We start from the raw sequence: 54832 nt of genomic DNA, 5'->3' as shown, positions 1-54832 counted from the left end.
GCACGGGCGGGGCGGACTTCTTGGGCTTGCCGAACACCTGCTCGGTCGAGCCCGCCAGCTGGACCTTCGACTTGTGCTCCTTGTCGCCGCCCTGCTGGCCGCCGGCGCCCATGCCGCCCATCATCCCCGCGCCCATCATCCCGGCACCGCCGGCCGCGGGCGGACCGGACGGGCCCGCCGCCGCGGCGGCGGCCGGACGCGGCGCGGATTCCACCGGACGCGGCTCGGACACACCCGTCGACCCGCCCTGCTGCAACCGCTCCGCGGCCCCGCCGCCGGGCACACCGCCCCCGCCGGGCACGCCACCGCCACCACCGGGAACGCCACCACCGCCGCCACCCGGCACGCCGCCGGCCGACGACCCCGACCCGGCGCCACCGGACCCGGCCGGCTTCGTCTCCGCCGGGGGCGTGGTGGCCACCGGCTCCGGCGCGGTCGGCTTCGCGGGCGGGGTGTACGACCAGTTCTGCTCGGGGTAGCGGTGCTCCATCTTCACGTCGGCGAAGTCGTCCGAACCGGACACCCCGTCGCACAGCCGCAGGAACGCCTCCAGCACGTCCCGCACCGACTCGTGCAGCTCCTTCGCCGGGTCGTGCAGCTCGTCCAACGCCTCCACCACGCGCCGGTCGCCGTCCACCGGCAGCGCCGCCGCGCCGGACACCGTGTCGGCCGCCTCGGCGAACACCCGGGACATGTCCTGCACGATCTCGCGGATGCCCTCGGCGGTCTGGTCCAGCGCCTCGCCCATCGCGTGCATCGCGTCGGACATGTCGTGCCCGGCCAGGCCGACCTTCTGCATGTGCTCCACGAACGAGTCCGCGTCCTTGCCCTGCCACGCCGAGTCGAGCTTGCCCAGCGGCTTGGTCAGGTCACGCGTCACGTGCTCGGCGACGAGCCCGGCCTTGCGCCAGCGCTCCGCCTCCTCGTGCAGGTCGTTCCAGTCGCCCACCACGGGCGCGAAGTAGTCGGCCACGAGGTCGCGCACGCCGAGCCGCCTGCTGATCCCGGACAGGTAGTCCAGCTCGGGCCCGACCTCGGCGGCGATCTGCCTGCCGTCCTTGCCGCGCATCAGCCCAGCCCCGCCCGCCGGTCGATCCCCTTGATCAACGCCACCGCGTCGTCGTCCTGGGCGCCGTAGTGCTCGGCCACGTCGTGCAGGCCCTTCGCCGCGGACGTCAGCACCTCGCACGCCCGGTCGAGCTGCTGGTGCAGCAGCCCGGCGGCCCGGCCGTACGCCTCGGCGCTGCGCAGCGTGCGCCCCAGCTCGCCGAAGCTCCGGGGACCCATCGGCGCCTCCCGCAGCTCGGCCCGCGCGCGGGTCAGCTCCTCGGCCGCCTCCTCGACGCGCTGCGCGTACAGCTCCAGCCAGCGCGGGTCGACCGAAACCTGCCTGCCGCCCGCCGGCCCGCGTGTGACCTCGTTCACCCGGACACCTCCTGCACCCTCTGACGGGAACCGGCGCGCGCCGGTTCCCCCGAAGGGCTCAGCACCGGAAAGTCAGCTGCCCTGCTTCTTGGCCTTCTCCTCGGGCAGCACGCCGTTGTTCTTCGGCACCGGGATCGAGTCCCAGCTGCGGGAGGCGTCGTTGCGGTTGAGCTGCGGCCCGTTGGGCAGCAGCCGCAGGATCGACTCCGGCCCGGGCGCGAACCCGTCCGCGCCGAGCCCGAGCGCGGCGCTGGTCGTGACGTCCGGGATGCCGTACTTCACGCCGCGGCCGGTGATCAGGTGGATCGGACCGCTGTCGAAGTCCTGGGTGGACGTCGCGCTGCGCACCACGGCCGACTTGCCCGGCGCCATCACGAACTGGCTGACGACCTCACCGGTCGCGCCGACCTGGTTGATCTCCACCGGCACCACGCTCGACGGGATCGGCAGCGACGGCGCGATGGTCACCTTGGTGTGCTGCGACTTGTTGTCCGACGTCACGTTCTGCGCCTGCCAGCCCAGGCAGAGCACCCGGTTGTTCTGGTTCGGCTCCAGCACCTCGGGCACGTCCGGCGGGTAGTCGTCGAAGTCGAGCTGGTCCACGGTCGGCGCGTCGTTGGTGCGCGCGATGTCGACCAGCTTCGGCTCCGCGCCCTGGGCGTAGGCCGCGCGCAGCAGGTCGGCCGCGGCCCGGCTGATCTTCTGCAGGCCGTCCTTGAGCACCACGTGGAACTCGGAGTCCGCGCCGGAGCGGCGGACCTCGATGACCGCGCCGATCTTCAGGTTCTCGCCCTGCACGTAGTTCACGTTCTGGCCGCGGCCCGGGATCTCGGGCGCCACCAGCGGCTTCGCCTCGGGGATCGCGTTGAGCAGGCCGGAGCTGATCGCGCGCGGCTTCTTCTGGCTCAGGTTGAGCGCGGTGCGCACCTCGGCGTTGGTCAGGTCGACCTTGGCCCGCACGGTGGACGTCGAGGTGATCTTCGAGTTCACCGGGGCCTTGTAGATCAGGTACGCCTGCTTGTCGTCGGTGCCCGCGCGCACCAGCAGTGCCCGGTTGCCGTCGAGCAGCTCGCCGCCGCCGCTGTAGCCCGCCAGGACGGTGGTGGTGAACTTGCCCGGCGCGGACGGGTCGTTCAGCGACTCGTCCAGTTGCAGGGTGTCGCACACCGACCAGTCCGACCCGATCCGGTCGGCGGGCTTGGGCAGCACGTCGGGCCCGTCGGGGATGCCGGTCAGCCGCCCCTTGGGCAGCTTCGCGAGCGCCTTCTCGCTGACCAGCTTCGGGTCACCGCCCGCGACCTGCGGTCCCGCGTTGACCTGGCCCGCCGCCGCGTCGCCGCCCGCGACCGCGGCCTGCCCCTTGTCCGGGTTGGACCGCTGAAGCAGCAGCAGCCGGGCGGACGCGAGGTTGGTCATCGGGATCAGCGTCTTGTTGTTGCCGACCGTGTGCACGACGTAGACCTGGCCGGTCTCCTTGGAGATGGCGATCTGCGTCTGGTCGTCGACCTGCGGGTCCGGCGAGAAGAAGCCGAAGATCAGGAAGCCCAGCAACCCGATGACGCCGAGCAGGACGCCCACCGCGGTCGCACGCGAGTGCGTGCGCATGGGGTCGTGCAGCATCACCGCGTCTCTGCGCACCAGGGCGGACTGCATCCTGCGCAGCACGAAGCGGTATGCCTGGACCTGTGACTTGGTGGTGGGTGTTGATGCCATTCTCGGCTCGCTGCTCTCCCAGTCGCGGTACGGTCTGCACGATAGCCGGACGGCGGGTGGTCCGTGTGCGGGTTGGTCAGACCCGGTCGGTCCACCCGGCGCACGCCGACGGAAAGAGAACCAGAGCGGATGTCCGTGACCACCCCACATCCGGGCCAACCCAATCCCGCCGCGGCACGCGCGCAGGCGGCAGGCGGCGCCGTGCGCGCCGCGCTGCTCCGGGCGCGTCGCCGCACCGCAGGCGCGAGCCTGGGCGCGCTGCCGGTCGCCAACCTGGTTGTCCTCGAGGTCGGCGTCGCCATCGGCCTGGTCCTGATCGCGGTCGGCGCGACCGGTGACGGTGTCGCGCCCGTGCCGATGTACGTCGCCGGCGGCATCGTGCTGATCGCGTTGATCCTCGCGTTCACCAGGTCCCGGGGTCGCTGGCTGACCCAGTGGATCGGCCTGGTGTTCCGCTACACCTTCCGCTCGCACAGCCGCACGGCCAAGCGCACCGGCCCGGTGGAGATGAAGCCGCCGTCGGAGGAGGAGTCCTCGGTCATCGGCCCGGACGACCCGCGGGTGGCGCTGCTGCGCCTGGCCGTGCCGGACCTGGTCGTGGCCCGGGGCGTCGACCACGAGCGCCGTCCGCTGGGCATGGCCTGGCACCAGGGCGCGTGGACCGCCGTGCTGCTGGTCGACCCGGCGCCGGGTCTGATCACCGCGGTGGGCAGCGCGCCGTCGCTGCCGCTGGGCGCGCTCGCGCCGACGCTGGAGGACCGCGGTGTGGTGCTCGACGCGATCTCGGTGATCTGGCACTGCTACCCGGGCAGCGCGGCGCTGCCCTCGAACTCGCCCGCGCTCAACTCCTACATGGAGGTGCTCGGCCCGCTGCCCGCGGCGGCGCGCCGGACCACGTGGATCGCGGTGCGGCTGGACCCGCGGCGGTGCGCGGCGGCGATCCGGGAGCGCGGCGGCGGCGTCGTGGGCGCGCACCGGGCGTTGATCGGCGCCCTCTCGCGCGTGCGCAACGCGTTGGAGTCGACGGGCGTGTCGATCCGACCGCTGGACCCCGACGAGCTGATCCGGGCGGGCATCTCGGCCGCCGAGCTCACCTCGGTGGCCGGGTCGAACAACTCGGTGTCGTTGCGGGAGAAGTGGTCCGGTGTGACGGCGGGCGGCGTGGGCCACGCCAGCTACGCGATCACCGGCTGGCCGTCCAAGGGCATGCGCAACAACCTCAACGCGCTGACCGGCGTGCGCGCGCTGTCCTCGACGCTGTCCATGACGATCTCCCCGAGCAGCGAGCAGGGCCAGGTCGGCCTGCGCGGCATGGTGCGGGTGAGCGCGCGGACGCCGACCGAGCTCGACCGCGCCGACGACCGGCTCAAGGCGCTGGCCGACAAGCTCGACATCACGCTGACCCCGTTGAACGGCCTGCAGGTCGCCGGGCTGGCCGCGACCCTGCCGCTCGGAGGTGTGGCGTGAGCAACTCCCGGTTGATGGACTCGCACGGCAAGGGCATCGCGCCGGAGTTCCTGGTCTCCCCGCAGATGCTGGACGTGGTGAGCCCGTCGGGCGACCGCGGCGGCATGGTGCTCGGCTCCGGCCTCCAGGGCGAGCCGTTGACGATCTCCGTGCTGCGGTCCGCGCCGACCCGCATGGTCGTGGTGGGCGGGCTGTACCTGGCCCGGCAGATCGCGTTGCGGGCCATGGCGACCGGCGCGTGGATCACCATCGCGACGGGCCGCCCGGCGGCCTGGCAGCCGGTGGTGCGCGCGGCGGGCGCGGGCGCGGACGGCAGGCCGTCGCCGCTGGTGCAGCTGCGCCGGCTGAGCCCGGTGGAGCTGCCGCGGCCGTCGGAGGACACCCCGCTGCTGGTCGTGCACGACGGCGGCCACGTGCCGCAGGAGCTGTTCCCGCCGCGGTCGCCGTGGCAGACCACGATGTACGTGTTGCCCTATTTGCACCCCCAGGCGGCGACCACCGCGAATTCCGCGGACCTCGTGCTGCTGCAACGGCTGCCGGTCGGGCAGGCGCAGTTGGCGAGCCAGATCTGGCGGCTGCCGCCTCAGATGGCGCACCAGCTCACCACGCTCAAGGACGACCAGGTGATCGCGCTCGGCACGAACCTGTGGCGGCCGCTGCGACTCGTCACCACGCCCGGTGAGCAGCAGATCCTGGGTGCGGTCCGCCGCGGCGACTGACCCGCCCGACCCCCCGACGTGCCCCCGGACGATTGTCCGGGGGCATATTTTATGAGCCCGGTCCAGTCACTCCCCGCAGCAATTCGTTCACAGCACGAATAAAACTGTGGAGGAGCCGTTCGTCGGTTGTTGCCACCAAATTCTTGCGCCTCACCCGCAGGGCGAACTAGGAACAACTCACCGTGTCCGGTCGGTTTCGGGGGCGACACCGACCGGACACCCACCCTGCGAAGAGGAGAACCCCGCCATGGGAGACGTTCGCGCGTCCTGGACGAGACGGCTGGCCGGTGTCGGGCTGGCCACGGGCACGGCGTTCGCGGTCACGGCCGCACTGACCACCTTCACCTCCGCCGCCGCAGAGGGGCAGATCGTCGGGGCCGCCGCGCCCAACGCGGTCAAGGACAGCTACATCGTCGTGCTCAAGGACATGAGCACGAGCAGCGTCGGGACGTTGAGCGCCAAGTACCAGGCGAACGTCAAGCACACGTACACGAGCGCGCTGCGCGGCTTCTCGGCCACCATGTCCGAGGCCCAGGCCCGCAAGCTCGCCGCCGACCCGTCGGTGGCGTACGTGCAGCAGGACGGCGAGGTGAAGATCTCCGGCACGCAGGCGCCGACCCCGTCGTGGGGCCTGGACCGGATCGACCAGGCCGCGCTGCCGCTGGACAACTCCTACACCTACCCGAACGAGGGTGAGGGCGTCACCGCCTACATCATCGACACGGGCATCCGGTTCTCGCACAGCGACTTCGGCGGTCGCGCCGTGTCCGGTCGCGACACCGTCGACAACGACAACGACGCCACCGACTGCAACGGCCACGGCACGCACGTCGCCGGCACCGTCGGCGGCTCGACCTACGGCGTGGCCAAGAAGGCCAAGCTGGTCGGCGTGCGGGTGCTGAACTGCGCGGGCTCCGGCACGTACGCGGGCGTCATCGCGGGCATCGACTGGGTGACCGCCAACGCGGCCAAGCCGGCGGTGGCGAACATGTCGCTCGGCGGCGGCGCGGACGCCACGGTCGACCAGGCCGTGCGCAACTCCATCGCGGCGGGCGTGACCTACGGCCTCGCGGCGGGCAACGACAGCGGCGCCAACGCGTGCAACACGTCCCCGGCGCGCACCACGGAGGCGATCACGGTCGGCTCCACCACCAACACCGACGCCCGGTCGTCGTTCTCCAACATCGGCACCTGCCTGGACATCTTCGCGCCGGGCTCCAACATCACGTCGGCCTGGTACACCAACGACACGGCCACCAACACGATCAGCGGCACCTCGATGGCCACGCCGCACGTGGTCGGCGCGGCGGCCGTCTACCTGGCCGCCAACCCCACCGCCACGCCGCAGCAGGTGCGTGACGCCCTGGTCAACGGCGCGACGAACGGCGTGGTCGGCAACGCGGGCACCGGTTCGCCGAACAAGCTGCTGCGCGTGGTCGGCTCGTCCACCCCGCAGCCGGGCAACTGCGCGCCCAAGACCAACGCGACCGACGTGGCCGTGCCGGACCTGGGCACCGCGACCAGCCCGATCTCGGTGACCGACTGCGCCGGCAAGGCCGGCTCGACCGCCACGGTCGAGGTGCACGTCAAGCACACCTACCGGGGTGACCTGGCGATCGACCTGATCACGCCGAGCGGCGCGGTCAAGCAGCTGAAGGTGACGTCCGGTTCGGACAGCGCGGACAACGTCGACGCCACGTACACGCTGAACCTGTCGGCGGAGAACGCCAACGGCACCTGGCAGCTGCGCGTGCGTGACGCGTACAGCCAGGACACCGGCTACATCGACACCTGGACCCTCGACCTGTAAGCCGGTCGCCTGATCCAGTCGCTCCACAGCGGCCCCTCACCACTTCCGCCGGTGAGGGGCCGCTCCGCGTTTCACCTGATCAGGCACTGCATCGCCCCGGTGGGACTGTGCCAGCGTCATAATCAAGTCGATCGTGGAGGTTGGAAACCATGTCCGCAGCGCTGCAGGAAGAGTCCCGGGCGCGACAGGAAGAGGCCACCCTGCCGAACCCGTTGATCGGCCCGCACACCCTTCAGGAATGGCTCGAGCTGCCCTCTCCGGAGGACGGCTCGCGCGTCGAGCTGATCTTCGGACACTTCCACGTGACTCCCCCACCCTCCGGCGAGCACCAGCTCGCGGTGACCCGCCTCATCCGGCCGATCGAGGATTCGATCTCCGCGGCCGGTCGGACAGACCTCTACGCGGTGATCGGCGTGGGGGTGAAGATCTCGTCCACTCTCCGCAACGGGTTCATCCCCGACGTGGTGATCATGGACCGGCCGCCGGTCGGTGCGAGCTTCCCCGCCGAGGCGCTGCGACTGGCGGTCGAGGTCTGGTCACCCGGCAACGACCGGAACGAGCGCGAGGCGAAGATGGTCGCCTACGCCGCTGCCGGCGTGCCGTTCCTCTGGACGATCACCCGCAAGGGCGATCACCCGGGCCTCGAGCTGATCGCGCACCGGTTGCACGAGGACCAGTACGCGGTGGAGAACACCGTCCGGTCCGCCGGAGCCGCGACCATCACCGCCGCACCGGTCCCGATCACCCTCGACCTGGCCGACCTCGTCTTCTGACCCCTCACACCCGCGCCGCGCACGACCGCAGGGCCTCCAGCACCCGCGGCCACGTGCAGTGGGTCGGTTCGGTGGCCCGGTTGTGCGCCGCGATCCGCAGGCGCTCCTCCCGGTCGTGCACCAGGCGCGCGATCCCCGCCGCCAGGTCGTGCGTCAGCAGCCCCTCCACCCCGTCGCGCACGAAGTCCGCCACCCCCGTCCCCGGCCGCGCGACCACCGGCACCCCCGCCGTCCGCGCCTCCAGCGCCGCCAGCCCGAACGCCTCCTGCGACGCCGGGTTCACGAACACGTCCGCCCCGGCCAGCAGGTGACCCACCCCCTGCCGGTCGAGCCGCCCCGGCAGGCTCACCCACCCCATCCCGTGCCGCTCGACGTACCGCCGCAGGACAGCCATCTCCGGTCCCGCACCGGCCACCGTCGCCCGCAGCGGCACGTCGGACGGCACCGCCCGCAACGCCCGCAGGAACGCCATCGGCTCCTTGCGCGCCGCCAGCCGACCCACCGACACCACGTGCACCGCGTCGTCCGGCCGCTGCGTCGGTATCCCGCGCCACGCCGACGGCACGATCCCGTTCGGCACCACCCCCACCGGCAGCCCCGGCGCCACCGCCCGCACCCGGTCCGCCGCGGCACGGCTCACCGCCGCCACCGCCACCCGCGCCGCGCTCCACGACACCAGCCGGTCCAGCGCCCGGTAGCACCGCTGCACCACCGGGTCCCACATGCTGTGCACCACGACCACCGCGGGCACCCCGAGCCGCAACGCCGACCGCACCCCCGACCAGGCGAACGGCGAGATCGCGCCGACGTGCACGTACACCACCGACGGCCAAAGCCCGACGATCACGCGGTCGAGGTGCGAGCCCGCCCGCGGGTGCACGGGCAGGTCCCACGGCAGCCGCACGGCGATCCGGTGCACCTCGTACCCGTCCCCCGGTGACGCGTTCCTGGTCGCGGTCACCACGTGCACGTCCTCGCCGGAGCGCGCCTGCTCCCGCGCCAACCCGGCCACCTGCACCTCGATCCCGCCCAGGCGCGGCAGGAAGCAGTCGGTGACGTGAACGATCGACAAGTGCACTCCCGTCAAGCCGCCGAACGGACCAACTGACACTCTTGCACCCGTGAGCCGAACGTGCGTCTTCTTCCACGCCCACCCAGACGACGAAGCCCTGCTGACCGGCGGCACGATGGCGCGCCTCGCACGAGAGGGACACCGCGTCGTGCTCGTCGTCGCGACCGCCGGTGAACGAGGGCTGAGCGCGCACCGCACCGATCTCGGCGCCGTGCGCGAGAAAGAGGCACACGCGTCGGCCCGCGCCCTCGGCTGCGCGCGCGTGGAGTTCCTCGGCTACCCCGACTCCGGCCTGGACGGGCGGCGCGGTTTCGCCCGCGCCGACGTGGGCGAGGCCGCCGAACGGCTGGCCGAGCTGCTGCACGAGGAACGAGCCGACCTGCTCACCACCTACGACCCGCACGGCGGCTACGGCCACCCCGACCACGTGCAGGTGCACCGGGTGGGCGCGCTGGCCGCCGAGCTCGCGGGCACGCCCCGCGTGTGGGAGGCGACGATCGACCGCACGTGGCTGCTGCGCGGCCTGCGGCTGGCCCGCCTCGTCCGCGAGTTCGACCTGGAGCCGTTCGAGCGCGCCTACACCGCCCGCGCCGAGATCACCCACTCGGTGGACGTCCGGCGGTACGCGGGGGCGAAGCGGCGGGCGATGGCGGCGCACGCCACCCAGACCACCGGCGGTGACTCGCCCCGGACCCTCGCCACCCTGCTCAAGCTGCCGCCACCGCTGTTCACAGTGGTCCTGGGCACCGAGTGGTACGTCGAGCGCAAACGATTGCGGGCGCGATGAGGCGGTGGCCGCGCATCGCCGCGTCGCTGGCGTCCCTGGGCCTGGCGGCGTGGCTGGTGGTCGCCCTGGTGCCCGCGGTGGGCGGGGTGGCGTGGACGGCGGTCGGAGAGCAGCTGCGCGCCGTCGGCCCCGGCACGGCGCTGGGGTTGACCGCGCTGTGGCTGGCCGGGCTCTGGGCCTACACCTACGTGCTCACCGGCTCGTTGCCCGGCCTGCGCAACACCCAGGCGTTCAGCCTGAACGCGGCGGGCAGCGCGATCAGCAACGTGCTGCCGTTCGGCGGCGCGGCCGGGGTGGCGGTGACCGCGGTGATGGCGTCGAGCTGGGGCCACTCGGCACGGGCGATCACCACGTCGGCGATCGTGAGCGGCCTGTGGAACGCGCTGTCCCGGGCGGTGCTGCCGCTGCTCGCGCTGGCCGTGCAGGGCGCGGTGGTCTTCAGGGACGGCGTGCTGGTCGCGGCGGTCACGGCGGTGGCCGTGCTGCTGCTCGCGGTGGTGGCGTTGACGCACCTGCGGTGGCTGTGCCGCCTCCTCGGCGGCCGGGCGGCCCGGTTCCTGCTGCGGCTGCGCCGCCAGACCGGCGAGGTCGTCCGGACCGGGTGGCGGCGGATGACCGCGGGCATGCTCGCCTACCTGCTGCTGCAAGGCGTGCTGCTGTGGTGGTGCCTGGCCGCCGCGGGCGTCCACCTGGGACTCGGGCCGGCGGTGGCGGCCTTCGCGGTGAGCAGGCTGCTCACGCTGGCCGTGGTCACGCCCGGCGGCGTCGGCGTCACCGAGAACGGCACCATCGCGCTGCTCGTCGGCCTGGGCACGCCCGCCGCGCCGGCCGTGGCAGGCGTGATCCTGTTCGCCTTCTTCACGTACCTGGCGGAGATCCCGCTGGGCGGCGCGGCCTGGCTCAGCTGGTCGGCGCGGCGCGCACGTTCCGGGTGACGGCGGCCCGCGCGGCCAGCTCGTCGTCGGCCGGGTAGTCGACCCGGACCAGCGACAACCCGTGCGGCGGCGCGACGGTGACCTCGCTGGACCGCGCGGTCAGCGACAGCAGCGACGCGGGCCAGCCCACCGGCTTGCGCCCCTCGCCCACGGCCAGCAGCGCGCCGACGAGGCTGCGCACCATCGAATGGCAGAACGCGTCCGCCGACACGCGCGCGGTCAGCACGGCGCCGTCGCGCACCCACTCCAGGCGTTGCAGCTCGCGGATCGTCGTCGCACCCTCGCGGCGCTTGCAGAACGCGCAGAAGTCCCGTTCGCCCAACAACAACTGCGACGCCGCGTTCAACGCGTCCAAGTCGAGGGGACGCGGCCAGGCCAGCGTGTCCAGCCGCCGCAACGGGTGCGCCCCGAACGCGGCGTCGGTGACCCGGTACTCGTAGTGCCGGCGCAGCGCCGCGAACCGCGCGTCGAACTCGGCGGGCACCACCCGTGCCGAGAACACCCGCACGTCCGCGGGCAGCGCGCGGGCCAGGCGCTTCGGCAGCCCGGCGACGTCCACCGCGGCGGGCAGGTCGACGTGCGCCACCTGCCCCGACGCGTGCACGCCCGCGTCCGTCCGACCCGCCACGGTCAGCTGCACGTCCTCGCGCAGCACCGTCGACATCGTGTCCTCCAGGACACCGCACACCGTGCGGCGGTCGGGCTGCCGCGCCCACCCGGAGAACTCCGTGCCGTCGTAGGCCAGGTCCAGTCGCACACGAACGAGCCCGTCGTCCCCAGCGGGAACGACGGGCTCGTCGGTGAAGTGCGCGTCCGTCAGGACTCGTCCTTCTTGTCCTCGGCCTTGTCGTCGGCCTTCGCCTCGGCGGAGGTGTCGTCGGCGCCCTCGGCGGGCTCCTCGGACGCGTCCTTCGTGGCCGACTCGGGCGCCTCGGCGTCCTGGTCGGCGGCGTCGGTGACCTCGGTCTCCGCAGCCGCGGCCTTGGGGGCCTCGTCCTTGGCGAACTTGGTCTTGCGGGCGCGCTCCGCCTCGGAGGTGACGGTGGACTCCGCGACCAGCTCGATCACGGCCATGGGGGCGTTGTCGCCCTTGCGCGGCAGCGTCTTGGTGATGCGGGTGTAGCCACCGGGGCGGTCGGCGAACTGCGGACCGATCTCGGCGAACAGCTTGTGCACGATGTCCTTGTCGCGGATGACCTTGAGGATCTCACGACGGTTGTGCAGGTCGCCGACCTTCGCCTTGCTGATCAGCTTCTCGGCGTACGGGCGCAGCCGCTTCGCCTTGGCCTCGGTGGTCGTGATCCGACCGTGGGTGAACAGGGACGTGGCCAGGTTGGCCAGCATCAGCCGCTCGTGGGCCGGCGAGCCCCCGAGACGGGGTCCCTTGGTGGGGGTGGGCATCGAATTGCTCCTCGGATTTCTTTCTGATCCTCTGCTCCGGCCCGGCCGCTAAGCGACCTCAGAGCTGCTCGGTCTCCGCGTAGTCCTGGCCGTCGTCGTGGGAGTCCACGGCGGTGTCCGTGCCCCAGCCTTCGGCCGGGTAGTCGGACGCGGCGGCCGACGGGTCGAACCCAGGAGGGCTGTCCTTCAGCGCGAGGCCGAGGCCGACGAGCTTCATCTTGACCTCGTCGATCGACTTGGCGCCGAAGTTGCGGATGTCCAGCAGGTCCGCCTCGCTGCGCGAGACCAGCTCGCCCACGGTGTGGATGCCCTCGCGCTTGAGGCAGTTGTAGGACCGGACGGTGAGGTCCAGGTCCTCGATCGGCATCGCGAACGCCGCGATGGTGTCCGCCTCGGCGGGCGAGGGGCCGATCTCGATGCCCTCGGCGTCGACGTTCAGCTCGCGAGCGAGACCGAACAGCTCGACCAGCGTCTTACCGGCCGACGCGACGGCGTCGCGCGGCGTGATGGACGGCTTGGTCTCGACGTCGAGGATCAGCTTGTCGAAGTCGGTCCGCTGCTCGACACGGGTGGCCTCGACCTTGTAGGTCACCTTCATGACGGGCGAGTAGATCGAGTCGACCGGAATGCGGCCGATCTCGGCACCGGCCTGCTTGTTCTGCACGGCGGGGACGTAGCCGCGACCGCGCTCGACCACGAGCTCGATCTCCAGCTTGCCCTTGCCGTTCAGGGTGGCGATGTGCAGGTCGGGGTTGTGCACGGTGACACCGGCCGGAGGCACGATGTCGCCCGCGGTCACCGCGCCCGGCCCCTGCTTGCGCAGGTACATGGTCACCGGCTCGTCCTCCTCGGAGCTGACGACCAGCTCCTTGAGGTTGAGGATGATGTCGGTGACGTCTTCCTTCACACCGGGGACGGTCGTGAACTCGTGCAGCACACCGTCGATGCGGATGCTGGTCACGGCCGCGCCGGGGATGGACGACAGCAGGGTGCGGCGAATCGAGTTGCCGAGGGTGTAGCCGAAGCCCGGCTCCAGCGGCTCGATGACGAACCGGGAACGGGTCTCGTTGACCGCTTCCTCGCTGAGCGAGGGGCGCTGGGAAATCAGCACTGGGTTCTTCCTCTCTGACCCCGACGCCCGCTATTTGACGTCGTGGGAACCGGTCGCGGAGACCGGCAAACGCATGCGGCACACCATTCCGTGCCGCCGCGGGACCCGACTGGAGGGGCGACCGGGGGCCGCCCCTCCAGGAGGATCACTTCGAGTAGAGCTCGACGATGAGCTGCTCGGTGACGGGCGTGTCGATCTGCGCCCGCTCCGGCAGCTGGTGGACCAGGATGCGCAGGTTGGACTGCACGACCTGGAGCCACGCCGGGATCGGCCGGTCGCCGAAGGAAGCACGCGCGGCCTCGAAGGGCAGCGTGGGCAGCGACTTCGGCTTCACGTCGATGATGTCGAACTTCGACACCCGGAAGCTCGGGATGTTGACCTTCTGGCCGTTCACGATGAAGTGACCGTGGCTGACCAGCTGGCGGGCCTGACGGCGGGTGCGCGCGAGACCCGCGCGGTACACCACGTTGTCGAGCCGGGACTCCAGGATCTGCAGCAGGTTCTCACCGGTCTTGCCGGGACGACGAACCGCTTCCTCGTAGTAGCGCCGGAACTGCTTCTCCAGGACGCCGTACGTGTAGCGGGCCTTCTGCTTCTCCTGCAACTGCAGCAGGTACTCGGACTCCTTGATCCGACCGCGGCCGTGCTGGCCGGGCGGGTAAGGACGACGCTCGAACGCCTGGTCCCCGCCGACGAGGTCGACCTTGAGACGGCGCGAGATGCGAGTGGCCGGTCCGGTATAGCGAGCCATGTTGTCTTACTCCTCCCCGTGCCTCAGACCCGGCGCCGCTTGGGCGGGCGGCAGCCGTTGTGGGGCTGCGGGGTCACGTCCTGGATGGTGCCGACCTCGAGACCGGCGGCCTGCAGCGAACGGATCGCGGTCTCGCGGCCGGAGCCGGGACCCTTCACGAACACGTCGACCTTGCGCATGCCGTGCTCGGCGGCCTTGCGGGCGGCGTTCTCGGCGGCCATCTGCGCGGCGAACGGCGTGGACTTGCGAGAGCCCTTGAAGCCGACGTGGCCGGCGGACGCCCAGCTGATCACGTTGCCCATCGGGTCCGTGATGGACACGATGGTGTTGTTGAACGTGCTCTTGATGTGCGCCTGGCCGTGCGAGACGTTCTTCTTTTCCTTGCGCCGGACCTTCTTGACCCCGGCGCCCGTGCGGGACTTGGGTGGCATGTCTGGGTGAACTCCTACTTGCTAGAGACGCGAGGTCTTACTTCTTTCCGGCCTTCTTCTTGCCGGCGACGGTCTTCTTCGGACCCTTACGAGTGCGCGCGTTCGTCTTGGTGCGCTGCCCGCGGACGGGCAGGTTGCGACGGTGGCGCAGCCCCTCGTAGCAGCCGATTTCCATCTTCCGGCGGATGTCGGCCTGAACCTCGCGGCGGAGGTCACCCTCGACCTTGAAGTGGTTCTCGATGTAGTCCCGCAGCTTCGCCAGGTCGTCGTCACCGAGGTCCTTCACCCGGATGTCCGGGGAGATCTCGGTGGCGGTCAGCAGCTCCTTCGAGCGCGTCCGACCGATGCCGAAGATGTAGGTGAGCGCGATCTCCAACCGCTTCTCGCGGGGGAGGTCGACGCCAGCGAGTCGTGCCATACGGCGCTTGCTCCTAACAGTGGTGTCGCTCCAGGTCTGCTCCTCGCCCGATCCCGGGACTGACTCGCTGTGTCAGTTCCGGTCGCTCTCACGACCGGTGTCCCGGCCCCGGCCTGGAGTCCGGGGGTGTGCCGCACGTGGTGCGTGGTGCGCGGCAGGTGCGAGGAGGCTTACTCGGTGTCGCGTCCGGTGAAGACTCGACTCGTGCTGGTCGTGCTCCGCTCAGCCCTGGCGCTGCTTGTGGCGCAGGTTCTCGCAGATCACCATGACCCGACCGTGGCGGCGGATCACCTTGCACTTGTCGCAGATCTTCTTGACGCTCGGCTGGACCTTCACGCCTGAGCTTCTCCTGCGTCAGCCGACGAGCCCGTGCTGGGGCGCGTCGGAGGTCACTTGTAGCGGTAGACGATGCGCCCGCGGGACAGGTCGTAGGGCGAGAGCTCCACGACAACCCGGTCCTCAGGGAGGATGCGGATGTAGTGCTGACGCATCTTGCCGCTGATGTGTGCCAGGACCTTGTGACCGTTCTCCAACTCGACGCGGAACATCGCGTTGGGGAGCGGCTCGACTACGCGGCCCTCGACCTCAATGGCCCCGTCCTTCTTGCCCATGTCCTCCGCGTTTCGTGACGGTGGGTGTTACTTCCGGAGTGCGGGCACGCGGCACCCCGACTCCTCCAGGCCCTTGCGAACCCTTGCCAGCCGACGGGGAGCAGATCCCCGGGCATGCCGGAACCGGCGCGACGTATGCGCCACCTGTCCATAGTACGCGGGTCAGCTCGAACGCCCAAATCGGCCCTGGTGACCGAGCAGCAGGACCAGCCCCCAGGGGCCCGCCACCCAGACCCACCAGGGGTGGAGCACCTCCCCGAGGGAGAGACTGATGATGCCCCAGATGAGGAAGTTGATCGCACTGGCCGCGAACCACGCGCCGGTCATCACCTTGGAGAACGCGTTCGACCGCCGCTTGACCGGAGGGGTGGCGACGGGAGGCAGGTCGGCGGTCAGCGAGGTGAGCTCGGCGTAGGTGCGAGCCCGGTAGACGGCACGCGTGCGCTCGTCGAACTCGGCCAGGGTGAGCCTGCCCTCGGCGTGGGCGCGGGCCAACTCTTCGGCGACCGCCGCCCGGTCGTGGTCAGCCGCCCGGGTGAAGGACTCGTACACGACACCACCTCCGTCCACCGCTATCGTAACAGCGTTACCGTTGCGGCTTGGTGCTCAACCAGATCACCCCGAGCACCGCTCCCGGCGGCACCGCGACCCAGAGGAACCACGGGTGCACCAGCCCGTCGCCGCCGAGCAGGCTGACGAGCAGCCAGAGGGCCAGGTTGAGCGCGCTGACGCTCATCCAGATCGTGGTGAGCACCTTCAACGCCTTCCGCCCGTTCCCCCTCTTCACCGGAACGGGTGGTGGCGGGGGCGGGATGCGCAGGGCCGGCGGGGTGGGGTGCACGGTGGGCAGGTCCGCCGTGAGGACGGCCAACTCGCCCCGGGTCCTGGCCTCCCAGGCGCGCACCACTCGGGCGTCGAACTCGGCGAGGTCGAGGCTGCCGTCGGCGTGCGCTCGGTGCAGCCACTGCTGGACCAGTTCGCGCTCGGCGTCTGAGGCCCTCATGTCCTCGGGCCGGACAGGCTGGGTCACCGCTCAATCGTGGCTGGGCGGGTCCGCTCGGAACAGGGGGCTAACCCCCGGTTCCCGGCCTCCGAACGGCGCTGGGCGCGGGTCCGGGGAAGGGACGCCGGACGGCGGGCACGGGACGGCAGGGCGCGAGGGGCGAGGCGCAAAAGATCGAAAGCGTCCTCGCCGGACGGGCAGATCAGCAGGATGACCCCAACCACCTCCGAAATCTCCTGTTTCGTCGTGGGTCGGGTTCCGTGTCATCCCATGGGAAGGGCAACCCCAACGCGGCCGACCGCGCCCGACCCGTCCGCACCCCGGTGGCGACCGGCGACCCCCGACCCACCTCGCTGTGCGTCTTTGCTGCACAAGTAGGGCTTCGTGTCATCCAGCCGACCTGGCGCAGCCCTACCTCACGTGTCCAGGGGGGCGTAGTCCACTGCGGGTTACGGCGTCCACTGATGTCGCTCCCCTTGACGCGTGTGGCAGCCCTCGTGGAGGTCAATGGGATGACACGGAACCCGGACCCACGACGAAACAGGGGCCATCAGCGGGGGTTGGGGTCATCCTGCTGATCTGCCCGTCCGGCGAGGACGCTTCCAATCTTCGGAAGCTCCAGCTCCCACTCCAGAACCCCGACAACACAAACGCCGGTGGACTGAAATCAGTCCACCGGCGTCGGCAATAAGTACAGCGGCGCTACCCGACGACGGTCAGTCGTCCAGCGCCGTCAGGACCCAAGGCCCGTCATCCGTGATCGCCACCGAGTGCTCCCAGTGCGCCGCGCGCGAACCGTCCGCCGTGATCACGGTCCACCCGTCATCCAGCTCGACCGTGCGCTCGGTCCCCAACGTCAGCATCGGCTCGATCGCGATCGCCATGCCGGCCTTCAACCGGGGCCCCTTGCCCGGCTTGCCGTGGTTGGGCAGGAACGGGTCCATGTGCATCTTGGTACCGATGCCGTGCCCGCCGTACCCCTCCACGATGCCGTACTCGACCCCGTGCTCGTCACCAGCGCGAATGGTCGCGGTCTCGATCGCGAACGAGATGTCGCTCAGCCGCGCGCCGACCACCGCGGCCTCGATGCCCGCGAGCATGGACGCGCGCGTCGCCTCGGACAGCTTCAGCTCGGCGTCGGTCACCGAGCCCACCGGCAGGGTGATGGCCGAGTCGCCGTGCCACCCGTCGAGGATGGCCCCGCAGTCGATCGAGATCAGGTCACCCTCGGCCAGCACCTGCGTCCGGCCGGGGATGCCGTGGACGACCTGCTCGTTCACCGACGCGCAGATCGACGCCGGGAAGCCGTGGTAGCCCTTGAACGACGGGATGGCGCCCGCGTCGCGGATGTGCTGCTCCGCCAGCTCGTCCAGCTCGGCCGTGCTGACGCCCGCCTTGGTGTGCGAGGCCAGCAGCGCCAGCGTGCGCGCCACGACCAGCCCGGCAGCCCTCATGGCTTCGAGCTGGCCGCGGCTCTTGATCTCGATCATGCGAGCCCGACCGGGAACGACCTGGGCGACCCGACGCAGCGCATCGACAAGTCCACCGCTCACTTCAGGTCGCGCAGCGCGCGGAGGGCGCGCTCGCTGATCTCGTCGACCTCGCCCACCGCGTCGATGCTCACGACGATGTCGGCGTAGTAGTCGAGCAGCGGGGCGGTCTCCGTCCGGTACACCTGCTGGCGGTGCCGGATGACGTCTTCCTTGTCGTCCGTGCGACCCCGGGCGAGCAGCCGCTCGACCACGACGTCCTCGTCGATCCGGAACTCCAGCACCGCGTCCAGCTTCTGGCCCTCGGCCGCGAGCATCTCGCCCAGCACGCCCGCCTGGGCGGTGTTGCGCGGGAAGCCGTCGAGGAGGAAGCCGTTGGCGGCGTCCGGCTGCGAGAGCCGGACGCGCACCATCTCGTTGGTCACCTCGTCCGGCACCAACTCGCCCGAGTCCAGGTACTCCTGGACTTCCTTGCCGAGATCGGTCTGCTCGCTGATGTGGGCGCGGAACAGGTCCCCGGTGGAGATGTGCGGCACGCCGAGCTCACGGCTGAGCGTTTTGGCCTGGGTGCCCTTGCCCGCACCGGGCGGGCCGACGAGAACGAGTCGCACTAGCGGAGGAACCCTTCGTAGTTGCGCTGCATGAGCTGGCTCTCGATCTGCTTCACGGTGTCGAGGCCGACACCGACCATGATCAGCACCGCCGTGCCGCCGAACGGGAAGTTCTGGTTCTGGCCCTGACCGGTGAGGTCGAGGAACAGGTTCGGCAGGATGGCGACGATGCCCAGGTAGAGCGAGCCCGGCAGCGTGATCCGCCCCAACACGAAGCGGAGGTACTCGGCGGTGGGACGTCCCGGCCGGATGCCCGGGATGAACCCGCCGAACTTCTTCATCTCGTCGGCACGCTCGTCCGGGTTGAACGTGATGCCGACGTAGAAGTAGGTGAAGAAGACGATCAGCAGGAAGTAGAGCGCGATGTGGACCGGGCTCGACTGGCTGACCAGGTGGGTGGCGACGAAGCTCTCCCACCAGTTAGGCGCGGAACCGTCGGTGGAGGCGGTCAGCCTGGAGATGAGGTCGGGCAGGTACAGCAGCGACGAGGCGAAGATGACCGGGATGACACCGGCCTGGTTCACCTTGAGCGGCAGGTAGGTCGACGTGCCGCCGTACATCCGGCGACCGATCATGCGCTTGGCGTACTGGACCGGGATGCGGCGCTGGGCCTGCTCCACGTAGATGACGCTCGCGATGATCAGCAGGGCCGCGACGCAGACCAGGAAGAAGGTCAGGCCACCGCGGTCGAGGATGATCTTGCCCTCGATCGGGATGCGGGCCGCGATGCCGGTGAAGATCAGCAGCGACATGCCGTTGCCGATCCCCTTCTCGGTGATGATCTCACCGAGCCACATGATCACGCTGGTGCCGGCGGTCATGGTGACCACGAGGACGACCAGGTTGAAGATGCTCTCGTCGGGGATGACGGGCACGTCGCAGTTCTGGAAGAGCTGGTCCCGCACGGCCAGGGCGATGATGCCCGTGGACTGCAGGACGGCGAGCGCGATGGTCAGGTAGCGGGTGTACTGGGTCAGCTTGCCCTGACCCGCCTGCCCTTCCTTCTTCAGCTGCTCGAACCGCGGGATGACCACGGTGAGCAGCTGGATGATGATGCTCGCCGTGATGTACGGCATGATGCCGAGCGCGAAGATCGACAAGTTCAGCAGCGCGCCACCGCTGAACAGGTTGATCAGGGAGTAGATCCCCTGCTGGTCCACCTGCTCGACGCACTGTTTGACGTTCTTGAAGGAGACGCCCGGCGCGGGCATGGTGGCGCCCAACCGGTACACCACGACGATCCCGAGTGTGAACAGGATCTTCTTGCGTAGGTCCGGCGTCGCGAGAGCCGAGCGGAATGCGCCGAGCACGCGAACCTCCATCAGCGTTGCCGCCCCACTGGGGTCGGCATCCTGCGGTGCCGGCTGTGTTGCCGGCACAGTCTTGCGGACATGCCGTCGACCCATCGCCGACGGTGGCGGAAGCGACGGATAGCCGCGACCGACCCGGAGGGCATCCGGGTTCAGCCCGCGACTTTAACAGTCGCCTGGCCGATCGCCGTAGTCAGTCTTCCCTCACACTTCGTACCCGATCGACTACGGCCGCCGGCAAGCCCCCGAATGGATCAAGTTCGACCCGTGGCCAGCAGGCCCGCCATGCCCAGCAGGACGGCCGCCGTGCCCTTGTCCAACCGGGCCCTGGCCCGCCGCGTCAGCCCGGCCCTGCGGATGCCGGCGCCGAGCGCCACGTAGGCCGTGCCGGCCAGCGCTTCCGCCGCCAGGTAGACCGCGCCCAGGGTCGCGAGCTGCAGCGGGATGGGCCCGCGGGCCGGGTCGACGAACTGCGGCACGAACGCGGTGAAGATCAGCAGCGCCTTGGGGTTGGTGATCGCCACCAGGAACTCCTTGCGCAGCGGGGTGCCCTTCCCGACCGGCGCTGCCGCCGCCCCGGTCTCGGTCACCAGGATGCGCACGGCCAGGTAGACGAGGTAGGCGACACCGGCCCACTTGATCACCGTCAGGGCGGTGTGGCTGGCCGCCAGCACGGGCCCGAGCCCGGCCACGACCGCGCCGACCATCAGGGAGAAGGCCGCAAGGCGGCCCAGGAGCGCCGTAGCGGCCCGCAACGGGCCGTGGTGGACCCCGTGGTGCATGCCGAGGAGGTTGTTGGCGCCAGGCGTCAGTGCGACCAGCACCGAGGCGCCGAAGAAGACCGCGAGCCACATGGGGGCACGCTAACCCGGCCGCCAACTGCTTTTACGCCCTGCGCGAACGGCCGTCTCAGCAGCGGTCCGACCGCCGGCGAGACACCCCCGCCCAGCCGGCAACCGTCAAAAACCGACCGGCCCGACGCACCCGGGCGGAACCACCCGGGAACGCCGAACGGCCCCGGAGCGGGAGGCTCCGGGGCCGTTCGTCAGTGCTTCGCGCGTCAGAGCACGGTGGTGGTGCCACCGGCGGCGGCGATCTTCTCGACCGCGCTGCCGGAGAACTTGTTCGCCACGACGTCGACCTTCACGCCGTCCAGGTCACCGTTGCCGAGGACCTTCACGAGCTCGTTCTTGCGCACCAGGCCCGCGTTGATGAGGGCGTCCACGTCCACCCGGCCACCGTTCGGGAACAGGCGGGCGATGTCGCCCACGTTCACGACCTGGTACTCCGTGCGGAACGGGTTGCGGAAGCCCTTCAGCTTCGGCAGGCGCATGTGCAGCGGCATCTGGCCACCCTCGAAGCGCGGGGAGACGTTCTTCCGCGCGCCGGTGCCCTTCGTACCGCGACCGGCCGTCTTGCCCTTGGAGCCCTCACCGCGACCGACACGGGTCTTCGCGGTCTTGGCGCCGGGGGCCGGACGCAGGTCATGGATCTTGATGGTCACGACTGGACCTCCTCGACGACCACCAGGTGGCGCACGGCCTGGATCAGGCCACGAACCTGCGGCGTGTCCTCGCGGACCACCGACTGGCGGATCTTGCGCAACCCCAGGGTCCGGAGGGACTCACGGTGGTTGTGCTTGGTACCGATGCTGCTCTTGACCTGGGTCACCTTGAGCTGAGCCATGGTCACACCGCCCCTGCACGGGCACGGAGCATGCCGGCGGGAGCCACATCCTCGAGCGGCAGACCGCGACGGGCGGCCACCTCCTCGGGACGCTGGAGGCCCTTCAGGGCCGCCACCGTGGCGTGCACGATGTTGATGGCGTTGTCGGAGCCCAGCGACTTGCTCAGCACGTCGTGGACACCGGCGCACTCCAGCACCGCGCGGACCGCGCCACCGGCGATGACACCGGTACCGGCCGAGGCCGGGCGCAGGAGCACGACACCGGCCGCCTTCTCGCCCTGCACCGGGTGGGGGATCGTGCCCGCGATGCGAGGGACGCGGAAGAAGTTCTTCTTCGCCTCCTCGACACCCTTGGCGATCGCCGCGGGAACTTCCTTGGCCTTGCCGTAACCGACACCGACCATGCCGTCACCGTCGCCGACCACGACCAGCGCGGTGAAGCTGAAGCGACGACCACCCTTCACGACCTTGGAGACGCGGTTGATCGCAACCACGCGCTCCAGGTGCGGGGTCTTCTCCTGGGCCGCTCCGCCGCGGCCACCGTCACGGCGGTCGCGGCGCTCTCCGCGCTCGCCCCCGCCGCCTTCGCGACGCGTGCGTCCTGGCATCAGGCGTCCCTCTCAATTCGGTTCATGTGCATTGTCAGAACTCCAGCCCCGCCTCGCGAGCGGCATCGGCCAGAGCGGCGATCCGACCGTGGTAGGCGTTGCCGCCGCGGTCGAAGACCACCTTGGTGATCCCGGCGTCCTTGGCACGGGCGGCGGCCAGCTGGCCGACCTTCGCCGCACGGGCCTTCTTGTCGCCGTCGATCGACCGGACGTCCGCCTCCACGGAGGACGCCGCCGCCAGGGTGTGGCCGGCGAGGTCGTCGATGATCTGCACGGTGATGTGCTTCGACGACCGGTGCACGACCAGGCGCGGGCGCTCCGGCGTGCCGCTGACCTTCTTGCGGAGGCGGAAGTGACGGCGGGTCTTGGCGATGCGGCGAGTGGTCGAGATGTCCTTGCCCACCGGCTTCCGCCCCGAAGAAACGGACTTCGTTGCAGTCTCGCTCATGTCACTTACCCGTCTTTCCGACCTTGCGGCGGATCTTCTCGCCCGCGTACCGCACGCCCTTGCCCTTGTACGGGTCGGGCTTGCGGAGCTTGCGGATGTTGGCGGCGACCTCGCCCACGAGCTGCTTGTCGATGCCGGACACGGAGAAGCGGGTCGGCGTCTCCACCGCGAAGGTGATGCCCGCGGGGGCCTCCACCTTCACCGGGTGGCTGTAGCCCAGCGCGAACTCCAGGTCGGAGCCCTTGAGCGCCACGCGGTAACCGACGCCGTGGATCTCCATCTTCTTCTCGTAGCCCTGGGTCACACCCACGACCATGTTCTGCACCAGGGTGCGCGACAGGCCGTGCAGCGACCGGCTGCGACGCTCGTCGTTCGGGCGCTTCACCTCGAGGGTGCCGTCGTCGGCCTTCTCGATGATGATCGGCTCAGCGATGTTGAGCGACAGGGTGCCCTTGGGCCCCTTGACGCTCACAGCCTGGCCGTCGATGTTCACGTCGACCCCGGAGGGGACGGTGATCGGCAGTTTTCCGATGCGCGACATTGCCTAGTCCCCCTTCCTCACCAGACGTAGGCGAGGACTTCTCCGCCCACGCCCGACTTGTTGGCCTGGCGGTCGGTCATCAGACCGCCAGAGGTCGAAATGATCGCGACGCCCAGACCGCCCAGCACCTTCGGCAGGTTGGTCGACTTCGCGTACACGCGCAGACCGGGCTTCGACACGCGGCGGAGGCCGGCGATGCTGCGCTCCCGGTTCGGGCCGTACTTCAGCTCGATAACCAGGTTCTTGGCCACGTCGCCCTGCTCATCGCGGTAGCTCGCGATGTAGCCCTCGCGCTTGAGGATCTCGGCGATGTTGGCCTTCAACTTCGAGTGCGGCATCACGACCTTGTCGTGGTAAGCCGAGTTCGCGTTCCGCAGACGCGTCAACATGTCTGCGATCGGGTCGGTCATCGTCATGGTGACCTGGTCAACCTTTCTCGCTGCGGTTCCCCAGCCAGGGTCCGAGCCGGTCTTGCGGCCGGCTGGTCGTGGACGGGCCTACAGCGAAGTGATGAGTCAAAAAACCTGCCGCCGAGCCGGACTTACCAGCTGGACTTGTTCACACCGGGCAGCTCGCCCCGGTGCGCCATCTCGCGGAGGCAGATCCGGCACAGGCCGAACTTGCGGAACACCGAGTGCGGGCGACCGCAACGCTGGCAGCGGGTGTAACCCCGCACCTTGAACTTCGGCTTGGCCGCGGCCTTGTTGATCAGCGCCTTCTTGGCCATGATCAGTTCTCCTTGAACGGGAAGCCCAGGAGCTTCAGCAGCGCCCGGCCCTCTTCGTCGTTGGTCGCGGTCGTGACCACGGTGATGTCCATACCGCGGGGACGGTCGATGGCGTCCGGGTCGATCTCGTGGAACATCGACTGCTCGTTGAGGCCGAACGTGTAGTTGCCGTTGCCGTCGAACTGCTTGCCCGACAGACCGCGGAAGTCGCGGATACGCGGCAGCGCGATCGTCAGCAGGCGGTCCAGGAACTCCCACATGCGGTCGCCGCGCAGCGTGACGCGCGCGCCGATCGGCATGCCCTCGCGCAGCTTGAACTGCGCGATGGACTTGCGGGCCCGGCGGACCTCGGGGCGCTGACCGGTGATGATCGAGAGGTCCTTGACGGCGCCCTCGATCAGCTTGCCGTCGCGGGCGGCGTCACCGACACCCATGTTGACGACGACCTTCACCACGCCCGGGATCTGCATGACGTTGGCGTACTCGAACTGCTCGCGCAGCGAGGCGACGATCTCCTCGCGGTAGCGGGCCTTCAGCCGCGGCATGGTCTTCTCAACGGTGGTCATCAGATGTCCTTCCCGTTACGACGGGAAATGCGGACCCGCTTGCCCTCGTCGTTCGTCCGGTAGCCCACACGGGTCGGCTTGCCGTCCGAGTCGACCACCATCACGTTGGACACGTGGATGGGGGCCTCCTGGGTCACGATGCCGCCCGACTGCGCGCCGCGCTCGGTCTGCGTGATCCGGGTGTGCTTCTTCATGCGGTTGACGCCCTCGACCAGGACGCGGTTCTCAGCGGGGTAAGCCTGGATGACCTTGCCGCGAGCACCCTTGTCCTTGCCGGCGATAACCACGACGGTGTCGCCCTTTTTCACCTTCATGGTCAGAGCACCTCCGGCGCCAACGAGATGATCTTCATGAACTTCTTGTCGCGCAGCTCACGACCGACCGGGCCGAAGATGCGGGTGCCCCGCGGCTCGTTGTCGTTCTTGATGAGCACCGCGGCGTTCTCGTCGAACCGGATGTAAGAGCCGTCGGGACGGCGCTTCTCCTTGACGGTGCGGACGATGACCGCCTTGACGACGTCGCCCTTCTTGACGCCGGCACCCGGGATGGCCTGCTTCACCGTCGCGACGATGATGTCCCCGATGCCCGCGTAGCGGCGGCCCGAGCCACCGAGAACACGGATGCAGAGGATTTCCTTCGCACCGGTGTTGTCGGCGACGCGCAGCCGCGACTCCTGCTGGATCACTTACCTGCTCCTTGACCATTCCTGGCCCGCCAGATTTCCGACCTGACGGGCTCGGTCGTACGACTGGCTACTTGGCCTTCTCGAGGATCTCGACGAGGCGCCAGCGCTTGGTGGCCGACAACGGCCGCGTCTCCATCAGCAGGACGCGGTCGCCGACGCCGGCGGTGTTCTGCTCGTCGTGCGCCTTCACCTTGGTGGTGGAGCGCATGACCTTCGAGTACCGGCGGTGCTTCTTGCGGTCCTCGACCGCCACCACGATCGTCTTGTCCATCTTGTCGGACACGACGTAGCCCTCGCGGACCTTGCGGTCGTTGCGAACCTCGGTGGTCACTTCGTTGTTCTCGCTCATGCCGCACCCTCACCAGTGGAAACCGCGTCGGGAGAGGCCGACAGGCCCAGCTCCCGCTCCCGCATCACGGTGTAGATCCGGGCGATCTCGTGCCGGACCGTGCGCAGGCGGCGGTTGTTGTCGAGCTGCCCGGTGGCCATCTGGAAGCGGAGGTTGAACAGCTCCTCCTTCGCCTCCCTCAGGCGCAGCACGAGCTCTTCCTCGGTGAGCTCACGCAGCTCGGAAGCGGTGGTACCCGCTGCCATCAGAACTCACCACCCTCACGCGTAACGATGCGGCACTTCATCGGGAGCTTGTGGATCGCGCGGCGCAGCGCCTCGCGGGCCACAGCCTCGTTCGGGAAGCTCATCTCGAAGAGCACCCGACCCGGCTTGATGTTGGCCACCCACCACTCCGGCGAACCCTTACCGGAACCCATGCGGGTCTCGGCCGGCTTCTTGGTCAGCGGGCGGTCCGGGAAGATGTTGATCCAGACCTTGCCACCACGGCGGATGTGCCGGGTGATCGCGATACGAGCCGACTCGATCTGCCGGTTGGTCACGTAGGCGGGCTCCAGAGCCTGGATGCCGTACTCGCCGAAGGTGACCCTCGTGCCGCCCTTGGCAGCACCGGACCGTCCGGGGTGGTGCTGCTTGCGGTGCTTAACCCTGCGCGGGATGAGCACGACTCAGCCCTCCGTCTTCTCTTCGGTCGGTGCGGCGGCCTGGTCGCCCGCAGCGGCCCGGCCGGCCTCGGTGCTCGTCGCGGTGGTGCCGCTCGCGCCCGAACGACGGGCCCGGTTCGGGCGCTCGTTGCGGTCGCGGCGCGGTGCGCGGTCGGCCGCCGGAGCGGCGTCACGCTCGCGCTTGGCGCTGATGCCACCGACGATGTCGCCCTTGTAGATCCACACCTTCACGCCGATCCGGCCGAACGTGGTGCGGGCCTCGAAGAAGCCGTAGTCGATGTCGGCACGCAGCGTGTGCAGCGGCACGCGGCCATCGCGGTAGTGCTCGGAGCGGGACATCTCGGCACCGCCGAGACGACCGCCGCACTGCACGCGGATGCCCTTGACCTGGGGCGAGCGCATGGCCGACTGGATGGCCTTGCGCATCGCGCGGCGGAACGCCACGCGGTTGGACAGCTGCTCGGCCACGCCCTGCGCGACGAGCTGGGCGTCCGACTCCGGGCTCTTCACCTCGAGGATGTTGAGCTGCACCTGCTTCTTGGTGAGCTTCTCCAGCTCACCGCGGATGCGGTCGGCCTCGGCGCCGCGGCGGCCGATGACGATGCCCGGCCGGGCGGTGTGGATGTCGACGCGGACCCGGTCACGGGTGCGCTCGATCTCCACCTTCGAGATGCCGGCCCGCTCCATGCCCTTCGAGAGCAGCTTGCGGATCTTGACGTCCTCCGCCACGTACTCCGCGTACTGCTTGTCGGCGTACCAGCGGGACTTCCAGTCCGTGGTGATACCAAGTCGGAAGCCGTGCGGGTTGATTTTCTGGCCCACTACCGAGCCCCCTTCCTGTCAGCGCCGGCCTTCGCGCTGGTCTTCTTCGGACGGCTCTCCACCTCGACGGTGATGTGGCTCGTCCGCTTGCGGATCCGGTAGGCGCGGCCCTGGGCGCGCGGGCGGAACCGCTTGAGGGTCGGACCCTCGTCCACGTAGACCTTCGACACCCACAGGGTGTCGGGGTCCAGGGACAGGTTGTTCTCGGCGTTGGCCACGGCGCTCTGCAGCACCTTGCGGACCGGCTCAGATGCCGCCTGCGGCGCGAACTGGAGCACGGCCAGGGCCTCGCTGGCGCTACGACCCCTGATGAGCTCGACGACGCGACGCACCTTCATGGGCGTGTCACGGACGTAGCGAGCCCGAGCCACGGCGCGCGGGAACTCCGGCGCTTCGGCTTCGTTACGGGCGTTCATCGCTGCTTCCCCTTGCTCTTCCTCTAGTTCGTCGCCTAGCGACGGCGCGACTTCCGGTCGTCCTTGATGTGGCCCTTGAACGTGCGGGTCGGGGCGAACTCGCCGAGCTTGTGCCCGACCATCGCCTCCGTCACGAACACCGGCACGTGCTTGCGGCCGTCGTGCACCGCGATCGTGTGGCCCAACATGTCGGGGATGATCGTCGACCGGCGGGACCAGGTCTTGATGACGGTCTTCTTGCCCGACTCGTTGAGGACGTCCACCTTCTTGAGCAGGTGGTCGTCCACGAAGGGGCCCTTCTTAAGGCTGCGAGGCATCCTTCACTCCCTCCCTGCTCAGCGCTTCTTACCGGTGCGACGACGCCGGACGATGAGCTTGTCGCTTGGCTTGCGGCGGCGGGTGCGACCCTCGGGCTTGCCGGCCGGGTTCACCGGGTGGCGACCACCGGAGGTCTTGCCCTCACCACCACCGTGCGGGTGGTCCACCGGGTTCATGGCGACACCGCGGACGGTGGGCTTCTTGCCCTTCCACCGCATGCGGCCGGCCTTGCCCCAGTTGATGTTCTGGTGCTCGGCGTTGCCGACCTCGCCGACCGTGGCGCGGCACCGGACGTCCACGTTGCGGATCTCGCCCGAGGGCATCCGCAGCTGGGCGTAGGGGCCGTCCTTCGCGACGAGCTGCACGCTGGCACCGGCCGAGCGGGCGATCTTCGCGCCGCCGCCGGGGCGGAGCTCGATCGCGTGGACCACCGTGCCGACGGGGATGTTGCGCAGCGGCAGGTTGTTGCCCGGCTTGATGTCGGCCTTGGGGCCGTTCTCCACGACGTCGCCCTGCTGCAGCTTCGACGGGGCGATGATGTAGCGCTTCTCGCCGTCGAAGTAGTGCAGCAGCGCGATGCGCGCGGTGCGGTTGGGGTCGTACTCGATGTGCGCGACCTTGGCCGGCACGCCGTCCTTGTCGGTGCGGCGGAAGTCGATCAGGCGGTAGGCCCGCTTGTGACCGCCACCCTTGTGCCGCGTCGTGATCTTGCCCGACGCGTTGCGACCACCACGGCCGTGCAGCGGGCGGATCAGCGACTTCTCCGGCGTCGTCCGAGTGATCTCGGCGAAGTCGGAGACGCTCGCACCGCGACGACCGGGGGTCGTCGGCTTGTACTTGCGAATGCCCATCTCTACGCAGTCCTCGTCGTCATCAGGCGGCCGGGCCGCCGAAGATCTCGATCGGCTTGCTCTCGGCGGACAGCGTCACGATGGCGCGCTTGGTGTCCTTGCGCTTGCCGTAGCCCGTCCGGGTGCGCTTGCGCTTGCCCTGGCGGTTGATCGTGTTGACGCTGACGACCTTGACGCCGAAGACCTTCTCCACGGCAATCTTGATCTGGGTCTTGTTCGAGCCGGGAGCCACCACGAAGGTGTACTTGTTCTCCTCGAGCAGCCCGTAGGACTTCTCGGAGATGACCGGCGCGAGCAGGATGTCCCGGTGGTCGGGGATCACTTCGCGGCCTCCTCGTCAGTCTCGGACGACGACGCCGTGGCCTCGGCGGAACCCTGCCCGTGCTGGGACTTGCTCGCGAGGAACACGTCGAGCGCGTCCTTGGTGAACACCACGTCGTCGTTGACCAGCACGTCGTACGTGTTCAGCTGGTCCGGCGCGATGATGTGCACGTGCGGCAGGTTGCGCAGGCTGACCCACGAGACCTCGTCGGTGCGCAGCAGCACGGCCAGCACGCGGCGGGCCTCGGTCACCGACTCCAGCACCTTGCGGGCCGACTTGGTCGACGGCGTGTCGCCCTCGACGAAGCTCGTCACCACGTGGACCTGGCCGGCACGCGCCCGGTCGGAGAGGGCGCCACGCAGGGCGGCGGCCTTCATCTTCTTGGGGGTGCGCTGGCTGTAGTCACGCGGCTGCGGGCCGTGGACGACGCCACCACCGGCGAACTGCGGCGCGCGGGTCGAGCCCTGACGGGCGCGGCCGGTGCCCTTCTGCCGGTACGGCTTCTTGCCACCGCCGCGGACGTCGCCGCGGGTCTTGGTCGCGTGCGTGCCCTGGCGGGCCGCGGCCAGCTGGGCCACGACGACCTGGTGCAGCAGCGCCACGTTCGCCTGCGCGTCGAAGATGGCGGCGGGCAGCTCGACGGAGCCGTCCGCCTTGCCGGCCGGGGTGCGGATCTCAACGGAAGTCATGATCAGGCACCACCCTTCGCAGCGGTCTTGATGAACACGGTGCCGCCCTTGGGGCCGGGCACGGCGCCCTTGATCAGCAGGAGGCCGGACTCGGCGTCCACGCGGTGCACCTTGAGGTTCTGGGTGGTCACCCGCACGTGGCCCATCCGGCCCGCCATCCGCAGGCCCTTGAACACGCGGCCGGGCGTGGCGCAGCCGCCGATGGAACCCGGCGAGCGGTGCTTGCGCTGCGTGCCGTGGCTCGCGCCGAGGCCGCGGAAGCCGTGGCGCTTCATGACACCCGCGGTGCCCTTGCCCTTGCTGGTGCCGACCACGTCGACCACCGCGCCGGCCTCGAAGACCTCGGCGGTGACTTCCTGGCCGACCGTGTACTCGGACGCGTCCGTGGTGCGCAGCTCCGCCAAGTGGCGGCGGGGCGTGACGCCCGCCTTGGCGTAGTGGCCCGCAACGGGCTTGTTGACCTTGCGCGGGTCGATCGCGCCGAAGGCCAGCTGCACGGCCGAGTAGCCGTCGTTCTCCTGGGTCCGAACCTGGGTGACCACGTTCGGCTCGGCCTTGACGACGGTCACCGGAACGATCCGGTTGTTCTCGTCGAAGACCTGAGTCATGCCGAGCTTGGTGCCCAGGAGGCCCTTAACCTGCCTGTCAGACATGGGTCTCGTTACTCTCCGCCCCAAATGGGATCAACACTGCCGCGTCCAACGCTTACTGGATGTTGACGTCGACGCTCGCCGGCAGGTCGATGCGCATGAGCGCGTCCACCGTCTTCGGCGTCGGGTCGAGGATGTCGATCAGACGCTTGTGCGTGCGCATCTCGAAGTGCTCGCGCGAGTCCTTGTACTTGTGCGGCGAGCGGATGACGCAGTAAACGTTCTTCTCAGTGGGCAGCGGCACAGGCCCGACGACCCGAGCGCCGGTGCGCGTCACGGTCTCGACGATCTTGCGCGCGGACGCGTCGATCGCCTCGTGGTCGTAGGCCTTGAGCCGGATGCGGATCTTCTGTCCCGCCATGATGGCTTGCCGTTCCTCTGCTTCTAGTACCGCTGCGGTGCGGGCACCTTGCACGAGGTCACGGGACCTCCGGCGCGCTCCGCCCCCTATTCAGGATTGACACCGAGCGGTGTCACGGTGCCCGGTCCACGCGGTCGGGCGTGTCGCGCCCCAACACATAGACCGGTCCCACTGATGAAACCTGTGGGATTGTCTTGCTCGATCAAACCCCACTCGTGGCGGGGCGGCCGAGTCCAGAACTCGAACCGGCCGCCCCGACGAGCAACCCGTCAATGGTCGCACACCGGGGTGCGCAGACCAAATCGGGGGGTGAGATTTAGAGCCAGGTCACTTGATGATCTTGGTGACCGAACCCGCGCCGACGGTGCGGCCACCCTCGCGGATGGCGAACCGCAGGCCCTCGTCCATGGCGATCGGCTGGATCAGCTTCACGGCCATCGACGTGGTGTCGCCCGGCATGACCATCTCGGTGCCCTCGGGGAGGGTCACGACGCCGGTCACGTCGGTCGTGCGGAAGTAGAACTGCGGGCGGTAGTTGTTGAAGAACGGCGTGTGACGGCCACCCTCGTCCTTCGACAGGATGTAGACCTGCGCCTCGAACTCGGTGTGCGGGGTCGTGGTGCCCGGCTTCACGATCACCATGCCGCGCTCCACCTCCTCGCGCTTGATGCCGCGCAGCAGCAGCGCCGCGTTGTCGCCGGCGCGACCCTCGTCGAGGAACTTCTTGAACATCTCGATCGAGGTGACCGTCGTCTTCTTCGAGGTCTCCTTGATGCCGACGATCTCGACCTCTTCGTTGACCTTGATGATGCCGCGCTCGATGCGACCGGTCACCACGGTGCCACGACCGGTGATGGTGAACACGTCCTCGACCGGCATCAGGAACGGCCGGTCGACCTCGCGCTCGGGCTCCGGGATGTTCTCGTCCACGGCGTCCATGAGGCCGATGAGCTTCTCGCCCCACTCGGCGTCGCCCTCCAGCGCCTTCAGCGCGGAGACGCGGACGACCGGCAGGTCGTCACCGGGGAACTCGTACTCGGAGAGCAGCTCGCGGACCTCGAGCTCGACGAGCTCCAGGATCTCCTCGTCGTCCACCATGTCGGCCTTGTTCAGGGCGACCACGATGTAGGGCACACCGACCTGGCGGGCCAGGAGGACGTGCTCCTTGGTCTGCGGCATCGGGCCGTCGGTCGCCGCGACCACCAGGATGGCGCCGTCCATCTGCGCCGCACCGGTGATCATGTTCTTGATGTAGTCGGCGTGACCGGGGCAGTCGACGTGCGCGTAGTGGCGCTTGTCGGTCTGGTACTCGATGTGCGCGATCGAGATCGTGATGCCGCGCTGCTTCTCCTCCGGCGCCTTGTCGATCTGGTCGAACGGCGTGAAGGGGTTCAGGTCCGGGTACTTGTCGTGCAGGACCTTGGAGATGGCAGCCGTCAGCGTCGTCTTACCGTGGTCGATGTGACCGATGGTGCCGATGTTGACGTGCGGCTTCGTCCGCTCGAACTTCGCCTTCGCCACTGGAATGTCCTCCTGGACTTCTATTGCTTAGCCCGGCGGATGGGTTCCCACCCGCCGGACTTCACGTCAGGGTCGGTTGTGCGGACCCCGGGGCATCCCCCCGGAGAGCCCGCGTGGTGCTGCGGTGCTCCGGTTGGGGTTACTCGCCCGTCGCCTTCGCGATGATCTCCTTCGCGACGTTCGCGGGAACCTCGGCGTAGGAGTCAAAGGTCATCGAGTAGTTCGCGCGACCCTGGGTCTTGGACCGCAGGTCGCCGACATACCCGAACATCTCCGACAGCGGGACCAGCGCCTTGACGACGCGGGTGCCGCTGCGCTCTTCCATGGCCTGGATCTGGCCACGGCGGGAGTTCAAGTCGCCGATCACGTCGCCCATGTACTCCTCGGGCGTGGTGACCTCGACGGCCATCAACGGCTCGAGGATCGCCGGGCTCGCCTGCCGGGCGGCTTCCTTGAGCGCCATGGAGCCCGCGATCTTGAACGCCATCTCCGACGAGTCGACCTCGTGGTAGGCGCCGTCGACCAGCGTCACCTTGACGCCCACCAGCGGGTAGCCCGCCAGCACGCCGTACTGCATCGCGTCCTGGGCGCCCGCGTCCACGGACGGGATGTACTCCCGCGGGATGCGACCACCGGTGACCGCGTTGACGAACTCGTAGAGAGCGCCGTCCTCGGTCTTCTCCAGCGGCTCCAGGTCGATGAGGACCTTCGCGAACTGGCCGGAGCCACCGGTCTGCTTCTTGTGGGTGTAGGAGTACTTCTCCACCTTGCGGCGGATCGTCTCCCGGTACGCCACCTGGGGCTTGCCGATGTTGGCCTCGACCTTGAACTCGCGGCGCATGCGGTCCACCAGGATGTCCAGGTGGAGCTCGCCCATGCCGGCGATGATCGTCTGGCCGGTCTCCTGGTCCAGGTTGACCCGGAACGTCGGGTCCTCCTCGGCCAGCTTCTGGATCGCCGTGCCCAGCTTCTCCTGGTCGGCCTTCGTCTTGGGCTCGATCGCCACCTGGATGACCGGCTCGGGGAAGGTCATGGACTCCAGCACGATGGGCGCCTGCGGGTCGCTCAGCGTCTCACCGGTGGTGGTGTCCTTCAGACCGATCACGGCGTAGATGTGACCGGCGATGGCCTCGTCGACCGGGTTCTCCTTGTTGGCGTGCATCTGGAAGATCTTCCCGATGCGCTCCTTGCGGTCCTTGGTCGAGTTGATGACCTGGGTGCCGGAGGCGACCCGACCCGAGTACACCCGGATGTAGGTCAGCTTGCCGAAGAAGGGGTGCACGGCGATCTTGAACGCCAACGCGGAGAACGGCTCGGCGCTCTCGGGCTTGCGGAAGGCCGGCGTCTCGCCGTCCTGCAGCGTGCCCTCGACCGGCGGGAGGTCCAGCGGCGACGGCAGGAAGTCGATCACGGCGTCGAGCATGGGCTGCACGCCCTTGTTCTTGAACGCCGAGCCGCACAGCACCGGGTACGCGGAACCGTCGGAGACGATCTTGCGGATGCCGTTCTTGATCTGCTCGACGGTCAGCTCTTCGCCACCGAGGTAGGACTCCATCAGGGCGTCGTCGGTCTCGGCGACGGCCTCGATGAGCTGCTCGCGGTACTCGTTGGCCTTGTCGACCAGGTCCGCGGGGATCTCCTCGACGGTGTAGTCCTCGCCCTTCTGGACCTCACCGCGCCACGTGAGCGCCCGCATCTCGACCAGGTCCACGACGCCGATGAAGTCGCTCTCGGCGCCGATCGGGATCTGGATCGGCAGCGGCTTCGCGCCCAGGCGCTCGGAGATGGTGCGGATGGTGAAGTAGAAGTCCGCGCCCAGCTTGTCCATCTTGTTGACGAAGCAGATGCGGGGGACGTCGTACTTGGTCGCCTGGCGCCAGACCTGCTCGGACTGGGGCTCGACGCCCTCCTTGCCGTCGAACACGGCAACGGCGCCGTCGAGGACGCGGAGGTTGCGCTCCACCTCGACGGTGAAGTCGACGTGGCCCGGCGTGTCGATCAGGTTGATCTGGTGGTTCTTCCAGAAGCAGGTCGTCGCGGCCGACGTGATCGTGATGCCGCGCTCCTGCTCCTGCTCCATCCAGTCCATGACCGCGGCGCCGTCGTGGACCTCGCCGATCTTGTAGCTGATCCCGGTGTAGAACAGGATCCGCTCGGTCGTCGTGGTCTTGCCCGCGTCGATGTGGGCCATGATCCCGATGTTGCGGACCTTGGCCAGGTCGGTGAGCACGTCCTGTGCCACGGGTGTCTTCCCCTGTCTTGAGCTAGCTGGTAGCAGGCTCACTAGGGCTGGGAGAGCCCCGCCGGCCCTCTCGGGACCAGCGGGGCGTCACATCACCAGCGGTAGTGGGCGAAGGCCTTGTTGGACTCGGCCATCTTGTGCGTGTCCTCGCGGCGCTTGACGCTCGCGCCGAGGCCGTTGCTCGCGTCGAGCAGCTCGTTCATCAGGCGCTCGATCATGGTCTTCTCACGGCGCTGCCGGGAGAAGGTGATCAGCCAGCGCAGCGCGAGGGTGGTCGAGCGGCCGGGCTTGACCTCGACCGGCACCTGGTAGGTGGCGCCACCGACGCGGCGGGACTTCACCTCGAGCGCGGGCTTGACGTTGTCCAGGGCGCGCTTGAGCGTGACGACCGGGTCCGTGCCGGTCTTCTCGCGGGCGCCTTCGAGGGCGCCGTACACGATCCGCTCGGCCACGGAGCGCTTGCCGTCGACCAGCACCTTGTTGATGAGCTGGGTCACCAGCGGAGAGCTGTAGACCGGGTCGGAGATCAGCGGCCGCTTCGGGGCCGGTCCCTTGCGGGGCATCAGCTCTTCTCCTTCTTCGCGCCGTACCGGCTGCGAGCCTGCTTGCGGTTCTTCACGCCCTGCGTGTCGAGGGAACCGCGGATGATCTTGTAGCGGACACCGGGGAGGTCCTTCACACGACCGCCGCGCACGAGCACCATCGAGTGCTCCTGGAGGTTGTGGCCCTCACCGGGGATGTAAGCCGTGACCTCGATACCGCTCGTCAGCTTCACGCGGGCGACCTTGCGCAGCGCCGAGTTCGGCTTCTTGGGCGTGGTCGTGTAGACGCGGGTGCACACACCGCGCCGCTGCGGGCTGCCCTTGAGCGCCGCGGTCTTCTGCTTGGCGACCTTGTCCTGCCGGCCCTTGCGGACCAGCTGCTGGATCGTTGGCATACGCCGGCTGCTTCTTCCCTTTACGTGCCCGCCGCGTGGGCGACGAGCCCTGTTTACTTGGTCCCTCTCTGCACCCGAGGTCGGGCGTGTCGCCGCTTCCGGCGGTGCCGAAAGTGCGTGCACTGCGCCCCAGGTCCGCAGGCGACATCCCAGGATGCCCCTACGCGTGGAGGTCACCGCGGCCGGCTTTCCAGCACCACTGGCGCGTAGGCACGCGGAGCGGCCCGACATGGGTCGGGCACGAGTACCAAAGATACCCCGCCTGGTTCCCACGGGTCAAAACGGGGGCACCTCGGAGCCTGTTCACGCGGACGACGCGACGTGTGCCGGTTCCACCCGCAGGTGTGGTTTTGTGACGGCGCTCGCAGCCGACCGCCCGGCCGGGCCCGCAGTCGGGGGCCGATGGGTGGCTCAGTGCCCAGAAGAACACGAATGCGCGGGACGCGCCGGTCGACGTGACCGCTATTTCACTCGAACGAGTGGTGCGCGGGGTTGCACGCGAATCGGGTCACACTGGTCCGGTGAACTCCGATCTCATCGCGGGCATGGCGGCGCTGGTGGCCGCCGACGCCTCGCCCGAGGTGCTCGCGGTGCGCGGCGACGTCGTCGTGATCCGGGTCGCCGACGTGGTGCTCAAGGCGCACGAGCGCGGCACGGACCTCGGCCTGCTCACCGACCGGCTCCGGCTGGCCGCCGACCCGCGGCTGGGCGGGCTGCTGCTCGCGCCCCGGTCGGCGCCCGCGGTGGTGCTCGGCCGGGTCGTGACGGCGTGGCCGATGGGCACGCCCGTGCCGCAGAGCGCGCCCGAGGACCTGCCGATGGAGGCCGCCGGGCGAATGCTGGCCGCGTTGCACCGGTTCACCTCGGCGGACTTCGCGCCGCCCGTGCCGGCCGCGGGCGCCGTGCCACGGATGCGGCGGGCGGTGCGCGACCTGGCGCTGGACACGCCTGCCGCCGACCTGGTGCGCCGGGCGTTCGCGACGTTGCCGGAGTTCGACGGGGGCGGGACCACCCTCATCCACGGCGACTGGCACCTGGGCCAGCTCGTGCGGCGGGACGGGTACCGGTTGATCGACGTGGACGACCTGGGCGTGGGCGACCCGGCGTGGGACCTGGCCCGGCCGGCCGCGCTGCACGCGGCGGGCGTGCTCGACGCGCAGGCGTGGGGCCGGCTGCTCGGGGCGTACCTGGACGCGGGCGGCGCGGGCGTGCCGCGGGCCGACCCGTGGTCGGTGCTGGACGCCCCGGCGCGCGCTTTGGTCGTGCAGATGGCGGCGCGTGCCCTTTCCGCTGCGGAGCGCGACGGAACCGAGTTGAACGACGCCCAAGAAGCGCTGATCGACGCGTGCGCGCGGATCGTGTCGACACACGAACCCATTCGGCGCGGCTAATATCGAATCCATCGCGTCAAGAGCAGGAGGCTCACACGATGCAGTGTCCCAAGTGTCATGCGAACATGCGCACCTTCGACCGCATGGGCGTGCACATCGAGCAGTGCGATGGCTGCCGCGGGGTCTTCCTCGACTACGGCGAGCTGGAGGCCATCACCCGGCTCGAGCAGCAGATGGCCGCTCCGCCGCCCCCGCCGCCGGTCGCGCCTCCTGCGCAGGTGCACTACGTGCAGCAGCCGGCTCCGCAGCCGGGTTGGGGCTACGGCGGCGGCCACTACGGCCACCGGAAGCACCGCGGCCTGGGCGGGTTGTTCTTCTCGTCCTGATCTTCACCCTCGGTGGCCCCGCACCCCGGTGCGGGGCCACCGTTGCTACTACCGAAAAACCGGGCGATACTCGGTAGTGAACCCGAGGAGGCCCGTCATGTCCGTCGCCACCGAGGCTGCGCAGATCCGCGACCTGTTCGACCAGATCGAGGAGATCGAAGAGGTCGCGTCGAGCTTGTCCGAGGACGACGAGCGCCGGCGCAAGCTGCGCGGCGTGGTGGCGAAGGCCCTGCGCAAGGCGCCGCCGGTGCGACCGGTGGTGGCCGGTGAGCTGCTGGAGCTGACCGAGAAGACGGTCAAGGCGTGGGCGCGCGAGGGCGTGCTCGCCATCCACAGCCAGGAACCCCGGATGCTGCTGGACGCCGAGCGGCTGCACGAGGTGCTGCACGTCGTGTCGGACCTGAGGCGCGCGGGCAAGAGCCGCGGGTTGCTGGACGAGGTGCACCGGCGGTTGAGCGACGCGGCGCTGCTCGACCGCGCCGACCTCGCCACCAGCCTGGAGCAGCTGCACCGCGGTGAAGGACGCGTAGTTCGCTGATCACCGTCGTCGAAACGCCCGTCGCGGCCGGTCAGGCCGCCGGCCTGCGCGGTGCCGCCCGCATCGCCTACGACCGGTTCCTGGACGAGCTCGCCCACAGCGGCTGCCTGGCCCTCGGCTACCGGGTCACCGGTCCCGAACCCCTGCCGCGCCTGTGCGTGAAGCACCTCCGCGGGCCCGACCGCGTCGTCGTGGCCTTCCCGTCCCCGCGCACCGCGTGGGTCCTGCTCGTCGGTCCGCACGACGACGACCCCGGTCGCGACCTCTACGAGGCGCTGTACGAGCTGGCGGGCGTCCGCCCGAAGCTGACCGAGAAGCGCACCAAGCCACCGTGCTGCTCGGACGCCACTCCCCCGCTCGCGGACTCCGACCTGGTCGACGACCTGGTCGCCCGCGCCCGCTCGCTGGCCAAATCCCGCCGCCGCCCCACCTGACCTCGCGCGAGTCGAACCTCCAGACCCCGCGAGTCGAACGCTCAGGCCCCGAGAGTCGAACCCTCAGGCCCCGAGAGTCGAACGTTCAGGCCCCCTGAGTTCAACGTTCAGAACGCACCGGCGGGCCACAACAGCGGCATCCGCGCGTCCTGAGCGTTGAATTCGGGGTACCTGAGCGTTCGACTCTCGGGGCCTGAACGTTCGACTCACGGGAAAGGCCCCCGGAGCGGGAGGCTCCGGGGGCCTTTCAGCCGACTGGTTGCTTCAGCGGTAGTCGCGGCCGAAGTCGTAGTCGTCCAGCGGGACCGCGGCACCCGTACCCGTGCCGAAGACGTCCGGCGTGTAGTAGCCGTCGTCGTAGCTCGGGATCGCGTACGCCGCCGCACGCGCTTCCTCGGTCGGCTGCACCTGGATGTTCCGGTACCGGTTGATGCCGGTGCCGGCCGGGATCAGCTTGCCGATGATCACGTTCTCCTTCAGGCCGATGAGCTTGTCCGAACGCCCGTTGATGGCGGCGTCGGTCAGGACCCTCGTCGTCTCCTGGAAGGAGGCCGCCGACAGCCACGAGTCCGTGGCCAGCGACGCCTTCGTGATACCCATCAGCACCGGACGGCCGGCGGCGGGCTCGCCACCCTCGGCCACCACGGCCCGGTTGCCCGACTCGAACTCCGCGCGCTCGACCAGCGAGCCCGGCAGGAACTCGGTCGCACCCGAGTCGATGATCGTCACCCGGCGCAGCATCTGCCGGACGATGACCTCGATGTGCTTGTCGTGGATCGCCACACCCTGGGCCCGGTAGACCTTCTGGACCTCTTGCACCAGGTGCAGCTGGGCCTCGCGGGGCCCCATCACGCGCAGCACCTCGTGCGGGTCGGGCGTGCCCTCCAGCAGCTGCTGGCCCACGTGCACGTGGTCGCCGTCCTGCAACGGGCCGGTGGCCGTGTTGGCCAGCCGCTGACGCTTCGACAGCTTCTCGAAGACGATCTCCTCGGACCCGTCGTCCGGGATGAGGGTGATCTTCCAGAACCGGTCGCCGTCCTCGATGCGCACCCGGCCGTCGACGTCCGCGATGGGCGCCTTGCCCTTCGGCACGCGGGCCTCGAACAGCTCCTGCACACGGGGCAGACCGGTGGTGATGTCGTCACCGGCCACACCACCCTGGTGGAACGTGCGCATGGTCAGCTGCGTGCCGGGCTCACCGATGGACTGCGCGGCGACGATGCCGACGGCCTCGCCGACGTCGACCAGCTTGCCGGTCGCCATCGAACGGCCGTAGCAGGACGCGCACACACCGACCGCGGACTCGCAGGTCAGCACGGAGCGGACCTTGACCCGGGTCACGCCCGCCTCGACGAGCGTGGCCAGCGCCGGGTCGCCCAGGTCGTCACCGCGGTTGAGCACGATGTTGCCATCGGCGTCGGTGATGTCCTCGGCGATGGTCCGCGCGTACACGCTGGTCTGCGCGAACTCGTGCAGCACGACCTTGTCGCCCTGCCGCTCGCCGACCGTCATGTTCACGCCGCGGCTGGTGCCGCAGTCGACCTCGCGGATGATGACGTCCTGCGAGACGTCCACCAGACGACGGGTCAGGTAACCCGAGTCGGCGGTGCGCAGCGCGGTGTCGGCCAGACCCTTGCGGGCGCCGTGCGTGGCGATGAAGTACTCCAGCACCGACAAGCCCTCGCGGAACGAGTTCTTGATCGGACGCGGGATGTACTCGCCCTTCGGGTTGGTCACCAGACCACGCATGCCGGCCAGCGACCGGACCTGGGTCATGTTGCCCGCCGCCCCGGACTTCACGATCATGCGGATCGAGTTGTCCTCGGGGAAGTTGGCCTCCATGACCTCGGCGACCTCTTCGGTGGCCTTGGTCCACACCTTGACGAGCTCGTTGTTGCGCTCGGTGTAGGAGAGCTGACCGCGCTGGTAGCGCTTCTCCACCGCGTCCGCGAGCTTCTCGTACTCGTCCAGGATGCCCTGCTTGGCCTCCGGCACGAGCACGTCGGAGATCGCGACCGTGACGCCCGACCGGGTGGCCCAGTAGAAACCGGCGTCCTTCAGCTTGTCCAGCGTCCGGGCGACGGTGACCATCGGGTACCGCTCGGCGAGGTCGTTGATGATCGTCGCCTGCCGCTTCTTCGGCATGACCTCGTTGATGAACGGGTAGTCCTGCGGCAGGACCTCGTTGAACAGCACGCGACCGAGGGTCGTCTCGGCCAGCCACGGCTGACCGGGCTCCCAGCCCTCCGGCTCCTGGCCCTTCGGCGGGTTCTTGTCCGTGATCCGGATCTTGACCATCGCCTGGAGGCCGAGCACCTTGCGGTCGAACGCCATCAGCGCCTCGGCGGGCGAGGAGTACGCCTGGCCCTCGCCGAGGTCGTTCTCCTTGTGCCGGGTCAGGTGGTACAGGCCGGTGACCATGTCCAGACGCGGCATGGCCAGCGGCTTGCCCGACGCGGGCGAGAGGATGTTGTTCGACGACAGCATCAGCACGCGCGCCTCGGCCTGCGCCTCGGCGGACAGCGGCAGGTGAACCGCCATCTGGTCACCGTCGAAGTCGGCGTTGAACGCCTCGCAGACCAGCGGGTGCAGCTGGATGGCCTTGCCCTCGACCAGCTGCGGCTCGAAAGCCTGGATGCCCAGCCGGTGCAGCGTGGGCGCGCGGTTGAGCAGCACGGGGTGCTCGGTGATGACCTCTTCGAGCACGTCCCACACGGCGGGGCGCGCGCGCTCCACCATCCGCTTGGCGGACTTGATGTTCTGCGCGTGGTTGAGGTCGACCAGCCGCTTCATGACGAACGGCTTGAACAGCTCCAGCGCCATCTGCTTGGGCAGGCCGCACTGGTGCAGCTTCAGCTGCGGGCCGACCACGATGACCGAACGGCCCGAGTAGTCGACGCGCTTGCCGAGCAGGTTCTGGCGGAACCGGCCCTGCTTGCCCTTGAGCAGGTCGGACAGCGACTTGAGCGGCCGGTTGCCCGGACCCGTCACCGGCCGGCCGCGGCGGCCGTTGTCGAACAGCGCGTCGACGGCCTCCTGCAGCATCCGCTTCTCGTTGTTGACGATGATCTCGGGCGCGCCGAGGTCGATCAGCCGCTTGAGGCGGTTGTTGCGGTTGATGACGCGGCGGTACAGGTCGTTCAGGTCGGACGTGGCGAAGCGGCCACCGTCGAGCTGCACCATCGGGCGCAGGTCCGGCGGGATGACCGGGACGCAGTCCAGCACCATGCCCTGCGGGTTGTTGCGGGTCGCCTGGAAGGCGGCCACGACCTTGAGCCGCTTGAGGGCGCGCAGCTTCTTCTGGCCCTTGCCGCTGCGGATGGTCTCGCGCAGCACGTCGGCCTCGGCGTCGACGTCGTAGTCACCCAGGAGCTTCTGGATGGCCTCCGCGCCCATGGCACCGGTGAAGTAGTCGCCGTAGCGGTCGTACAGCTCGCGGTAGAGCAGCTCGTCCGCGATCAGCTGGGCGCGCTCGAGCTTGGTGAAGGTGGACCAGATCTCGTCGAGCCGGTCCAGCTCGCGCTGGGCGCGGTCGCGGAGCTGGCGCATCTCGCGCTCGCCGCCCTCCTTGACCTTGCGGCGGACGTCGGACTTGGCGCCCTCCGCCTCCAGCTCGGCCAGGTCGGCTTCCAGCTTCTGCGCACGGGCCTCGACGTCGGCGTCACGCCGGTTCTCGACCCGCTTGCGCTCGACCTGCATCTCGTTCTCGAGCGTGGGCAGGTCGTTGTGGCGCAGCTCGGTGTTCACGCCCACGATGACGTAGGCGGCGAAGTAGATGATCTTCTCGAGGTCCTTCGGGGCCAGGTCGAGCAGGTAGCCCAACCGGCTGGGGACGCCCTTGAAGTACCAGATGTGCGTGACGGGGGCGGCCAGTTCGATGTGGCCCATCCGCTCGCGGCGCACCTTGGCGCGGGTCACCTCGACGCCGCAGCGCTCGCAGATGATGCCCTTGAAGCGGACGCGCTTGTACTTGCCGCAGTAGCACTCCCAGTCCCGGGTGGGACCGAAGATCTTCTCGCAGAACAAGCCGTCCTTCTCCGGCTTGAGCGTGCGGTAGTTGATGGTCTCGGGCTTCTTGACCTCGCCGTAGGACCACTGGCGGATGTCGTCCGCGGTCGCGAGACCGATGCGAAGCTCATCGAAGAAGTTGACGTCGAGCACGTCTACTCTCTTCCCCTTTTTGGTTCGGTGCTGCTTGGGGTGCTGGTGGCTGGGTCACCGGGACCGCCCCCCGACTGGGCAGGGGGCGGGCGCCCGGTGACCGGCGAGCGTCAGTTGACGACGTCGTCCACGGACGGCGACTCGGACCTCGACAGGTTGATGCCGAGGTTCGCGGCCGCGCGCTCCAGGTCTTCGTCGTCGCCGTCGCGCATCTCGATCGCGGCGCCGTCCGAAGACAGCACCTCGACGTTGAGGCACAGCGACTGGAGCTCCTTGAGCAGCACCTTGAAGGACTCCGGGATACCGGGCTCCGGGATGTTCTCGCCCTTGACGATGGCCTCGTAGACCTTCACGCGGCCGAGCACGTCGTCGGACTTGATCGTGAGCAGTTCCTGGAGCGTGTACGCGGCGCCGTACGCCTGCATCGCCCAGCACTCCATCTCACCGAAGCGCTGACCACCGAACTGCGCCTTACCACCCAGCGGCTGCTGCGTGATCATCGAGTACGGGCCGGTGGAACGAGCGTGGATCTTGTCGTCCACCAGGTGCAGCAGCTTCAGGATGTACATGTAGCCGACCGACACGGGGAAGGGGTACGGCTCGCCGCTGCGCCCGTCGAGGAGCACCGCCTTGCCGTTCTCCTTGACCATGCGCTCGCCGTCGCGGTTCGGGATCGTCGAGCCGAGCAGGCCCGTGATCTCGTCCTCGCGCGCGCCGTCGAAGACCGGCGTGGCGGTCTTCGTGCCCGGCTCCACGTGGTAGAGCTCCTCGGGCAGGTTCTTCGCCCAGTCCGGGTCGCCGTTGATGCTCCAGCCCTGCTTGGCGATCCACCCGAGGTGGGTCTCCAGCACCTGGCCGATGTTCATACGACGCGGCACGCCGTGCGTGTTCAGCACGATGTCGACCGGGGTGCCGTCCTCGAGGAACGGCATGTCCTCGACCGGCAGGATCTTGCCGATGACGCCCTTGTTGCCGTGGCGGCCGGCGAGCTTGTCACCGTCCTGGATCTTGCGCTTCTGGGCCACGTAGACGCGCACCAGCTCGTTCACGCCGGGGGGCAGCTCGTCGTCGTCCTCGCGGCTGAACACGCGGATGCCGATGACCTTGCCGTACTCGCCGTGGGGCACCTTCAGCGACGTGTCGCGCACCTCGCGCGCCTTCTCGCCGAAGATCGCGCGCAGCAGCCGCTCCTCCGGGGTCAGCTCGGTCTCGCCCTTCGGCGTGACCTTGCCGACCAGGATGTCGCCGGGCTGGACCTCGGCGCCGATGCGGATGATGCCGCGCTCGTCGAGGTCGGCCAGGACCTCCTCGGAGACGTTCGGGATGTCCCGGGTGATCTCCTCGGCGCCCAGCTTGGTGTCCCGCGCGTCGATCTCGTGCTCCTCGATGTGGATCGAGGTCAGGACGTCGTCCTGCACGAGGCGCTGCGACAGGATGATCGCGTCCTCGTAGTTGTGGCCCTCCCACGGCATGATCGCGACGAGCAGGTTCTTGCCCAGCGCCATCTCGCCGTTCTCGGTGCACGGGCCGTCGGCCAGGACCTGGCCCTCCTGCACCCGGTCGCCCTCGTTCACGATGGGCTTCTGGTTGATGCAGGTGCCCTGGTTGGACCGGCGGAACTTGTGCAGGCCGTAGGTCTGCCGCGAGCCGTCGTCGGCCATGACCGTGACGTAGTCGGCGGAGATCTCCTCGACCACACCGGTCTTCTTGGCCACCACGACGTCACCGGCGTCGACCGCGGCGCGCAGCTCCATGCCGGTGCCGACCAGCGGGGACTCGCTGCGCAGCAGCGGCACCGCCTGCCGCTGCATGTTCGCGCCCATCAGGGCGCGGTTCGCGTCGTCGTGCTCGAGGAACGGGATCATCGCGGTCGCGGCCGACACCATCTGCCGCGGCGAGACGTCCATGTAGTCCACGTCGGACGGGTCGATCTGCTCGACCTCGCCGCCCTTCTTGCGGACCAGGACCTTCTCCTCGAGGAAGTTGCCCTCGTCGTCGATCTTGGCGTTCGCCTGCGCCTTGACGTAGCGGTCCTCTTCGTCGGCCGTCAGGTAGTCGATCTGGTCGGTGACCCGGCCGTCGACGACCTTGCGGTACGGCGTCTCGATGAAGCCGAACGGGTTGACCCGCCCGTAGGAGGACAGCGAGCCGATCAGGCCGATGTTCGGGCCTTCCGGCGTCTCGATCGGGCACATGCGGCCGTAGTGCGACGGGTGGACGTCGCGGACCTCCATGCCGGCGCGCTCACGCGACAGACCACCCGGGCCCAGCGCCGACAGGCGGCGCTTGTGGGTCAGGCCCGCGAGGGGGTTGGTCTGGTCCATGAACTGCGAGAGCTGGGACGTGCCGAAGAACTCCTTGATCGCCGCCACCACCGGGCGGATGTTGATCAGGGTCTGCGGCGTGATGGCCTCGACGTCCTGGGTCGTCATGCGCTCGCGGACGACGCGCTCCATGCGGGACAGGCCGACCCGGATCTGGTTCTGGATCAGCTCGCCGACGGTGCGCAGGCGGCGGTTGCCGAAGTGGTCGATGTCGTCGACCTCGACGGGCACCTCGACGTCGCCGGGCTTCATCGTCGTCTCACCCGCGTGCAGGCGCACCAGGTACTCGATCGTGGTGACGATGTCTTCCTCGGTCAGCACGCCCGTGGTGATGGGGGTGGACAGGCCGAGCTTCTTGTTGACCTTGTACCGGCCGACCTTCGCGAGGTCGTAGCGCTTGTCCTTGAAGAACAGGTTCTCCAGCAGCGCCTGCGCGGACTCCTTCGTCGGCGGCTCGCCCGGGCGCAGCTTGCGGTAGATGTCGAGCAACGCCTCGTCGGTACCCGCGGTGTGGTCCTTCTCCAGCGTCGTCAGCAGCGTCTCGCTGAACGAGAAGCGCTCGCGGATCTGCTCGGTCGTCCAACCCAGCGCCTTCAGCAGCACGGTCACCGGCTGGCGGCGCTTGCGGTCGATGCGGACGCCGACGGTGTCGCGCTTGTCGACGTCGAACTCCAGCCAGGCACCCCGGGACGGGATGATCTTGACGCTGAAGACGTCCTTGTCGGTCGTCTTGTCGATCGCGGTGTCGTAGTAGACACCCGGCGAGCGGACGAGCTGGGAGACCACGACCCGCTCGGTGCCGTTGATGATGAACGTGCCCTTGTCGGTCATCATCGGGAAGTCACCCATGAACACCGTCTGGCTCTTGATCTCGCCAGTGGTGTGGTTGGTGAACTCCGCCGTGACGAACAACGGGGCGGCGTACGTCATGTCCTTGTCCTTGCACTCCTCGGTCGAGGCTTTGACCTCGTCGAAGCGCGGGTCGGAGAAGGAGAGCGACATCGAGCCGGAGAAGTCCTCGATCGGGGAGATCTCGTTCAAGACCTCCTCGAGGCCGCCCGTCGGCGCCTCGTCACCCTCGTCGACGCGACGCTGGAACCACGCCTCGTCGCCGGTGAGCCATTCGAACGACTGGATCTGCAGGTCGAGCAGGTTGGGCGTCTGAAGCGGTTCGTGGATCTTCGCGAAAGAGACTCGCTTCGGCGCTCCGGGGATCCCCGACGTGGAGTTGGTCGCAGCAGTGGCCTTGGTCGCGCGAGAGATCGCCAAGATGCGTCCTTCCAGGGACAGGTAGCTGGCTAGTCAGCGGAACTAGCACGGCTGTCAAGGGTGCGGCGATGCCCGGCAATCCAGCTCTCGGCGAAGGGCAAACGGAAAGAGGGCAGCGCAAAGGAGCAGTCTAGCCACGCGCGCGGCAACTGTCGAGAGGCACCTGGAAGGACCTTTCTCGTGCTCACCGACAGAGTGACCCGGCCAACGCCCACAGTCAAGATGCCACGCGGCGATCACTCCACTGGCGCAAGGCCCGATAACGCGGAGTTACCGCTTTGACCTGCGAAAATACATGGACGTGAGCCCGCGTGAACCTTTGGCGGGTGTTGCGACCCCGAAGGGAGATGCCGGCGATCCCGTTCGGTCACCGATCGAAAATGTGGCGCAGATCACGTTGTGCTGAGGCTTGAAATCGGGTTCGCAGTCCTGAGTGGACGCCCCGGGCGACCACCCGGCCGCCCCCGGATCAGCACTTGGCGGTCTCGGCCGCCTGGTCGCCGCTCTGGCCGAACATCTCCATGTTGTCGACCTTCCACCGGCCGTCGACCTTCTGCGCGCCGACCCGCATCATCGCGATGCCGCCGCCGCTCTGGTTGTCGGTCGTGCGGGTGGTGACCTGGTCGAGGAACAGCAGCACGGTGGCGCGGTCGCCGTCGAGCGTGGTCACGCCGCTGGACACGGCCTTCACCGTGACCACGAGCTTCTGCTCGGGCGCGAGCGCGCGGACCGGGCCGAAGATCGCGTTGTACTGGCACTTGGCCTTGCCGACGAGCAGCTCGTTGGCGGCCTTCTCGGTCGCGGAGACGTCGGCGAAGTTGTAGGAGAACGCCTTCTCGACCGCCTCGCGGGCCTGGCCCGCGACCTCGGTCGTGCCGCCGCTGTCCACCAGCGCCTGGTTGTAGCGGACCTCGCCCGCCTGGTTCTGGAACCACAGGCCGAGGCCGACCAGCAGGACCGCGAGCACGATCAGGGAGAGGGGCAGGATCATGCCGGACCCGCGGTCGGTGTGGCGGGCGGCCCGGTCGTCGGCGTCGTCCTTCTCGCGCTCGGGCTCGTCGTCGTCCAGGACGCTGGGCGCGACGGCCTCGCCGGTGCGCTTGCGCCGGCCGGTGGGGCGGGGACGGTGCTCGGGGGCCTCGTCCGCCGGCTCGTCGGTCTCGCGGGGCTCGATCAGGCCGGTGTACGCGTACGGCAGGTCCGCGGGACCGCCCTCCGCCTCGGCGGCTTCCGCACCAGGTCGCGCGGCGGTCGCGGCGGGTTCACCGGCGGTCGACCCGGCACCGGTCGGTCCGGCGGCGGTCGATCCGGTACCGCTCGGGGCGTTACCGCTGGTCCCGGTGCCCGAGGTGGTCGTGTCCCCGGTCCGGGTGCCCTCGGCCGACGTCGGCTCGGGGTTCGCGGTCGGCTCGGGGTTCGGGGTGGAGGCCGGGTCGGGGCGCTTGCGCAGGCCGGCGACGCGCGGACGGGTGGTCGGCGTGGTCGGGACCGGGCGGCGGCGGGACGGTGGCACTGACGTCATCTCCTCGGTTCACGCGCCGCCGGCCGCGACCGGCCCCAGCGCGCTGAGCTTCCAACCGGCATCGGTGCGGGTCAGGTCCGTCTGGTACCGGTTGACCTTCTTCACCGACTGCCCGCCCTCCGGCGTCACCGTGGTCTCCACGACGGCGATCAGGTGCGCCTTGCCGGCCCGGTCGTCGAGCTCGGTGACGGCCGCGTCCAGCACCCGGCTCACGGTCACCGTCCGGGCGTCCTCGATCTGCTTCTTGCGGCTGTCCCGACCACCCTCGATCTCGGCGCGCAGCTCGCCCGTCGACGACTCCAGCCACCGGTCGAGGTCGGCGTCGACCTTCTTGTAGTCGAGGGTGGTGAAGTTCGCGATCCCGACCTGCCCCACCCGCAGCACCTCGTCCCGCTCCCGCGAGAACGCCACCGAGTCGTTGGACGTCGCGCCCCACCACGACACCCCGGCCCACACCGCGTACCCGGCGGCGAGCACCGCCAGCACGGCCGCGACCGGCAGCACCCAGTTCCTTCGGACCGAACGTCGCACGTCCACCCGTCCCTCTCCTCAGCCCGGCAGACCGAGCAACTGCCCCAGGCTGGTCAGCAGCGGCGCCTCGGCGGCGGCCTGCCCGGTGGTCGGTTCCCGGCCCGGCTGCGACGTCGCGTCACCCGTCGGCGTCGTCACCGGGATGCCACCGTAAGGCGCGTTCTGCGCACCCCGCACGCCGGTGGCGCTGCCGGGCGCCAACGCGCAATAGGCTTGCGTGTTCAACTCCGCCGGGGTGGTGTCGGTGCCCTGCCGGATCGTGGTGCCGTCGTAGCCGACCGTGCACGGCGGCGGGTCGAACACGTTCAGGGCCAGCCCGAAGTGCGCGCCCGTGCCGTCGCCCTTGGCCACGGTGAACCCGCCGCCGACGATGATCGGGTACGTCACGGCGATCTGCTCCAGTCCGTCCAACCGGCTGACCAGGATGTTCCCCGTGGTCAGCAGGTTGGCCAGCACCACGCCCAGGTTCGGCCCGGTCTCCCGCAGCAGCGCCGACACCTGCTCGGCGGCCTGCGGCGAGACCGCGATGAGCCGGCGGATGTCGGTGTCGGAGTTCTTCAGCTGCTCGGCCAGCGACCGCAGGTCCGCGGAGAACGACCGGATCGCACCGCCCTGCGCGGCCTGCGTGTTCAGCACGACCAGCCCGCTGTCGAGCAGCGCCTTGGTCTGCGGCAGGTGCTCCGTCGCCGCCTGGGTGAACACCTTCGTGTTGTCCAGCAGCACCTGGAGGTCGGGCCCGGTGCCGTTGAACGCCAGGTCCAGCTCGTCCACCACGGTCCGCAGCGACTCGGTCGGCACGGACTTGGCGAACGCGTCGAGGTTGGTCAGCAGCCCGTCCACCGGCGGGGGCGTCCTGGTGGCCGAGCGCGGGATGACCGACCCGTCCGCCAGGAACGGGCCGTCGTCGGCGCGGGGCCGCAGGTCGACGAACTGCTCGCCCACCGCGGACCGGTTGGCGACCACGGCCTCCAGGTCGGCCGGGATCGACGGCGCGCTCGGGTCGATGTCGAGGTCGACCTCCAGCCCGTCGGAGGTCAGCCGCATCTGCCCGACCCGCCCCACGGCGACGCCGCGGTAGGTGACCTCGGCGTTGGTGAACACGCCGCCGGACTCGGCGAGCTGCATCGTCACCACGTACCCGGACGCGCCGAACACCCGGCCGAGGCCGACGTACCGCGCGCCCACGTAGCTCACGCCGACCAGCGCGATCAGCACGAACGCGCCGATCTGGAGCTTGATGCGACCGGGGATCACCGCTTGCCTCCCAGCAGTCCGCCGAGCAGGTCGCCCAGCCCGGAGCCGTTCGACACGCCGGGCAGCGGCAGGTTCGGCAGGGGCAGCGGCAGCGACGGCGCGGTGCCGTCGACGCCGGGCAGGCCGGGCAGGGTCGGCAGCGGCGACTGCCGCGAGCGGCCCAGGTTGTCCACGATCGAGCCCAGGTTCAGGTCGATGTCGGCGTACAGGTTCGTGTAGTCGCCCTTTATGGCGTCCACCGCCGAGTCCGGGAACGGGTAGGTCAGCAGCAGCTCGAAGCCGTGCGGCAGGTTCGTGCCCGCCTCGGCGAGCTTCTGCAACGTCGGCGTCAACGCCTTCAGGTCGGCCACCAGGTCGTCCTTGGACTTGTTCACCGTGTCCACCGCGACGTCGGACAGCGCGTCCAGCGACTGGAGCAGCGTGACCAGCTGGGTGCGCTGCTCGCTGAGCACCTTCAACCCGGGCTCCAGACCGTCCAGCACACCGGTGATCTGGTCGCGCTGGGCGTTCAGCGTGCCGCCGAGCCGGTTGACGCCGTCCAGCGCGCGGGTGATCTCGCCCTTGTGCGAGTCCAGGTCCCCGACCAGCTGGTTCAGGTTGTCCAGCAGCGACCGGATCTGCGGCTCGTTGCCCTCCAGGGCCGCGTTCAGCTCCCGGCTGATGTCCTGGAGCTGCGCGATGCCACCGCCGTTGAGCAGCATGGACAGCGCGCCGAAGACCTCTTCGACCTCGGGGTTGCGGTTGGTGCGCTCGACCGGGATGACCGAGCCGTCGGCGAGCGCGCCCTCCTCCCGCCCTTCGGCGGGCCCGGCCAGCTCCACGTACTTCTCGCCGAGCAGCGCGGACTGGCGCAGCCGGGCGACCGCGTTGCCCGGCAGCTTCACGTCCCCGTTGACCAGCACGGTCACCTCGGCGGTCCAGCCGTCCGCGCCCAGCGCGATCCGGTCCACCCGGCCGACCGGCACGTCGTTGACCTTCACGCCGGCCTGCGGCACGAGGTCCAGCACGTCCTTGAACTGCACCTTCACCGCGTACGGGCGGTCACCGACGTCCGCGCCGCCGGGCAGCGGCATGTTGTAGACGCCGTCGAACCCGCCCGAGCCGCAGCCGGTCAGCACCAGGGCGCTCGCCACGAGCACCGCGAATCGCCTCACCGGGGCACCCCCGCGAGCGGCAGGGGCAGCGGCAGCTTGCCCTGGGAGAGGTCGGACACCACTTCGGCGGGCGTCTTCAACGGCACCGCGCCGCTGAGCAGCGGTTCGAGCTGGCGGCACGTCTGCGCGAGCACGCCCGGCACCCGGCCCGGCTCCACGCCCTGGATGAGCTTGCAGACCAGGACGATCGGCGGCTGGTTCAGCTCGTTCAGGTCGGCCCTGGTGTCGAGCGTGCCGGAGGCCGCGTTGTAGGCGTTCTGCAGGTTGCCCAGGGCCAACGGGCCGACGTCGAGCGCCTCGGCGAGCGACGCGCGCTGGTCGACCAGGACCTGCGTGATGCCGGCGAGCTTGTCGACGTTGGACTTGAGCGCGGCCCGGTTGTCCTGGATGAAGCCCTGCACCTGGCCCAGCGCGGTGGCCAGCTCGGTGAGCGCGGCGCCCAGGTTCTCCCGCTCGTCGGCGAGGAACCCGGCGACCTCGGCCAGCTGCCGGTTCAGGTCGCGCACCTGGCTGTCGTTCGCGGCCAGCATGCCGGTGAACTTCTGCAGGTTGTCCACGGTGCCGAACAGGTCGTCCTTCGAGCCGGACAGCGTGCGGGTGGCGTCACCGAGCTGCTTGATGGTGTCGCCGAGCGCCTGCCCGTTGCCCTGGAGGTTGTCCGCGGCCGAGTCGAGCAGGTCCGACAGCGCGCCGTCCTGGTTGGCCCCGTTCGGGCCGAGGGCGGTGGTGAGCTTGTCCAAGCTCGCGTACAGCTCGTCCAGCTCGACCGGGGTGGCGGTGCGCTCGCGCGGGATGGTCGCGTTCTCGCCCAGCACGTCGCCGCCGGTGTAGGCGGGCGCGAGCTGCACGTACCGGTCGCTGACCACGCTGGGCGCGACCACGACCGCCTGCGCGTCCGCGGGCACCTTCACCGCCCGGTCGAGCGACATCACGACCTTGACCGTCGAGCCCTGCGGCTCGACCTCGTCGATCGTGCCCACCCGGACGCCGAGCACCCGCACGTCCGAGCCGGGGTAGACGCCGACGGCCGCGCCGAACACCGCGGTCACCCGGCGGCTGTTCGCGCCCGCGAACACCCACCACATCGCGGCCGCGGCCACGAGCGCGAGCACGCACGCCATCGCCACCGCACGGGCCAGGTCGCGGCCCACCTTCGTGGTCGCCACGTCAGTTCCCTCCCCCGGACGTCGTGGAACGCTGCACGCCGGGAGGGAGGCAGCCCTCTTCGTTGAAGCCGACCACGCCGAGGTTCACCGACGGCGGCAGCAGGCCGCAGATGTAGACGTCGAACCAGCGGCCGTTGCCGAGGGTGTTGGCGAACACCCGGAAGAACGGGCCCATCAGCGACAGGCTGCGGTCCAGCGAGTCCTGGTTGCGCTGGAGCATCGTGGTGACGCGCTCCAGCTGCTCCAGCGCGGGCCGCAGCTGCGCCGAGTTGTCGGCGACCAGGCCGGACAGCTCCTTGGACAGCTCACGGGTGCCGTTGAGCAGGGCGCTGATCGCGTCCCGCCGCTTGCGCAGCTCGCCCAGCAGCAGGTTGCCGTCCGCGAGCAGCTTCTCGAACTGCTCGTTGCGGTCGGCCAGCGTCTTGGTGATCTGGTTGGTGTTGGCCAGCAGCTGCGCCAGCTGCTCGTCGCGCGACGAGATCGTCTTCGACAGCGCCGACAGGCCGTCCAACGCGCCGCGCACGCTGTCCGCCGAGCCCTCGAAGGTCTCCGAGAGCACCTGGAAGCTGTCCGCGAGCTGGTCGGTGTCGATCTGGCCGACGGTGTCCGCCAGCCCGTTGAACGCCTCCTGCACGTCGTACGGCGACAGCGTGCGCTCGCGCGGGATCGGTTGGCCCGGGTCCAGCGGCTGCGAGCCCTGCGGGTCCAGGGCCAGGAACTTCTGCCCCAGCAGCGTCTTGATCCGGATCACCGCGGTGGTGCGGTCGCCCACCCAGGCGTCCTTGACCCGGAACGACACCTTCACCTTGTCGCCGTCGAGCTCGACGTCGGTCACCTTGCCGACCTTGACCCCGGCCACCCGCACCTCGTTCGAGGGCACCAGGCCCGCGGCCTCGGTGAACTCGGCCGAGTACGTGGTGCCGCCGCCGATGATCGGCAGCTCGTCGGAGTGGAACGCGGCGAGCAGCAGCAGGGCGATCACGGTGAGGCTCACCGCGCCGACCGTGACCGGGTTGCGCTGCCGGTTGTGGTTCTGGGCGGGCTTCATCGGCGGCACCTCGGTTGCGTGACCGGCAGAGCCGTGATCGGGATCGGGTCGTTGATGATCGGCGGCACGGCGAGCTGCCCGCTGCCCTCGCACAGGAAGAAGTTGAACCAGGACCCGTAGGACGCGGTCCGCGACATCGCCTCGATCTTGCCCGGCAGGTTGCGGATCACGCCCTCCACGATCGACTCGTGGTCGGCCAGCGTCTGCGACACCAGCCCGAGGTTCGCGATGTCGTCCTTCAACGGCTGCCGCGACCGGTCGAGCAGGTCGGCGGTCGTCGTGGTCAGCTCGCCCATGGCGCTGATCGCCTCGCCGATCGGCTCGCGGTCGCCCGCGAGGCCCGTCGTCAGCTCCTGCAACGTCGTGACCAGCGTGGACACCTGGTCGCTGCGCGAGTTCACGGTGTCCAGCACGGCGTTGAGGTTGGTGATCACCTCGCCGATCACCTGGTCGCGGCTCGCCAGCGTGGACGTCAGCGACGCGGTGTGGCGCAGCAGGCTGTCGATCGTGCCGCCCTCGCCCTGGAGGACCTGGATGATCTCGTTGGACAGCTTGTTCACGTCGTCCGGGTTCAGCGCCTGGAACAGCGGCTTGAAGCCGTTGAACAGCACGGTGAGGTCGAGCGCGGGCTTGGTGCGCTCCAGCGGGATGACGTCGCCGGGCCGGAGCGCGGACGCGTCGCCCACGCCGTGCTCCAGCGAGATGTACCGCTGGCCGACGAGGTTGCGGTACTTGATCGTCGCGGTCACCGACGCGGGCAGCGTGCGGTCGCCCTCCAGCGAGAACTCCACCTCGGCCAGCCGCCGGTCGACCACCCGGATCTCGTCGACCTGGCCGACCCGCACGCCCGCGATGCGGATGTCGTCGCCCTCGTTGAGGGCCGTCACGTCGGTGAACCGGGCCGTGTAGCCGGTGGCGCCGTTGAAGTTGACGTTCGAGATCGTCACCGCGAGCAGCGTGGTCGCCACGATCGTGATCGCGGCGAACACGCCGAGCTTGATCAGCGGCGCGGCCAGGGACCTCATGCCGTCACCTCCGCTCCCCGGTACAGGGGTCCGAGCAGCAGCGCGGTGAAGCTGGGCATCTCCCGCTCCTTCAGGCCGAACTGCGGCGCCAGCAGCGCGGCCAGGAAGTCCTGCTCCTCCGGCGAGTTCGCCAGCGACGGCACACCGCTGTAGGACGACACGACCGTGCCGTCGTCGCGGATCGTCCCCGTGTTCGGCGGCAGCACGCCGTCGGTGGCCGACCGCGCGGGCGGCGGCGACGTGGAGCCGTCCTTCACCGGGCCCTCCGGCGGGTACTGCGGGAACGGGTCGGGCCGCGGCACGATGTCGTAGCAGCGCGGGCCGCGCTTGTCGGCGTACTCCGGGTCGTCCTTGCCCGGCTCGTACTTGCCGCGGCTGGCGGTGATCTCCAGCGTGATGTGCAGGCCCGGCTCGTCCGTGCCCTTGCCGAACACCTGGTCCATGATCGGCTTGAACTCCGACAGGCCCTTGAGCAGGCACGGGTACTCGGGCGCGTACTTGGCCAGCAGCTCCAGCGTCGGCCTGCTGACGTCGGAGAGCTGGATCAGGTTGTTCTTGTTCACCGCGAGGAAGCTGTTCAGGTCCAGCGACGTGGTGGTCAGCGTGCCGTACAGGGCCAGCAGGTTGTCGCGCTGCTCGACCAGCGTGCGGCTGGTGACGGTGGCGTCCGACAGCGCCTGCACCAGGTCGGGCGCGGCGTCGGCGTAGACGTTCGAGACGTCGGCCAGGCGGCTGATGCCGTCCTTGAGCTTGGGCAGCTGCGGGTTGAACTCGCCCAGGTAGGCGTCGAGCTGCACCAGCGTCTCGCCCAGCGGCTTGCCCCGGTTCTCCAGCGCCTGCGACATCGCGGTCAGCGTGGTGGCCAGCTTCTCCGGCTGCACGGCCTGCAACACCGGCATCAGGTCGTCGAGCACCCGTTCCAGCTCGATGGCGCTGCTGGAGCGGTCCTGCTCGATGACGTCGCCCTCGGCGAGCGGGTCCTGGCGCTCGGCGGGCACCACGAGGTTCACGTACCGCTCGCCGAACAGCGTCTTCGGCAGCAGGCGCGCGGAGACGTTCGCCGGGATGTGCCTGACCTGGTCCGGGTCCAGCGCCAGGTCGAGCTCGGCGCCGTCGCCCGTGGTCCGGATGCCCTTGACCTGGCCCACGACCATGCCGCGGACCTTGACGTCGGAGTCGACCAGGAGCTGGTTGCCGACCCGGTCGGTCTTCAGCGTCACCTTCACGACGTCGGTGAACGCGTCGTTGTACATCGCCACCGTGACCGAGAGGAACAGGGCGATGACCGCGATGAACACGACTCCCAGGAGCCGCCGCCTCAGCATGTCGCCGCCTCCGCTGAGAAGAACACGTCGGCCCTGCCGGTCGCCGCCTCCGCTGAGAAGAACACGTCGGCGGTCATCCGGCGATCCTCACCGTCGTCGTCGTCCCCCAGATCGCCATGCTCA

At 69.5% G+C, this 54832-nt stretch carries 64 protein-coding genes (2 of these 64 only partly in view); 10 read left to right on the top strand and 54 right to left on the bottom strand.

Going from position 1 to position 54832, the window contains the following annotated elements; translation table 11 throughout:
- The 3 genes from ACIQMJ_RS08230 to eccB form a co-directional block, all read right to left on the bottom strand.
- Positions 1-1069 carry the 5' portion of a WXG100 family type VII secretion target gene (locus tag ACIQMJ_RS08230; RefSeq protein ID WP_499760195.1) on the bottom strand. The gene continues 14 nt to the left of window position 1, outside the view, so 1069 of the gene's 1083 nt are visible here — the first part of the coding sequence; the start codon lies at positions 1067-1069; its stop codon lies beyond the left edge, outside the window.
- On the bottom strand, positions 1069-1425 hold the full coding sequence (locus tag ACIQMJ_RS08225) for a hypothetical protein (protein ID WP_499760194.1): 357 nt from the start codon (positions 1423-1425) through the stop codon (positions 1069-1071). Before ACIQMJ_RS08225 ends, ACIQMJ_RS08230 begins: the two co-directional genes overlap by 1 nt.
- A gap of 72 nt (positions 1426-1497) precedes the next feature.
- Entirely contained in the window at positions 1498-3138 is a 1641-nt protein-coding gene (gene eccB, locus ACIQMJ_RS08220) for a type VII secretion protein EccB (protein WP_499760193.1), read from the bottom strand.
- A 129-nt stretch (positions 3139-3267) separates the two neighbouring features.
- On the opposite strand from eccB, the gene eccE reads away from it, so the two are divergent.
- The 4 genes from eccE to ACIQMJ_RS08200 all read left to right on the top strand — a co-directional run bounded on the left by eccE (position 3268) and on the right by ACIQMJ_RS08200 (position 7907).
- Positions 3268-4605, top strand: coding sequence for a type VII secretion protein EccE (gene eccE / locus ACIQMJ_RS08215; protein ID WP_499760192.1), 1338 nt, complete (start codon positions 3268-3270; stop codon positions 4603-4605).
- A 14-nt stretch (positions 4606-4619) separates the two neighbouring features.
- On the top strand, positions 4620-5324 hold the full coding sequence (locus tag ACIQMJ_RS08210) for a hypothetical protein (protein WP_499760270.1): 705 nt from the start codon (positions 4620-4622) through the stop codon (positions 5322-5324).
- A gap of 247 nt (positions 5325-5571) precedes the next feature.
- Positions 5572-7134, top strand: coding sequence for a S8 family peptidase (locus ACIQMJ_RS08205; RefSeq protein WP_499760191.1), 1563 nt, complete (start codon positions 5572-5574; stop codon positions 7132-7134).
- 149 nt (positions 7135-7283) lie between these two features.
- On the top strand, positions 7284-7907 hold the full coding sequence (locus tag ACIQMJ_RS08200) for a Uma2 family endonuclease (protein ID WP_499760190.1): 624 nt from the start codon (positions 7284-7286) through the stop codon (positions 7905-7907).
- A gap of 4 nt (positions 7908-7911) precedes the next feature.
- Here the strand turns inward: ACIQMJ_RS08200 and ACIQMJ_RS08195 are convergent, their stop codons facing one another.
- Complete coding sequence (locus ACIQMJ_RS08195; protein WP_499760189.1) at positions 7912-8979, bottom strand: glycosyltransferase family 4 protein; 1068 nt, start codon at positions 8977-8979, stop codon at positions 7912-7914.
- A gap of 49 nt (positions 8980-9028) precedes the next feature.
- Between ACIQMJ_RS08195 and ACIQMJ_RS08190 the strand changes: the two genes are divergently transcribed.
- Positions 9029-9766, top strand: coding sequence for a PIG-L deacetylase family protein (locus tag ACIQMJ_RS08190; RefSeq protein WP_499760188.1), 738 nt, complete (start codon positions 9029-9031; stop codon positions 9764-9766).
- On the top strand, positions 9763-10701 hold the full coding sequence (locus tag ACIQMJ_RS08185) for a lysylphosphatidylglycerol synthase transmembrane domain-containing protein (RefSeq protein ID WP_499760187.1): 939 nt from the start codon (positions 9763-9765) through the stop codon (positions 10699-10701). Before ACIQMJ_RS08190 ends, ACIQMJ_RS08185 begins: the two co-directional genes overlap by 4 nt.
- Here the strand turns inward: ACIQMJ_RS08185 and truA are convergent.
- The 39 genes from truA to rpsL form a co-directional block, all read right to left on the bottom strand.
- On the bottom strand, positions 10667-11458 hold the full coding sequence (truA, locus tag ACIQMJ_RS08180) for a tRNA pseudouridine(38-40) synthase TruA (protein ID WP_499760186.1): 792 nt from the start codon (positions 11456-11458) through the stop codon (positions 10667-10669). The genes ACIQMJ_RS08185 and truA overlap by 35 nt on opposite strands.
- Positions 11459-11517: 59 nt before the next feature.
- Positions 11518-12102 (bottom strand): 50S ribosomal protein L17, encoded by a 585-nt coding sequence (gene rplQ, locus ACIQMJ_RS08175; RefSeq protein WP_499760185.1) that lies wholly within the window; start codon positions 12100-12102, stop codon positions 11518-11520.
- Positions 12103-12160: 58 nt separating this feature from the next.
- Positions 12161-13213: a DNA-directed RNA polymerase subunit alpha gene (locus tag ACIQMJ_RS08170; protein ID WP_141980319.1), complete on the bottom strand. Its 1053-nt coding sequence runs from the start codon at positions 13211-13213 to the stop codon at positions 12161-12163.
- Between the two features lie 145 nt (positions 13214-13358).
- Positions 13359-13964, bottom strand: a complete 606-nt coding sequence (gene rpsD, locus ACIQMJ_RS08165; protein WP_053718426.1) for a 30S ribosomal protein S4 — start codon at positions 13962-13964, stop codon at positions 13359-13361.
- A 23-nt stretch (positions 13965-13987) separates the two neighbouring features.
- Positions 13988-14395 (bottom strand): 30S ribosomal protein S11, encoded by a 408-nt coding sequence (rpsK, locus tag ACIQMJ_RS08160; RefSeq protein ID WP_033436732.1) that lies wholly within the window; start codon positions 14393-14395, stop codon positions 13988-13990.
- Between the two features lie 37 nt (positions 14396-14432).
- Positions 14433-14813: a 30S ribosomal protein S13 gene (gene rpsM / locus ACIQMJ_RS08155; RefSeq protein WP_230566497.1), complete on the bottom strand. Its 381-nt coding sequence runs from the start codon at positions 14811-14813 to the stop codon at positions 14433-14435.
- A gap of 222 nt (positions 14814-15035) precedes the next feature.
- Entirely contained in the window at positions 15036-15149 is a 114-nt protein-coding gene (gene rpmJ / locus ACIQMJ_RS08150; protein ID WP_010148647.1) for a 50S ribosomal protein L36, read from the bottom strand.
- 53 nt (positions 15150-15202) lie between these two features.
- Positions 15203-15424 carry a translation initiation factor IF-1 gene (infA, locus tag ACIQMJ_RS08145; RefSeq protein ID WP_005166804.1) on the bottom strand — a complete coding sequence of 74 codons (222 nt, stop codon included), beginning with the start codon at positions 15422-15424 and terminating at the stop codon, positions 15203-15205.
- A 162-nt stretch (positions 15425-15586) separates the two neighbouring features.
- Positions 15587-15976: a DUF1707 SHOCT-like domain-containing protein gene (locus ACIQMJ_RS08140; protein ID WP_499760184.1), complete on the bottom strand. Its 390-nt coding sequence runs from the start codon at positions 15974-15976 to the stop codon at positions 15587-15589.
- 34 nt (positions 15977-16010) lie between these two features.
- Complete coding sequence (locus ACIQMJ_RS08135; RefSeq protein ID WP_499760183.1) at positions 16011-16454, bottom strand: DUF1707 SHOCT-like domain-containing protein; 444 nt, start codon at positions 16452-16454, stop codon at positions 16011-16013.
- A gap of 689 nt (positions 16455-17143) precedes the next feature.
- A complete protein-coding gene (gene map, locus ACIQMJ_RS08130; RefSeq protein WP_499760182.1) occupies positions 17144-17917 on the bottom strand; it encodes a type I methionyl aminopeptidase in 774 nt (257 codons plus the stop codon).
- 59 nt (positions 17918-17976) lie between these two features.
- Complete coding sequence (locus ACIQMJ_RS08125; protein ID WP_123745283.1) at positions 17977-18528, bottom strand: adenylate kinase; 552 nt, start codon at positions 18526-18528, stop codon at positions 17977-17979.
- Positions 18528-19838, bottom strand: a complete 1311-nt coding sequence (gene secY / locus ACIQMJ_RS08120) for a preprotein translocase subunit SecY (RefSeq protein ID WP_141980313.1) — start codon at positions 19836-19838, stop codon at positions 18528-18530. Before secY ends, ACIQMJ_RS08125 begins: the two co-directional genes overlap by 1 nt.
- Positions 19839-20092: 254 nt before the next feature.
- Positions 20093-20692 (bottom strand): LysE family translocator, encoded by a 600-nt coding sequence (locus ACIQMJ_RS08115; RefSeq protein WP_499760181.1) that lies wholly within the window; start codon positions 20690-20692, stop codon positions 20093-20095.
- A 206-nt stretch (positions 20693-20898) separates the two neighbouring features.
- Positions 20899-21342 carry a 50S ribosomal protein L15 gene (rplO, locus tag ACIQMJ_RS08110; RefSeq protein ID WP_037329521.1) on the bottom strand — a complete coding sequence of 148 codons (444 nt, stop codon included), beginning with the start codon at positions 21340-21342 and terminating at the stop codon, positions 20899-20901.
- A complete protein-coding gene (gene rpmD, locus ACIQMJ_RS08105; protein ID WP_141980311.1) occupies positions 21339-21524 on the bottom strand; it encodes a 50S ribosomal protein L30 in 186 nt (61 codons plus the stop codon). The genes rplO and rpmD overlap by 4 nt, the downstream gene beginning before the upstream one ends.
- A gap of 2 nt (positions 21525-21526) precedes the next feature.
- Positions 21527-22132 carry a 30S ribosomal protein S5 gene (gene rpsE, locus ACIQMJ_RS08100; RefSeq protein WP_015105247.1) on the bottom strand — a complete coding sequence of 202 codons (606 nt, stop codon included), beginning with the start codon at positions 22130-22132 and terminating at the stop codon, positions 21527-21529.
- A gap of 34 nt (positions 22133-22166) precedes the next feature.
- Positions 22167-22580 (bottom strand): 50S ribosomal protein L18, encoded by a 414-nt coding sequence (gene rplR, locus ACIQMJ_RS08095; RefSeq protein ID WP_499760180.1) that lies wholly within the window; start codon positions 22578-22580, stop codon positions 22167-22169.
- 1 nt (position 22581) lies between these two features.
- Entirely contained in the window at positions 22582-23121 is a 540-nt protein-coding gene (rplF, locus tag ACIQMJ_RS08090) for a 50S ribosomal protein L6 (protein ID WP_461123237.1), read from the bottom strand.
- 17 nt (positions 23122-23138) lie between these two features.
- Entirely contained in the window at positions 23139-23537 is a 399-nt protein-coding gene (rpsH, locus tag ACIQMJ_RS08085; protein WP_033428586.1) for a 30S ribosomal protein S8, read from the bottom strand.
- Between the two features lie 125 nt (positions 23538-23662).
- A complete protein-coding gene (locus tag ACIQMJ_RS08080; protein ID WP_033436724.1) occupies positions 23663-23848 on the bottom strand; it encodes a type Z 30S ribosomal protein S14 in 186 nt (61 codons plus the stop codon).
- A gap of 2 nt (positions 23849-23850) precedes the next feature.
- Positions 23851-24414 (bottom strand): 50S ribosomal protein L5, encoded by a 564-nt coding sequence (rplE, locus tag ACIQMJ_RS08075; protein ID WP_499760179.1) that lies wholly within the window; start codon positions 24412-24414, stop codon positions 23851-23853.
- On the bottom strand, positions 24414-24728 hold the full coding sequence (gene rplX, locus ACIQMJ_RS08070) for a 50S ribosomal protein L24 (protein WP_073885913.1): 315 nt from the start codon (positions 24726-24728) through the stop codon (positions 24414-24416). The genes rplE and rplX overlap by 1 nt, the downstream gene beginning before the upstream one ends.
- A 2-nt stretch (positions 24729-24730) precedes the next feature.
- Positions 24731-25099 (bottom strand): 50S ribosomal protein L14, encoded by a 369-nt coding sequence (rplN, locus tag ACIQMJ_RS08065; RefSeq protein WP_033436721.1) that lies wholly within the window; start codon positions 25097-25099, stop codon positions 24731-24733.
- A 67-nt stretch (positions 25100-25166) separates the two neighbouring features.
- Positions 25167-25448, bottom strand: coding sequence for a 30S ribosomal protein S17 (gene rpsQ / locus ACIQMJ_RS08060; RefSeq protein ID WP_499760178.1), 282 nt, complete (start codon positions 25446-25448; stop codon positions 25167-25169).
- A complete protein-coding gene (gene rpmC / locus ACIQMJ_RS08055; RefSeq protein WP_033428581.1) occupies positions 25445-25693 on the bottom strand; it encodes a 50S ribosomal protein L29 in 249 nt (82 codons plus the stop codon). The genes rpsQ and rpmC overlap by 4 nt, the downstream gene beginning before the upstream one ends.
- Positions 25693-26112, bottom strand: a complete 420-nt coding sequence (gene rplP / locus ACIQMJ_RS08050) for a 50S ribosomal protein L16 (RefSeq protein ID WP_053715230.1) — start codon at positions 26110-26112, stop codon at positions 25693-25695. The genes rpmC and rplP overlap by 1 nt, the downstream gene beginning before the upstream one ends.
- A 3-nt stretch (positions 26113-26115) precedes the next feature.
- On the bottom strand, positions 26116-26934 hold the full coding sequence (rpsC, locus tag ACIQMJ_RS08045; protein ID WP_367134832.1) for a 30S ribosomal protein S3: 819 nt from the start codon (positions 26932-26934) through the stop codon (positions 26116-26118).
- On the bottom strand, positions 26934-27350 hold the full coding sequence (gene rplV / locus ACIQMJ_RS08040) for a 50S ribosomal protein L22 (RefSeq protein WP_053715232.1): 417 nt from the start codon (positions 27348-27350) through the stop codon (positions 26934-26936). Before rplV ends, rpsC begins: the two co-directional genes overlap by 1 nt.
- A gap of 35 nt (positions 27351-27385) precedes the next feature.
- Positions 27386-27667 (bottom strand): 30S ribosomal protein S19, encoded by a 282-nt coding sequence (gene rpsS / locus ACIQMJ_RS08035; protein ID WP_015105260.1) that lies wholly within the window; start codon positions 27665-27667, stop codon positions 27386-27388.
- An 18-nt stretch (positions 27668-27685) separates the two neighbouring features.
- Positions 27686-28519 carry a 50S ribosomal protein L2 gene (gene rplB, locus ACIQMJ_RS08030; protein ID WP_141980304.1) on the bottom strand — a complete coding sequence of 278 codons (834 nt, stop codon included), beginning with the start codon at positions 28517-28519 and terminating at the stop codon, positions 27686-27688.
- A 22-nt stretch (positions 28520-28541) separates the two neighbouring features.
- Entirely contained in the window at positions 28542-28841 is a 300-nt protein-coding gene (gene rplW / locus ACIQMJ_RS08025) for a 50S ribosomal protein L23 (RefSeq protein ID WP_073885918.1), read from the bottom strand.
- Positions 28838-29530 (bottom strand): 50S ribosomal protein L4, encoded by a 693-nt coding sequence (gene rplD / locus ACIQMJ_RS08020; RefSeq protein ID WP_499760177.1) that lies wholly within the window; start codon positions 29528-29530, stop codon positions 28838-28840. The genes rplW and rplD overlap by 4 nt, the downstream gene beginning before the upstream one ends.
- 2 nt (positions 29531-29532) lie before the next feature.
- A complete protein-coding gene (rplC, locus tag ACIQMJ_RS08015; protein WP_141980302.1) occupies positions 29533-30183 on the bottom strand; it encodes a 50S ribosomal protein L3 in 651 nt (216 codons plus the stop codon).
- 52 nt (positions 30184-30235) lie between these two features.
- Positions 30236-30541 (bottom strand): 30S ribosomal protein S10, encoded by a 306-nt coding sequence (gene rpsJ, locus ACIQMJ_RS08010; RefSeq protein WP_003938093.1) that lies wholly within the window; start codon positions 30539-30541, stop codon positions 30236-30238.
- Positions 30542-30868: 327 nt separating this feature from the next.
- Positions 30869-32062, bottom strand: coding sequence for an elongation factor Tu (tuf, locus tag ACIQMJ_RS08005; protein ID WP_141980301.1), 1194 nt, complete (start codon positions 32060-32062; stop codon positions 30869-30871).
- Positions 32063-32201: 139 nt separating this feature from the next.
- Positions 32202-34304, bottom strand: coding sequence for an elongation factor G (fusA, locus tag ACIQMJ_RS08000; RefSeq protein WP_499760176.1), 2103 nt, complete (start codon positions 34302-34304; stop codon positions 32202-32204).
- A gap of 92 nt (positions 34305-34396) precedes the next feature.
- Positions 34397-34867 carry a 30S ribosomal protein S7 gene (rpsG, locus tag ACIQMJ_RS07995; RefSeq protein WP_073885923.1) on the bottom strand — a complete coding sequence of 157 codons (471 nt, stop codon included), beginning with the start codon at positions 34865-34867 and terminating at the stop codon, positions 34397-34399.
- On the bottom strand, positions 34867-35241 hold the full coding sequence (rpsL, locus tag ACIQMJ_RS07990; RefSeq protein ID WP_030473471.1) for a 30S ribosomal protein S12: 375 nt from the start codon (positions 35239-35241) through the stop codon (positions 34867-34869). The genes rpsG and rpsL overlap by 1 nt, the downstream gene beginning before the upstream one ends.
- 521 nt (positions 35242-35762) lie before the next feature.
- On the opposite strand from rpsL, the gene ACIQMJ_RS07985 reads away from it, so the two are divergent.
- The 4 genes from ACIQMJ_RS07985 to ACIQMJ_RS07970 all read left to right on the top strand — a co-directional run bounded on the left by ACIQMJ_RS07985 (position 35763) and on the right by ACIQMJ_RS07970 (position 37930).
- Positions 35763-36632 (top strand): phosphotransferase family protein, encoded by an 870-nt coding sequence (locus ACIQMJ_RS07985; RefSeq protein WP_499760175.1) that lies wholly within the window; start codon positions 35763-35765, stop codon positions 36630-36632.
- Between the two features lie 38 nt (positions 36633-36670).
- Positions 36671-36958, top strand: a complete 288-nt coding sequence (locus tag ACIQMJ_RS07980; RefSeq protein WP_499760174.1) for a TFIIB-type zinc ribbon-containing protein — start codon at positions 36671-36673, stop codon at positions 36956-36958.
- Between the two features lie 97 nt (positions 36959-37055).
- Positions 37056-37496 carry a hypothetical protein gene (locus ACIQMJ_RS07975; protein ID WP_499760173.1) on the top strand — a complete coding sequence of 147 codons (441 nt, stop codon included), beginning with the start codon at positions 37056-37058 and terminating at the stop codon, positions 37494-37496.
- Positions 37497-37654: 158 nt separating this feature from the next.
- Entirely contained in the window at positions 37655-37930 is a 276-nt protein-coding gene (locus tag ACIQMJ_RS07970; RefSeq protein WP_499760172.1) for a hypothetical protein, read from the top strand.
- A gap of 264 nt (positions 37931-38194) precedes the next feature.
- On the opposite strand, the gene ACIQMJ_RS07965 is transcribed toward ACIQMJ_RS07970, so the two are convergent.
- From ACIQMJ_RS07965 to ACIQMJ_RS07915, 11 genes are all read right to left on the bottom strand, one after another.
- Positions 38195-42091 (bottom strand): DNA-directed RNA polymerase subunit beta', encoded by a 3897-nt coding sequence (locus tag ACIQMJ_RS07965; RefSeq protein ID WP_233825505.1) that lies wholly within the window; start codon positions 42089-42091, stop codon positions 38195-38197.
- Positions 42092-42201: 110 nt separating this feature from the next.
- Positions 42202-45684 (bottom strand): DNA-directed RNA polymerase subunit beta, encoded by a 3483-nt coding sequence (rpoB, locus tag ACIQMJ_RS07960; RefSeq protein ID WP_499760171.1) that lies wholly within the window; start codon positions 45682-45684, stop codon positions 42202-42204.
- Between the two features lie 469 nt (positions 45685-46153).
- Entirely contained in the window at positions 46154-47206 is a 1053-nt protein-coding gene (locus ACIQMJ_RS07955; RefSeq protein ID WP_499760170.1) for a hypothetical protein, read from the bottom strand.
- Between the two features lie 9 nt (positions 47207-47215).
- Positions 47216-47743 carry an Rv1363c family protein gene (locus ACIQMJ_RS07950; RefSeq protein ID WP_499760169.1) on the bottom strand — a complete coding sequence of 176 codons (528 nt, stop codon included), beginning with the start codon at positions 47741-47743 and terminating at the stop codon, positions 47216-47218.
- A 12-nt stretch (positions 47744-47755) separates the two neighbouring features.
- Entirely contained in the window at positions 47756-48991 is a 1236-nt protein-coding gene (locus ACIQMJ_RS07945) for an MCE family protein (RefSeq protein WP_499760168.1), read from the bottom strand.
- Entirely contained in the window at positions 48988-50145 is a 1158-nt protein-coding gene (locus ACIQMJ_RS07940; protein WP_499760167.1) for an MCE family protein, read from the bottom strand. Before ACIQMJ_RS07940 ends, ACIQMJ_RS07945 begins: the two co-directional genes overlap by 4 nt.
- The gene (locus ACIQMJ_RS07935) at positions 50142-51311 is read right to left on the bottom strand and encodes an MCE family protein (protein ID WP_499760166.1); all 1170 of its coding nucleotides are present in this window, start codon (positions 51309-51311) and stop codon (positions 50142-50144) included. The genes ACIQMJ_RS07940 and ACIQMJ_RS07935 overlap by 4 nt, the downstream gene beginning before the upstream one ends.
- Position 51312: 1 nt before the next feature.
- On the bottom strand, positions 51313-52359 hold the full coding sequence (locus ACIQMJ_RS07930; RefSeq protein WP_499760165.1) for an MCE family protein: 1047 nt from the start codon (positions 52357-52359) through the stop codon (positions 51313-51315).
- Positions 52356-53384 carry an MCE family protein gene (locus tag ACIQMJ_RS07925; protein ID WP_499760164.1) on the bottom strand — a complete coding sequence of 343 codons (1029 nt, stop codon included), beginning with the start codon at positions 53382-53384 and terminating at the stop codon, positions 52356-52358. The genes ACIQMJ_RS07930 and ACIQMJ_RS07925 overlap by 4 nt, the downstream gene beginning before the upstream one ends.
- Positions 53381-54709, bottom strand: a complete 1329-nt coding sequence (locus tag ACIQMJ_RS07920) for an MCE family protein (protein ID WP_499760163.1) — start codon at positions 54707-54709, stop codon at positions 53381-53383. Before ACIQMJ_RS07920 ends, ACIQMJ_RS07925 begins: the two co-directional genes overlap by 4 nt.
- Positions 54710-54782: 73 nt before the next feature.
- Positions 54783-54832 carry the end of an MlaE family ABC transporter permease gene (locus ACIQMJ_RS07915; RefSeq protein WP_499760162.1) on the bottom strand. Its footprint extends 790 nt past the window's final position, so the window shows 50 of its 840 coding nt (coding positions 791-840); its start codon lies off the right edge, out of view; its stop codon occupies positions 54783-54785.

The sequence above is a fragment of the Actinosynnema sp. NPDC091369 genome, assembly GCF_044757065.1.
GTDB lineage: Bacteria > Actinomycetota > Actinomycetes > Mycobacteriales > Pseudonocardiaceae > Actinosynnema.
Note: the sequence above shows the minus strand (reverse complement) of the source record. Positions and strands in the feature narration are given on the sequence as shown.

What these genes read in the sequence shown, in the direction of transcription:
- rpmC (WP_033428581.1), bottom strand. Translation starts at nt 25,693, where the DNA reads ATGGCAGCGGGTACCACCGCTTCCGAGCTGCGTGAGCTCACCGAGGAA.
- ACIQMJ_RS07930 (WP_499760165.1), bottom strand. Translation starts at nt 52,359, where the DNA reads ATGAAGCCCGCCCAGAACCACAACCGGCAGCGCAACCCGGTCACGGTC.
- rpsS (WP_015105260.1), bottom strand. Translation starts at nt 27,667, where the DNA reads ATGCCTCGCAGCCTTAAGAAGGGCCCCTTCGTGGACGACCACCTGCTC.
- eccB (WP_499760193.1), bottom strand. Translation starts at nt 3,138, where the DNA reads ATGGCATCAACACCCACCACCAAGTCACAGGTCCAGGCATACCGCTTC.
- rpsL (WP_030473471.1), bottom strand. Translation starts at nt 35,241, where the DNA reads ATGCCAACGATCCAGCAGCTGGTCCGCAAGGGCCGGCAGGACAAGGTC.
- rplF (WP_461123237.1), bottom strand. Translation starts at nt 23,121, where the DNA reads ATGTCGCGCATCGGAAAACTGCCGATCACCGTCCCCTCCGGGGTCGAC.
- rplE (WP_499760179.1), bottom strand. Translation starts at nt 24,414, where the DNA reads ATGACCACCGTTGAGAAGACCATGCCGCGGCTGAAGGCCCGCTACCGC.
- ACIQMJ_RS08205 (WP_499760191.1), top strand. Translation starts at nt 5,572, where the DNA reads ATGGGAGACGTTCGCGCGTCCTGGACGAGACGGCTGGCCGGTGTCGGG.
- rplD (WP_499760177.1), bottom strand. Translation starts at nt 29,530, where the DNA reads ATGACTTCCGTTGAGATCCGCACCCCGGCCGGCAAGGCGGACGGCTCC.
- rpsD (WP_053718426.1), bottom strand. Translation starts at nt 13,964, where the DNA reads ATGGCTCGCTATACCGGACCGGCCACTCGCATCTCGCGCCGTCTCAAG.
- rpsH (WP_033428586.1), bottom strand. Translation starts at nt 23,537, where the DNA reads ATGACGATGACCGACCCGATCGCAGACATGTTGACGCGTCTGCGGAAC.
- ACIQMJ_RS07955 (WP_499760170.1), bottom strand. Translation starts at nt 47,206, where the DNA reads ATGACGTCAGTGCCACCGTCCCGCCGCCGCCCGGTCCCGACCACGCCG.
- rpsQ (WP_499760178.1), bottom strand. Translation starts at nt 25,448, where the DNA reads ATGAGCGAGAACAACGAAGTGACCACCGAGGTTCGCAACGACCGCAAG.
- ACIQMJ_RS08200 (WP_499760190.1), top strand. Translation starts at nt 7,284, where the DNA reads ATGTCCGCAGCGCTGCAGGAAGAGTCCCGGGCGCGACAGGAAGAGGCC.
- ACIQMJ_RS07925 (WP_499760164.1), bottom strand. Translation starts at nt 53,384, where the DNA reads ATGAGGTCCCTGGCCGCGCCGCTGATCAAGCTCGGCGTGTTCGCCGCG.
- rplB (WP_141980304.1), bottom strand. Translation starts at nt 28,519, where the DNA reads ATGGGCATTCGCAAGTACAAGCCGACGACCCCCGGTCGTCGCGGTGCG.
- ACIQMJ_RS08210 (WP_499760270.1), top strand. Translation starts at nt 4,620, where the DNA reads ATGGACTCGCACGGCAAGGGCATCGCGCCGGAGTTCCTGGTCTCCCCG.
- rpsG (WP_073885923.1), bottom strand. Translation starts at nt 34,867, where the DNA reads ATGCCCCGCAAGGGACCGGCCCCGAAGCGGCCGCTGATCTCCGACCCG.
- rpmD (WP_141980311.1), bottom strand. Translation starts at nt 21,524, where the DNA reads ATGGCTCAGCTCAAGGTGACCCAGGTCAAGAGCAGCATCGGTACCAAG.
- ACIQMJ_RS07920 (WP_499760163.1), bottom strand. Translation starts at nt 54,709, where the DNA reads ATGCTGAGGCGGCGGCTCCTGGGAGTCGTGTTCATCGCGGTCATCGCC.
- rplQ (WP_499760185.1), bottom strand. Translation starts at nt 12,102, where the DNA reads ATGCCCACCCCCACCAAGGGACCCCGTCTCGGGGGCTCGCCGGCCCAC.
- ACIQMJ_RS08115 (WP_499760181.1), bottom strand. Translation starts at nt 20,692, where the DNA reads ATGTGGCTCGCGGTCTTCTTCGGCGCCTCGGTGCTGGTCGCACTGACG.
- rplC (WP_141980302.1), bottom strand. Translation starts at nt 30,183, where the DNA reads ATGTCTGACAGGCAGGTTAAGGGCCTCCTGGGCACCAAGCTCGGCATG.
- ACIQMJ_RS08080 (WP_033436724.1), bottom strand. Translation starts at nt 23,848, where the DNA reads ATGGCCAAGAAGGCGCTGATCAACAAGGCCGCGGCCAAGCCGAAGTTC.
- rpsK (WP_033436732.1), bottom strand. Translation starts at nt 14,395, where the DNA reads ATGCCACCCAAGTCCCGCACGGGCGCCGGGGTCAAGAAGGTCCGGCGC.
- rpsM (WP_230566497.1), bottom strand. Translation starts at nt 14,813, where the DNA reads ATGGCACGACTCGCTGGCGTCGACCTCCCCCGCGAGAAGCGGTTGGAG.
- rpsJ (WP_003938093.1), bottom strand. Translation starts at nt 30,541, where the DNA reads ATGGCGGGACAGAAGATCCGCATCCGGCTCAAGGCCTACGACCACGAG.
- rplX (WP_073885913.1), bottom strand. Translation starts at nt 24,728, where the DNA reads ATGAAGGTGAAAAAGGGCGACACCGTCGTGGTTATCGCCGGCAAGGAC.
- ACIQMJ_RS07975 (WP_499760173.1), top strand. Translation starts at nt 37,056, where the DNA reads ATGTCCGTCGCCACCGAGGCTGCGCAGATCCGCGACCTGTTCGACCAG.
- ACIQMJ_RS08185 (WP_499760187.1), top strand. Translation starts at nt 9,763, where the DNA reads ATGAGGCGGTGGCCGCGCATCGCCGCGTCGCTGGCGTCCCTGGGCCTG.
- rplV (WP_053715232.1), bottom strand. Translation starts at nt 27,350, where the DNA reads ATGAACGCCCGTAACGAAGCCGAAGCGCCGGAGTTCCCGCGCGCCGTG.
- map (WP_499760182.1), bottom strand. Translation starts at nt 17,917, where the DNA reads ATGATCGAGATCAAGAGCCGCGGCCAGCTCGAAGCCATGAGGGCTGCC.
- rplR (WP_499760180.1), bottom strand. Translation starts at nt 22,580, where the DNA reads ATGAGCGAGACTGCAACGAAGTCCGTTTCTTCGGGGCGGAAGCCGGTG.
- rpsE (WP_015105247.1), bottom strand. Translation starts at nt 22,132, where the DNA reads ATGCCAGGACGCACGCGTCGCGAAGGCGGCGGGGGCGAGCGCGGAGAG.
- eccE (WP_499760192.1), top strand. Translation starts at nt 3,268, where the DNA reads ATGTCCGTGACCACCCCACATCCGGGCCAACCCAATCCCGCCGCGGCA.
- ACIQMJ_RS07980 (WP_499760174.1), top strand. Translation starts at nt 36,671, where the DNA reads ATGCAGTGTCCCAAGTGTCATGCGAACATGCGCACCTTCGACCGCATG.
- infA (WP_005166804.1), bottom strand. Translation starts at nt 15,424, where the DNA reads ATGGGCAAGAAGGACGGGGCCATTGAGGTCGAGGGCCGCGTAGTCGAG.